41 protein-coding genes and 1 pseudogene (2 of these 42 running past the window's edge) are annotated in these 57,671 nt (G+C 61.1%); 24 read left to right on the plus strand and 18 right to left on the minus strand.

All coding sequences use genetic code 11. From position 1 onward, the window contains the following. The 9 genes from ACI2KS_RS12240 to ACI2KS_RS12280 form a co-directional block, all read left to right on the plus strand. Positions 1-1,058: the 3' portion of a multidrug effflux MFS transporter gene (locus ACI2KS_RS12240; protein WP_404620438.1), read on the plus strand. 196 nt of this gene lie to the left of the window's left edge; only the last 1,058 of its 1,254 coding nucleotides appear in the window; the start codon falls outside the window, past its left edge; the stop codon is at positions 1,056-1,058. A gap of 16 nt (positions 1,059-1,074) precedes the next feature. Beyond that, positions 1,075-1,839 (plus strand): SDR family NAD(P)-dependent oxidoreductase, encoded by a 765-nt coding sequence (locus ACI2KS_RS12245; protein WP_404620440.1) that lies wholly within the window; start codon positions 1,075-1,077, stop codon positions 1,837-1,839. A gap of 87 nt (positions 1,840-1,926) precedes the next feature. Then, positions 1,927-4,308 (plus strand): membrane-bound PQQ-dependent dehydrogenase, glucose/quinate/shikimate family, encoded by a 2,382-nt coding sequence (locus tag ACI2KS_RS12250; RefSeq protein WP_404620718.1) that lies wholly within the window; start codon positions 1,927-1,929, stop codon positions 4,306-4,308. A 131-nt stretch (positions 4,309-4,439) separates the two neighbouring features. Beyond that, positions 4,440-5,213: a GntR family transcriptional regulator gene (locus ACI2KS_RS12255; protein WP_404620442.1), complete on the plus strand. Its 774-nt coding sequence runs from the start codon at positions 4,440-4,442 to the stop codon at positions 5,211-5,213. Positions 5,214-5,371: 158 nt separating this feature from the next. Continuing rightward, positions 5,372-6,583 (plus strand): CaiB/BaiF CoA transferase family protein, encoded by a 1,212-nt coding sequence (locus ACI2KS_RS12260; protein ID WP_404620444.1) that lies wholly within the window; start codon positions 5,372-5,374, stop codon positions 6,581-6,583. 15 nt (positions 6,584-6,598) lie between these two features. Next, on the plus strand, positions 6,599-7,381 hold the full coding sequence (locus ACI2KS_RS12265) for an enoyl-CoA hydratase/isomerase family protein (protein WP_404620445.1): 783 nt from the start codon (positions 6,599-6,601) through the stop codon (positions 7,379-7,381). Positions 7,382-7,413: 32 nt separating this feature from the next. Further along, positions 7,414-8,637, plus strand: coding sequence for a CoA transferase (locus tag ACI2KS_RS12270; protein WP_404620447.1), 1,224 nt, complete (start codon positions 7,414-7,416; stop codon positions 8,635-8,637). A 56-nt stretch (positions 8,638-8,693) separates the two neighbouring features. Beyond that, positions 8,694-10,025 (plus strand): MFS transporter, encoded by a 1,332-nt coding sequence (locus tag ACI2KS_RS12275; protein WP_404620449.1) that lies wholly within the window; start codon positions 8,694-8,696, stop codon positions 10,023-10,025. A gap of 69 nt (positions 10,026-10,094) precedes the next feature. Next, entirely contained in the window at positions 10,095-10,940 is an 846-nt protein-coding gene (locus ACI2KS_RS12280; protein ID WP_404620451.1) for an HpcH/HpaI aldolase/citrate lyase family protein, read from the plus strand. Positions 10,941-11,779: 839 nt separating this feature from the next. Here ACI2KS_RS12280 and ACI2KS_RS12285 read toward each other — a convergent pair. Beyond that, positions 11,780-12,226, minus strand: coding sequence for a thiol-disulfide oxidoreductase DCC family protein (locus ACI2KS_RS12285; protein ID WP_404620453.1), 447 nt, complete (start codon positions 12,224-12,226; stop codon positions 11,780-11,782). Positions 12,227-13,642: 1,416 nt separating this feature from the next. On the opposite strand from ACI2KS_RS12285, the gene ACI2KS_RS12290 reads away from it, so the two are divergent. Continuing rightward, positions 13,643-14,947 carry a tyrosine-type recombinase/integrase gene (locus ACI2KS_RS12290; RefSeq protein ID WP_404620455.1) on the plus strand — a complete coding sequence of 435 codons (1,305 nt, stop codon included), beginning with the start codon at positions 13,643-13,645 and terminating at the stop codon, positions 14,945-14,947. Between the two features lie 9 nt (positions 14,948-14,956). Here ACI2KS_RS12290 and ACI2KS_RS12295 read toward each other — a convergent pair whose 3' ends face one another. From ACI2KS_RS12295 to ACI2KS_RS12325, 7 genes are all read right to left on the minus strand, one after another. Continuing rightward, the gene (locus ACI2KS_RS12295; protein WP_404620457.1) at positions 14,957-16,351 is read right to left on the minus strand and encodes an amidohydrolase family protein; all 1,395 of its coding nucleotides are present in this window, start codon (positions 16,349-16,351) and stop codon (positions 14,957-14,959) included. A 37-nt stretch (positions 16,352-16,388) separates the two neighbouring features. Beyond that, positions 16,389-17,591 (minus strand): L-dopachrome tautomerase-related protein, encoded by a 1,203-nt coding sequence (locus ACI2KS_RS12300; RefSeq protein ID WP_404620459.1) that lies wholly within the window; start codon positions 17,589-17,591, stop codon positions 16,389-16,391. A gap of 170 nt (positions 17,592-17,761) precedes the next feature. Next, on the minus strand, positions 17,762-19,147 hold the full coding sequence (locus ACI2KS_RS12305) for an MFS transporter (protein ID WP_404620461.1): 1,386 nt from the start codon (positions 19,145-19,147) through the stop codon (positions 17,762-17,764). Positions 19,148-19,221: 74 nt separating this feature from the next. Beyond that, positions 19,222-20,424 (minus strand): mandelate racemase/muconate lactonizing enzyme family protein, encoded by a 1,203-nt coding sequence (locus ACI2KS_RS12310; protein WP_404620463.1) that lies wholly within the window; start codon positions 20,422-20,424, stop codon positions 19,222-19,224. Between the two features lie 242 nt (positions 20,425-20,666). After that, complete coding sequence (locus ACI2KS_RS12315) at positions 20,667-21,728, minus strand: LacI family DNA-binding transcriptional regulator (protein ID WP_404620465.1); 1,062 nt, start codon at positions 21,726-21,728, stop codon at positions 20,667-20,669. A gap of 105 nt (positions 21,729-21,833) precedes the next feature. Then, a complete protein-coding gene (locus tag ACI2KS_RS12320; RefSeq protein ID WP_404620467.1) occupies positions 21,834-22,355 on the minus strand; it encodes a GNAT family N-acetyltransferase in 522 nt (173 codons plus the stop codon). Positions 22,356-22,830: 475 nt separating this feature from the next. Then, positions 22,831-23,073, minus strand: coding sequence for a hypothetical protein (locus tag ACI2KS_RS12325; protein WP_404620469.1), 243 nt, complete (start codon positions 23,071-23,073; stop codon positions 22,831-22,833). Between the two features lie 377 nt (positions 23,074-23,450). Here ACI2KS_RS12325 and ACI2KS_RS12330 point away from each other — a divergent pair, with 377 nt between their 5' ends. The 4 genes from ACI2KS_RS12330 (at position 23,451) to ACI2KS_RS12345 (ending at position 34,002) form a co-directional block, all read left to right on the plus strand. Further along, complete coding sequence (locus tag ACI2KS_RS12330) at positions 23,451-32,099, plus strand: GH36-type glycosyl hydrolase domain-containing protein (protein ID WP_404620471.1); 8,649 nt, start codon at positions 23,451-23,453, stop codon at positions 32,097-32,099. A 73-nt stretch (positions 32,100-32,172) separates the two neighbouring features. Next, positions 32,173-32,898: a Crp/Fnr family transcriptional regulator gene (locus tag ACI2KS_RS12335; RefSeq protein ID WP_404620472.1), complete on the plus strand. Its 726-nt coding sequence runs from the start codon at positions 32,173-32,175 to the stop codon at positions 32,896-32,898. A gap of 539 nt (positions 32,899-33,437) precedes the next feature. Beyond that, positions 33,438-33,680, plus strand: a complete 243-nt coding sequence (locus tag ACI2KS_RS12340) for a hypothetical protein (RefSeq protein ID WP_404620474.1) — start codon at positions 33,438-33,440, stop codon at positions 33,678-33,680. 79 nt (positions 33,681-33,759) lie between these two features. Next, a complete protein-coding gene (locus ACI2KS_RS12345) occupies positions 33,760-34,002 on the plus strand; it encodes a hypothetical protein (protein ID WP_404620476.1) in 243 nt (80 codons plus the stop codon). Between the two features lie 56 nt (positions 34,003-34,058). Here the strand turns inward: ACI2KS_RS12345 and ACI2KS_RS12350 are convergent, their stop codons facing one another. The 6 genes from ACI2KS_RS12350 to ACI2KS_RS12375 all read right to left on the minus strand — a co-directional run bounded on the left by ACI2KS_RS12350 (position 34,059) and on the right by ACI2KS_RS12375 (position 40,634). Further along, positions 34,059-35,852: a thiamine pyrophosphate-requiring protein gene (locus ACI2KS_RS12350; protein WP_404620478.1), complete on the minus strand. Its 1,794-nt coding sequence runs from the start codon at positions 35,850-35,852 to the stop codon at positions 34,059-34,061. Positions 35,853-36,016: 164 nt separating this feature from the next. Next, entirely contained in the window at positions 36,017-36,250 is a 234-nt protein-coding gene (locus ACI2KS_RS12355; RefSeq protein ID WP_404620479.1) for a hypothetical protein, read from the minus strand. A gap of 109 nt (positions 36,251-36,359) precedes the next feature. Next, complete coding sequence (locus ACI2KS_RS12360; RefSeq protein ID WP_404620481.1) at positions 36,360-36,626, minus strand: hypothetical protein; 267 nt, start codon at positions 36,624-36,626, stop codon at positions 36,360-36,362. Positions 36,627-36,636: 10 nt separating this feature from the next. Beyond that, positions 36,637-36,936 (minus strand): hypothetical protein, encoded by a 300-nt coding sequence (locus ACI2KS_RS12365; RefSeq protein ID WP_404620483.1) that lies wholly within the window; start codon positions 36,934-36,936, stop codon positions 36,637-36,639. 146 nt (positions 36,937-37,082) lie between these two features. Beyond that, on the minus strand, positions 37,083-39,431 hold the full coding sequence (locus ACI2KS_RS12370) for an FdhF/YdeP family oxidoreductase (RefSeq protein WP_404620485.1): 2,349 nt from the start codon (positions 39,429-39,431) through the stop codon (positions 37,083-37,085). A 105-nt stretch (positions 39,432-39,536) separates the two neighbouring features. Next, positions 39,537-40,634: a catalase family protein gene (locus tag ACI2KS_RS12375; protein WP_404620487.1), complete on the minus strand. Its 1,098-nt coding sequence runs from the start codon at positions 40,632-40,634 to the stop codon at positions 39,537-39,539. A 296-nt stretch (positions 40,635-40,930) separates the two neighbouring features. Between ACI2KS_RS12375 and ACI2KS_RS12380 the strand changes: the two genes are divergently transcribed. Further along, complete coding sequence (locus ACI2KS_RS12380; RefSeq protein ID WP_404620489.1) at positions 40,931-41,449, plus strand: DUF4142 domain-containing protein; 519 nt, start codon at positions 40,931-40,933, stop codon at positions 41,447-41,449. A 79-nt stretch (positions 41,450-41,528) separates the two neighbouring features. Here ACI2KS_RS12380 and ACI2KS_RS12385 read toward each other — a convergent pair whose 3' ends face one another. Then, positions 41,529-42,386, minus strand: a complete 858-nt coding sequence (locus tag ACI2KS_RS12385; protein ID WP_404620491.1) for an SDR family oxidoreductase — start codon at positions 42,384-42,386, stop codon at positions 41,529-41,531. Between the two features lie 251 nt (positions 42,387-42,637). Here ACI2KS_RS12385 and ACI2KS_RS12390 point away from each other — a divergent pair, with 251 nt between their 5' ends. Genes ACI2KS_RS12390 through ACI2KS_RS12405 form a run of 4 tightly spaced genes read left to right on the plus strand, consistent with a single transcriptional unit; the run spans position 42,638 to position 47,412 of the window. Beyond that, a complete protein-coding gene (locus ACI2KS_RS12390) occupies positions 42,638-43,813 on the plus strand; it encodes a zinc-dependent alcohol dehydrogenase (RefSeq protein WP_404620493.1) in 1,176 nt (391 codons plus the stop codon). Then, positions 43,810-44,739 (plus strand): NADP-dependent oxidoreductase, encoded by a 930-nt coding sequence (locus tag ACI2KS_RS12395; RefSeq protein WP_404620495.1) that lies wholly within the window; start codon positions 43,810-43,812, stop codon positions 44,737-44,739. The genes ACI2KS_RS12390 and ACI2KS_RS12395 overlap by 4 nt, the downstream gene beginning before the upstream one ends. 25 nt (positions 44,740-44,764) lie before the next feature. Beyond that, the gene (locus ACI2KS_RS12400; RefSeq protein ID WP_404620497.1) at positions 44,765-45,190 is read left to right on the plus strand and encodes a hypothetical protein; all 426 of its coding nucleotides are present in this window, start codon (positions 44,765-44,767) and stop codon (positions 45,188-45,190) included. 47 nt (positions 45,191-45,237) lie between these two features. Then, complete coding sequence (locus tag ACI2KS_RS12405; RefSeq protein ID WP_404620499.1) at positions 45,238-47,412, plus strand: ATP-binding protein; 2,175 nt, start codon at positions 45,238-45,240, stop codon at positions 47,410-47,412. Between the two features lie 355 nt (positions 47,413-47,767). Here ACI2KS_RS12405 and ACI2KS_RS12410 read toward each other — a convergent pair whose 3' ends face one another. After that, positions 47,768-49,882, minus strand: a complete 2,115-nt coding sequence (locus ACI2KS_RS12410) for a TonB-dependent receptor family protein (protein WP_404620501.1) — start codon at positions 49,880-49,882, stop codon at positions 47,768-47,770. A gap of 586 nt (positions 49,883-50,468) precedes the next feature. Here ACI2KS_RS12410 and ACI2KS_RS12415 point away from each other — a divergent pair. The 5 genes and pseudogenes from ACI2KS_RS12415 (at position 50,469) to ACI2KS_RS12435 (ending at position 54,906) form a co-directional block, all read left to right on the plus strand. Beyond that, a complete protein-coding gene (locus ACI2KS_RS12415) occupies positions 50,469-51,278 on the plus strand; it encodes an energy transducer TonB (protein WP_404620503.1) in 810 nt (269 codons plus the stop codon). Between the two features lie 86 nt (positions 51,279-51,364). Continuing rightward, entirely contained in the window at positions 51,365-52,090 is a 726-nt protein-coding gene (locus ACI2KS_RS12420) for a MotA/TolQ/ExbB proton channel family protein (protein ID WP_404620505.1), read from the plus strand. Between the two features lies 1 nt (position 52,091). Beyond that, a complete protein-coding gene (locus tag ACI2KS_RS12425) occupies positions 52,092-52,493 on the plus strand; it encodes an ExbD/TolR family protein (protein WP_404620507.1) in 402 nt (133 codons plus the stop codon). A gap of 118 nt (positions 52,494-52,611) precedes the next feature. Continuing rightward, positions 52,612-53,797 (plus strand): annotated as a pseudogene (locus tag ACI2KS_RS12430) (acyl-CoA dehydrogenase family protein). Positions 53,798-53,805: 8 nt separating this feature from the next. Beyond that, positions 53,806-54,906: a sigma-54 interaction domain-containing protein gene (locus ACI2KS_RS12435; RefSeq protein WP_404620509.1), complete on the plus strand. Its 1,101-nt coding sequence runs from the start codon at positions 53,806-53,808 to the stop codon at positions 54,904-54,906. A gap of 47 nt (positions 54,907-54,953) precedes the next feature. Here ACI2KS_RS12435 and ACI2KS_RS12440 read toward each other — a convergent pair whose 3' ends face one another. Both ACI2KS_RS12440 and ACI2KS_RS12445 read right to left on the minus strand, forming a co-directional pair. Beyond that, on the minus strand, positions 54,954-56,777 hold the full coding sequence (locus ACI2KS_RS12440) for an ABC transporter ATP-binding protein (RefSeq protein ID WP_404620511.1): 1,824 nt from the start codon (positions 56,775-56,777) through the stop codon (positions 54,954-54,956). Between the two features lie 191 nt (positions 56,778-56,968). Beyond that, positions 56,969-57,671 carry the 3' portion of an acyl-CoA dehydrogenase family protein gene (locus ACI2KS_RS12445; protein WP_404620513.1) on the minus strand. The gene runs 506 nt beyond the window's last position, so only the last 703 of its 1,209 coding nucleotides appear in the window; its start codon lies off the right edge, out of view; it ends in the stop codon at positions 56,969-56,971.

A 57,671-nucleotide genomic window follows, 5' to 3' on the forward strand; every position in this document is an offset into this window, starting at 1 on the left:
CATTGACCGTGAGTGGTTACCTTGCGGGATTCAGTGCGGGACAACTGTTCTGGGGGCCATTCAGTGACCGATTCGGCCGCCGGCTGCCCGTAGCGCTCGGATGCTTGTTGTTCATCGCTGGTTCGGCTGGCTGTGCACTTGCCACTGATGGAACAGCGCTGATCGGCTGGCGCGTAGTGCAGGCGTTGGGCGCATGCGCCAACGTCGTTCTTGCCAGGGCAATGGTGCGCGATCTTTATCAAGGCCGCCATGCCGCGCAAAAGATGTCGACGCTGATGACCATCATGGCCGTCGCGCCATTGGCGGGCCCGACCGTCGGAGGCCAGATTCTACATCTGTTCTCATGGCAAGCGATCTTCTGGACACTGGTGCTGCTGGGCCTGGCAACGCTTGCCAGTCTGGTGCTGTTGCCTGAAACGCTGCCACCCGACCGGCGCAGCCCGACGTCGCTGCAAACGATCATGCAGCGCTATGGCGTCCTGCTGCGCACACCCAAGTTCATGGCCTACATCGCCACGGGTGGGTTTTTCTATGCGGGCACCTTTGCCTACATCGCAGGATCACCCTTCGCTTACATCACGTATCACCACGTCAGTGCGCAGTGGTATGGCGCGCTATTTGGCGCAGGCATTGTCGGCCTCATGGTGACGAACCAGCTCAACGCACGACTACTCAATCGGCACGAGATCGACACCCTTTTGCTGGTGGGAGGCCTCATTTCAGCCGTTGCTGGGGGCGTCATCGCATACACCACATGGGCCGATTGGGGTGGGCTGCCACTTCTGATCTGTGGCTGTTTTGTCTTTGTTACGGCCACAGGCTTTGTCCTGGCAAACGCCATTACGGGGGCATTGGGGTGCCTTCCCCGGTTTTCCGGCACAGCATCGGCACTCGCCGGTGCGCTGCAGTACGGCGCGGGCATTTTGGGCTCGGCGCTGGTCGCCAGATTTGCAGATGGCACTCCATGGCCCATGGGCCTGGTGGTGGGTATCTGCGGGCTTGGCTGCCTGCTCAGTGCAGCCTGCGTGCTAGCCACTCATAAATCTGATCACCTTTAAAAATCGAGGATTTTCGATGAGCTTTTCGTTTGAGAACAAAGTTGCACTGGTCACTGGCGCAGCCTCCGGCATTGGTTTGGCTACCGCCAAGGCATTCGCTCAGGCAGGGGCAGCTGTCGCCCTGGTAGACGTCAACGGCGAGGCCGCAAAAGCGCAAGCTGAGGCATTGGTCGCTGCCGGCCATAAGGCGATCGGCCTTCGCTGTGATGTTGCCGACATTGATCAGGTCGAGGCCATGGTCAAGGAGACCATCGCAACATTCGGGCAACTCGACGCTGCGTTCAACAACGCAGGTATCCAGAACATCCTGGCTGAAATCGCCGATGCAACCGTCGACGACTATGACCGGGTGATGTCCGTCAACCTTCGTGGCGTCTGGGCCTGCATGAAGTTCGAGCTGGAACACATGCGTCGTCAGGGCAGCGGCAGCATCGTCAACTGTTCTTCGCTGGGTGGCCTGGTGGGGGGTGCAGAGCGCGCCAATTATCACGCCGCCAAGCACGGCGTGATCGGTCTGACCAAGAGCGCGGCCCTTGAATATGCCGCCCGCAATATCCGCGTCAACGCGGTATGCCCGGGGCTGATCTGGACGCCCATGGTCGACAGCATGGTGGCCGCAGGGCAGGGCGAGGCCATGCAGAGCATGGTCAAGTCGATCCCTATGGGGCGCCATGGCACGCCTGAGGAAATCGCCGACGCAGTGCTGTGGTTGAGCAGCAGCACTTCCAGCTACGTCACCGGGCAATCGATATCGGTGGACGGCGGTTTCATCATGCGTTGACCCGTCTGGGGCTTTTGCGTTGTCTGCGTTTATGCCCAGGCAGGCCCGACAGTGCCCATGCTCAATACAGTATCAAGGAAGTCATTCATGCCGGACACATACCCCTCCCGGACAGCCCGTGCGCTGCTGATTGCACTGGGCATCATTACCCTGCTTCCCGGGGTTTTCATGCTCGTTGCGGGCGCCTACCTCATCACGCTGGGTGGTTCCTGGTATTTTGCTCTGGCGGGTCTGGGCATGGCCGTTGCCGGGATACTTCTGGTGCGCAGGCGCCTACCAGGCGCGCTGTTGTATCTGGCGGTGTTCGTTGCCTCGATCGTCTGGTCTGTGTGGGACGTGGGCCTGGCCTTCTGGCCGCTATTTTCTCGATTGGTAGCGTTGGCAGTCCTCGCTCTATGGGTGCTGCTGGCGATACCCGCGCTGCTTCCTGGCGGTAGGCCTTCAAAAGCCAGGCTGTCCTATACCGGCGCATTTGTGGTGGCCGTGGGTCTCGCTGCTACATTCTACGCAGCGCTGCAACCACAGCCGATCCAGACAGCTGACGGAGCACCGACTCCTGTACCCGGCAATGCCGTTGGCAGCGTCGAGCCGGCTGCCGATTGGCGCTACTTCGGGCGTACCCCGTCGGGTACTCGACACGCTGTCCTGGACAAGATCACTCCGCAAAACGTCTCTGACCTCAAAGTGGCCTGGACCTATCGGACGGGAGAAATCCCAAAGGGTAGCAACGAAGGTCATGTGGTGACGCCGCTGCATGTCAACGGCGTGCTCTACGGTTGCACTCAATCCAGCCAGCTGTTTGCCCTGGATGACGAGACCGGTAAGGAAATATGGCGCCACGATCCCAAGGTACAAACCAACAACGTCTACCCGCGCTGTCGTGGGGTGGGTTATCACGATGCGACCGCGCAAGCTTCGGATTCCAAGAGCCCAGCGCCTGTAGCGGCTTGCACTCGTAGGATCATTGCCAGCACCGTCGATGCGCGCCTGATAGCCGTGGATGCGCAAACGGGGCAGGCTTGTACCGACTTTGGCGACCACGGCAGCGTAGGCCTGAGGATCGGCATGGGGAGCCCTGACAAGGAGCTTTATTTTCCGACAGCAGCGCCCACCGTTGTGCGCGATCTGGTCGTAGTCGGCGGGCTGGTCTGGGACAACCAGAAAACCGGCGAGCCGTCTGGCGTCGTACGTGCATTCAATGTCCGCACGGGCGCGCTGGTCTGGGCGTGGGACTTGGGTAACCCGGCGATTACCCGCGAGCCCCCTGAAGGGCAAAGCTATACGCCAGGTACGCCCAACGTCTGGTCGACACCTGCTTTCGACGACGCGTTGGGGTTGATCTATCTGCCCACAGGCAATGCGACGCCGGACTTCTGGGGCGGCGAGAGGTCGGCAGCTGATGATCGCTATTCCTCGTCCATTGTTGCGCTGGATATCGCAACGGGCCGGGAGCGCTGGCACTTCCAGACCGTGCATCACGATCGATGGGACTACGACGTGCCCTCGCAGCCAGCCCTTTACGATGTACCCGATGGTCACGGCGCAACCCTGCCGGCGCTGATCCAGACCACCAAGCGTGGCCAGATCTTCATGCTGGATCGCCGCACTGGCACGCCCATCGCCAAAGTCGAAGAGCATCCTGTTCCCCAAGGCGGCGTAGCGGATGATCGTAGTTCGCCGACCCAACCTTACTCGGTGGGTATGCCTGCCATTGGTACCGAACCGCTGAGCGAAAAGCGTATGTGGGGATTGACGCCCATCGATCAGTTGATCTGCCGCATCGATTTCCGCCAGGCACGCTACGAGGGTGAATTCACGCCTCCCAGCGAGCGCCTGACGATTCAGTACCCAAGCTGGTTGGGTGGCATGAATTGGGGATCGGTTTCTGTCGCGGAAAACCTCGGTTACCTGATCGTGAACGACACCCGTGTCGCCATCTGGAATCGCATGATTGCTCGCAAAGCCTATGACGTAGCAGGTGTGAAGGGGGGTGGCCATGAGGGCAATGCACCGCAGGCGGGTACGCCATGGGGGATCGAGATGGGACGTTTCCTGTCGCCGTTGGGCATTCCGTGCCAGGAGCCGCCCTACGGAACCATCAGCGCAATCGACCTCGCAACGCGCAAGGTCGCCTGGTCAATGCCCCTTGGAACGACGCAAGACACTGGGCCATTGGGTATAGCTACCCACCTGCCTATGCCTATCGGCATGCCCACGCGGGGAGGGCCGGTCACCACGTCGACCGGCCTGGTGTTTATCGCGGCGTCGCAAGACTTCTACATTCGAGCATTTGATGTGCGCACGGGTCAGGAATTGTGGAAAGGGCGTCTGCCTGTGGGTGCGGAAGCAACGCCGATGACCTACATCTCACCAAAAAGCGGCAGGCAATTTGTGGTCATCAGTGCTGGCGGTAACTCGGCTACGACGAAGAAGGGAGACTACGTAGTGGCGTACGCGCTGCCTCAGTGATGGACGAACTCGGGAAATACCGCAGCAGCATATCATCGCCATCGACGACGCACTCAGGGTCTGGGTTTCTCGTTACGGCCCTATGTTGGTATTCTTTCCTCTTTCCACACCAACGCAGAAGAGGCCGTACAATGCTCGTCAATGGAGATTCGGACAGACCCGTACGTGGTGGCGGTCGCCAACCGCTATATGCCGCAGTCTCTGAGCTCCTGATGAAGGACATCGCTTCCGGCAAATATAAACCATCGACGACGCTCCCTACCGAGCAAGAGCTGACGGAGCTTTATGGCGTTAGCCGCCAAACGGTGCGCCAGGCACTACGAGTGCTTCGTGATCGAGGCATGATTTCCTCCCATCCGGGAATCGGCACGATTGTGCGTAGTGCGGGAGTCGAAACCGAGACATTCCGCGCAGTAAACTCGACCAGCGATCTGCTGCATTTCGTCGAGTCAACTGAGATGCGTGCAACCTCGCGTCAAGAGCTCAAGGTGGCAGCGGAGCTCGCGACTGTACTGGGCTGCAAAACCGGGCAACTGATGTCGGAAGCAGGATTTCTCAGGTTTAGCTCGGGTGCTGATTTGCCGATGAGTTATGTACTGATTTACCTCCACCCTATGTATGGTGAGGCCCAGGAGACAGCTGCAGTCTCCAACACCCCGATCTATAAGAGAATTGAGCAGCTCTACAATATTAAAGTAAGCGAGATTCAGCAGGACGTAACTGCGACATTGCTTGACGACCGGATCGCCGCTCTCCTGGAAACCACGCCCGGTGAAGCGGCTCTCAAGATCACGCGCTCGTTCTATGACTCAAACCAGGCGCTTGTGCAGGTCTCCATCAGCTACTACCCCAGCAGCCGTTACACCCAATCCGCACGATTTCGAGCAACTGACAGCTCCTCGTAATTCCTCCTTAGCCCGCGGTTCCTCGCCTGCGCGCGCTGTCAGCTAAGCATTTCCTCACCCTCACTCTGCCTCCGAATCCGCCGAACGGCGGATTGCACGACGGTACTTCTGATGCTAATGTGCGTTTATTGTAATGTACGTACAAAGTCGGAGGTGGTATGAACAACAACAAGAATTCACTGCTCGGATCAAGGGCGCTTGAAGGCATAAAAGTCCTGGATATTTCCAATTTTTTGGCCGCGCCAATGAGCTCAATGTTTCTTGCCGATCATGGCGCAGACGTTCTGAAAGTAGAGCGCCCCGACGTCGGTGATGAAATCCGCCGCTGGGGTGAAAGCAAGGATGGCATCGGCCTGTACTACAAGGTCATCAACCGCGGTAAGAAGTCGATCACCCTGGATCTGAAGTCTGAGCTGGGCGTCGAGGTCGTCAAGCGCCTCGTCAAGGACGTGGATGTCATCATTGAAAATTACCGCACTGGCACTCTGGAGAAGTGGGGGCTGGGTTATGACGTCCTCAAGGAGATCAATCCAGGGATCATCATGGTGCGCATCACCGGCTTTGGCCAGACAGGGCCTTACCGTCATCGCCCGGGCTTCGGCACATTGGCAGAGGCGTACGCCGGTTACGCCTATATCAGCGGTAATCCAGACGAGCCGCCGCTGCTCCCCGGTTTCGCATTAGGAGATGCCAGCACAGGTGTGATGGCCGCATTTCTGACGTTGGTCGCGCTTCAGGAGAAGAGCCGTACTGGCTTGGGCCAGGTTGTAGACCTGGCAATTTATGAAACGCTTCTGACGCTGATTGGCCCTCACGTCGTCAATTACGACCAGCTTGGCCAGATCCAAGAACGCAATGGCAGTCGTCTGCCTTTCACTGCTCCCCGTAATACCTATTGCACGGCTGATGGACGCTACATCGCTATCGCTGGCAGCTCTCAAGTGGCGTTCGAGCGGATCGCACTTCTGGTAAATCGCCCGGATCTGATCAGCGATTTGCGTTTCATCGACAACCGCGCACGGCTGGACAACGACAAGGCGCTGGACGCTGAGCTACAGGCCGAGATCGGCAAGTTTGGTCTGGATGATTTACTGCGACGCTCTGAGGAAGTGGGTGCCACCATCGCACCGGTGAACGATGTCTCGATGATTTTCGAGGATGAACAGATAAAGGCGCGTGAAAGCATTGTCCGTGTGGAGGACTCGCAATTGGGCGAGGTGGGGATGCAAAACGTGGTCGGAAAACTGTCTCGAACTCCCGGCTGGATCGAGCGTGCGGGGCCCGCATTAGGCGAACACAACCGTGAGATTCTCATTGAGCAATTGGGCTATAGCGAGGCCCAGCTTCGTGAATACGGCATAACGGCGTAAGGGGAGGGCATTGCCATGCAACAGCAACCCTATGTCCAGATTGAACAGCGGTCAGGAGTGGCCACACTCTCCTTGACCAACCCTCCAATGAATGTGGTCTGTCGACCGCTGACCCAAGAGCTCTATGCGGTACTGCGCAAACTTGAGGCGGATCCACAGGTTCGCGCATTGGTGGTGACCGGCGCCGGCGATCGCGCCTTTTGCGCAGGCTCCGACATCAACGAGATGCAGGACATGCTCCAGCCCGGTGAGGTTCTTGAAAAGAAACTCGTGTTCCAAAACAAGGTGTTTGAGTTTCTACGTGCCTTCCCGAAACCGACGGTTGCCTTGCTTAACGGCTACACGTTCGGTGGCGGACTGGAGATAGCAGCTTGCTGTGATTTCATTATCGCCACAGCCACCACCAAGCTCGGCCTGCCCGAGGTCAAGCTCGGTGTATTCCCTAGTAGCGGCGGAACGTTTCGCATTGCTCGGCGTATTGGCATGGCGCGCACCAAGCAGTTGGTGTTTCTCGGCGAGCCTGTAACAGGTGAAACAGCCCTGGCATGGGGGTTAGTCGATCTACTGGCAGAGCCAGAAGGATTGAACCAAGTCGCGATTGATCTGGCCGCGCGTTTGGCGGCGATGCCGAGCGCGAGCATTGCCAGCGCAAAAGGGCTGATTAACGACTGCTACGACAAATCCGATGCGCAGCTGATCAGTCAATCGCTGTTGGCCAGTGACCGGGTGTTCTGTTCGCCCGACGCTCATGAAGGAATGCGAGCCTTCATTCGCAAACAGCCCCCGAAGTTTTCCTAACTTCGTCCAGAATCTGCAACGAGGTCATTGCTATGACTTATTCAATTTTAAAAAACGTGAGCATTATCGAAAGCTCTGCCTTTATCGCCGCGCCGCTCGCAGGAATGACACTGGCCCAGTTCGGGGCGGACGTCATTCGTATCGATATGATTGGCGGGGGGATTGATTACCAGCGTATGCCGCGTATTTCCCCACGAGGCCGAAGTCTTTACTGGACTTCGCTGAACAAGGGCAAGCGGTCGGTGGCAGTAGATATCCGGCAGCCACAGGGAAAAGAGCTCGTCGCTGAAATGGCGATTGCAGCTGGCAGTCTGTTGACCAACATGGAAACACCCTGGCTGAACCATGAAGTGCTGTCTTCACGGCGCGCTGACGCTATTGCTTGTGTCATCCAGGGTAACGCGGATGGTTCTACCGCGGTCGATTACACCGTTAACTGTTCAACTGGTTATCCCAGCATCACCGGCGAGGCGAACGCTTCCCGCCCAGTAAACCACGTGTTGCCAGCTTGGGACGTCGCCTGCGCCTATCAAGCTGCGTTCGCGACGGTTGCGGCGTTAAATCACCGCCAGTCCACAGGCGAAGGTTCGAATATCAAGCTGGCGCTTTCGGATGTCGCCTTTTCGACCCTTTCGCACTTGGGCGTTCTCGCCGAAGCCGAATTGCTGGGCAAAGAGCGTCCTGCACTTGGCAATCATCTGTATGGGGCGTTTGGTTTGGACTTCGGCACCGCTGACGGACAGCGTGTAATGGTGGTCGCCATCTCGGCCGGGCAGTGGAAAGCACTGATTCAATGCTGTGAGATCGAGGCGGCTATTGCGGGTGCGCAGCAAAGCCTGAACCTGAATTTTGATGACGAGGCGCAGCGCTTCGAAGGCCGCGAGATCATTGCCGCCCTCATACGACCCTGGTTCTCCTGTCGTTCTTATGAGCAGGTCGAAGCCGCCCTTAATCGGTTCAGAGTCTGTTGGGGTAAATACAACGGCGTACGGGAACTGCTGACCTCCGACCCTCGCGTGGGAACAAACAACCCGATCTACGAACGCATCGATACGCCCGGTGTTGGCAACCATCTAGCGGCCAGGTCGGCCGCGAGATTCGATGGACTCGAACACACCCCAACGACTGCCGCTCCGCTGTTAGGGACACACACAGATGAAGTGCTTCATCAAATTCTGGGATTAAGCGGGGAGCAAATTGGCCGCCTGCACGATGCCGGCGTGGTTGCCGGGCCGGAGAAAGATCCCACTCACTGATTCTATTCAGGCAAGCGTCTCACCTATCACAAATATAACAATAGGCTGGTGCTCAAATGACTCACTCTAATCTGTTTCACTCAGGTCTCGGTGCCAAGCGTTGGCAAATAATCATGCCAGCGGTAATGATCATGTACACCATCTCGTTCTTTGACCGAGCCAACATCGCCATGGCTTTGCCGTACATGACGAAGGAGCTCGGACTCAGTTCAGTCCAGGCGGGTTGGATTGGCGGTGCCTTTGCGTGGGGGTACGTGATCACGCAGCTCGTGGCAGCAGTACTGGCGCTGCGCTTTGGCTCGCGCAAGTTGATTGGATGCTGCCTGTTTCTGTTCGGCGCTGCAGCCATGGCTACTGGATTCGCACGCTCCTTCGAAGAAATCATGGCGATGCGCTTCGTCCTCGGGTTGGCAGAAGGCCCGATTTATGCTGCCGTGTCGATGTTACTGGCGCAGTGGTTTGTCAAAGCTGAGCGTGGGCGCGCCTTTGGTATCTGGAACCTCGCTGTTCCGTTGGGTGGCTTTCTGGCCGGGCCTATCTCCGGTGCAATCCTTGCGCACTACGACTGGCGCTGGATGCTCATTGTCGAAGGGCTACCTGCCTGGTTGTTCTGTCTATTCTGGTTCGTAATGGTGCCAAAGAATCTGCGGGCCGCGAAGTGGCTGCCGGAGGCTGATCGGGAAGCAATTGCCCAAGAGCTCGCCGCAGAACAGAAAAGCCACGGCCAAACTCAAGCCGATCCATGGTGGAAGATTTTCAACGAACCAGCAGTATGGCTTCTGACCCTGGGTTTTGGTCTGAGCAGCATTCTTCTCTACGGCACCACCCTCTGGTTGCCCACGATTCTCAAGTCCTACAGCCTGGGCGAAGTCACAGTGGGTGTGCTGTCGGGCACTCCCTTCCTATTGGCCATGCTTGGCGTCTGGTACATCACCCGCCGATCTGACCGGCACAACCAGGAGCGACGTTTGCACGCAGCGATCCCCACCATCATTACCGGGCTGATCATGATCGCGGCGGCATACGTGCCTGCACGTCTCTACTGGCTGCAAATTGCACTGTTCATCTCGATGGGCTTCCCGCTGAAGATGCTTACACCGCTGATATTTGCACGGCTGACCGAGATCCTACCGTTGCGTAAGGCGATCCCTGCGGTGGCTTTCGTAAGCGCTGTAGGCACTTTCGTTGGTCAATCTGTCGGGCCATTGCTGGTCGGCTATACGCGCGCAATCTCCACTGACTTTGGCACCTCGCTGCTGGCGTTGGGAGCATGCGCCATCGCAGGGGGGCTGGCCATTCTTGCATCCAAGACCTCAGCAGACAGAAAAGCTGGTCGAAGCATGGCGCCCGACACGTCTGCACCTGTACCCAAGGTCTCCCATCACTGATTAGGTTTCGCGCCCCAGTCAGGCTGACCACGACTGTCTTTCTGGGGTGCCTTTTTCTGAGGAATGAGCATGGCTGTTTTAGATTCGCAGGCCGTCTTGCCCCGTAGCTATCTGTTTGTGCCGGGGTCACGCCCGGAGCGTTTTGCAAAAGCGCTCAATAGTGGGGCGGACGCTGTCATCATCGACCTTGAAGATGCCGTCTCGGAGTCCGAAAAGAACAGTGCGCGGCTTGGTCTGTACGACTGGATGAACGAAAAGACCAAGGTTTTTGTACGCATCAACGCGCGCGGTACGCCGTGGTACGAAGACGATATTGCGGTGCTCGGGCAGCATCCCGGTCTCGCCGGGCTGGTGATTCCCAAGGCCTGCAGCCCGGGCGAGCTCGAATCGATCGCCAACCGGTGCGGCGAGTACGTGGCGTTGTTGCCGATCATTGAGTCCGCTGCTGGCTACGATGCGATCCACGACGTTGCTCAAGCAACCAGCGTGCAACGATTGCTGTTCGGCACGATAGATTTCCAGCTCGATCTAGGTACGCAGCTCACGGAAAAAGAACTCAACACTTTCCGCTGCCAGTTTGCTCTGGCATCGCGGGTAGCGGGTATCGCATCACCCGTCGATGGAGTGACAACTGTCCTGGATGACCCCGCTATGTTGGAAGAGGCCGCGCGCCAATCAAGGCGTTTCGGTTTTGGGGCCAAACTCTGTGTTCATCCCCGCCAAATTGCGCCCGTACACGCAGGCTTCACAGCCTCAGCCAGCGAATGTGATTGGGCACGCCGAGTCCTGCAGGCCGCCGAGGCTAGCGGTGGCGAGGCGACGGTCGTAGACGGTGAAATGATCGATGTACCCGTGATACTGCGCGCGCGCAGCATTTTGTATAGCCAGGAACAGCATGTGGGAGTATTTGCATGAGCGACTTGGAGCCATCCCAGTGGCTGGGTCGCCAGAGTGAAACAAGCGGCACCTTGGCCGCCGAATTACTCTCCAGAATTGCTGCGTTCATCAACGTTATTGTTCCGTTATTCAGCGGTGACTTTCAACGATCACCGCATCCATCACGATTGGCCCTATGCAACCGAGCAGGAAGGTTATCCAGGGCCGGTAGTGCACGGGCCTCTGATCGCGACATTGGCATTGGACGCGTTCGTTCGGGCGAACCCTGATACCTGTGTGCGTCGGTTCAGCTTCAAAGGAGTGCGCCCCTTGATCAGTCCAGCGCCTTTCAATATCACCGGTTTGATCGAGGAGGAGGGCATTGCGAAAGTCTGGGTGGAGAGCGAGGCAGGCGTTGGCCGGGAAGGGGTAGTCGAGTTCGAGTGACATCGAGCCAGAGCTTTGAATTCGTGCGCTATGTCCGACACGCGAACCATTCGAAATGGAGTCATGTGTTGATACGCTTCAGAAGCGCACGACAAGGAAGGCAGGAGAGGTCGATCAGATTAACCCCATCGATCTCGCCTACCCTCACTGCATTCAAGAACTCATCGGTTCAGGCTTCATTGAATGGCCGGTTGTCTTGAAAAGCAAAAGGAGTGGACAGGTTGTACATGACCTCGACCCAGCTCATTCAGTTCTCGACGTGAGTCAGGTATTCATACAGTTTCGCGGCTTCAGGCGTGAGATCGTTATCCCTGCTGATCCCGGTATGAGCCCAGGTAGAAGAAACCGAACGCTGTCGGTAGCCGCCTTAGCGTTCAAGAAATGCTATAGCGAAAGAGCGGGTGTACTGGCTCTTACGGCGTGTTGGTCAGCTAGTCTCGAGTCTTCAAGAAACGACCCGGGTGGTCAGGCTGAGGCATGCGACAGGTGTCATACCTGCCGAACAGCTTGAAGCGATTAAGAGCGATTTTGTCGTACATCCAGTCGCGCAAGAACAGGGGGACAATCCGTGCTGCGCATAGCCAATGCCAAGGAGCGGGTAGTCGAGCCAGAATCGTGAACATTGCATCGGATCGGACGTAGAAGCGGTCGTCTTCGATCACCACAATCGTGTTGTATTCATGCGTCGGCAACCCGGCCCATTTCAACAGTTCCTGTCCCTCGTGCGACTGAACTGGGGCAAGCTTGAAGCGGTGCGTGGAATCATGGCGGATTATGAAGTTCGCCCAGCCGGTGCAAAGCCTGCATGTGCCGTCGAATAGCACCACCGATTCGCCTGCATCAAGATATGGTGCGGCTTGTGATTCTTGATAGGTCATCTCATCTCTTCTTGCCGATTCACTGGGACAATCCTGGTTCGGCAACGCTCAGCGGGGGAGGTTCGGATGATGATTTTCAACCAAACTGAACGGGCGTCGGGCGAGCTCGCCCATTGGCGGTATGCTCAGGTTTTGTGCGCCGTTTGCGCTAGGGGTGGGTGCAATCATGGGTACATGCGTGTGGGACACTCCTAACGACTGAGTCACAGCCGACGAGCGATTTGCTCGTTCGTTTGGCCTACCGTACGAAAGGTGCAGAGCCGGCATTCCCATCGCGGAGACATTTTCTTCCATCCAGCCTGACGATGTGATCGGGTAGCTTCGGACATCCAAGAGGCGATGGGTCGTGGCGGCGCTTTTAGATGTGAATAACGCGTGCGTCAGGACGATGTGTGTTGCCGGTGGATCGAGGCAAATGGAGGCGCTGAGCTGAACGCTGACGCAAAGGCGGTTCGCTTTCCCGGTTTCTTCATGAACAATGAGTCAGCCGCGCAGCAGATGCAGTGGAGTTGCCAAGCAGGTTGACGAGCGAGTTGATTCAAGCATGCGGAACGACCCATACACATCATTTAACATAATATACATTATACGAATGTGTCTTTATCTTCGTCAGGGTCGAGCCTGTCAGATTTGAAACCTATCCAGGGTCCTGATTCAAGACCCTGAGCTGTCATCCACAAACACCGAGCCGAACACATAGAATTCTCCCTCGCTTGCCGTGCGTTCCGTCAGCGCGCATTTTCGCATCATCTTCGCCAACGTTGTCATGGCAGCAACAGTCTCATCGGCAAGCAATGATCTACCGCGACTCAACTGAACGTACTCCACATGACGAATCAAATCTGGGCGTCAGCACGTCGGCCCGCGTGCCTGGTGCTGTGATGTCTGTGTGCGTAGACCTGTTATGTACTACGTACGTACCACGACAGTACAGATAGTGGTCATCACTGCCGGAGCGCGCCGAGCTGCTCAGTCTGCAGGTGCATGCAAGGGTTCATCGAGCAATCGCTGTGCTTCAAATCGAGCGTACCCATGGCTGCGATGCAGGTCGCGCTGGGTACATGCCGTCGCAGCGCACTCTGTTGCAAGCAATCCTGCGACGGAGGCTCCAGGCTTAGGGGACGGTGTTCTCTGAGGCGGATATGGACGGCGGGCATATGGGGCTTGCTGCCCAAATCCGCGATAAGAGACCAGAAATGGGCCTGTCACCGTGCGCTCTACCCTGCGGTGGTAGAGGGCAAATGGTGGTTAGTGTCCCATTGCAGTCGTTTATTGCGGGGAACCGAGCCGGGCCACTGCCAAGAGGGCTTGGCCATTTATGCAATATCCGATAACTGTCAGACCCGGATATTGCACAATGCTGTTGTCGGGAGGATCATACCCGCCAATTCCTTATGGTCCTATCCCGCGAATTCCATGCCAGCCCCTTCGACACCCCATCCGCTGTTTGAAACCTATGTGCGCTTCGCCGAGCTCAACTTCAGCTCACTCCAGCAGGAGCTGCCGGCGATCAGCGAGTTTCTTGGGCAGTTCCCGATCGAGATCCAGGCCGTGGAAGGCTATCGGGCGGTACGCAGCTTTTTGAAGTCCTATTCGGGCAATGAGTCGACCTTCAACTCTTACCGTACCCACGTCGAGCGACTGCTGCTGTGGACCATGATCAAGTCCAGAACCCCCCTGCTGAGCATGCGACGTACCCATGCCGAAGCGTTTCTGGAGTTCTGTCTGGCCCCTGATCCGGCCTGGGTCGGGCCTGTGGTCAAGGCCAGGTTCATCCGCATTGGCGCGCGCAAGAAGCTGGCAAGCGACACCTATGCGTTGAACGCTGACTGGCGGCCGTTCAGCCAGTCGGTGTCCAAGGAAGAACGCAAGCGCGCCAGTGAGCAGAACCGCCCTCTCCTTCAGGAGCTCTACAAGCCGGCACAAGGCTCGATTGCGCAGATCTTTGCTGTCTGCGGAAGTTTTTTTCAGCATGCGATCGACGAGGGTTTCTGCGAACACAATCCCTTCAGGGCGGTTAAACAGAAGAGCAAATACAAGCAGCGCACGACCGGCGACCAGGACACTCGGATCCTGACTTCACTGCAGTGGGACTTTGTGCTGGAAACGGCGGAACTGCTCGCCGCCAAGGAGGCGAAGTACGAACGGACGCTGTTCATCGTGGCGACTATCTTCGCCATGTACCTGCGGGTCTCCGACCTGGTCGGCCGGGAAAACTGGACGCCGAGCATGGGCGATTTGCGCAAGGACAGCGCCGGCAACTGGTGGTATCACGTTGTAGGTAAAGGCAACAAAGCCGGCAAGATCAGCGTGCGCGACGATTACGTCGAGAACTACCTCAAGCGCTGGCGACTGCACCAGGGGTTGTCGCCGCTGCCCGGCTTCCGCGAGACCACGCCACTGATTGCGACCCAGCGCGGTCGCGGCGGCTTGTCGGATCGGCACATCCGCCTGTTGTTGCAGGAAGTGTTCGATCGCGCCCTTGAACGCATGCAGGCTGAAAACTGGCCGGATGAGGACGTCGGCAGGCTGCGCGCGGCGTCACTTCACTGGCTGCGGCATACCTCGGCGACCTTCGATGCCCCGTACCGGGACATGAAAGACTTGCAGGTGGATTTACGCCACAACAGCCTGAGCACCACGCAGAACGTTTACTACAACTCCGAAGACGAAAAGCGCGCCTACTCGATCAAACGTCTGCCCATGAAAGAGCGCAGTTGAGCGGCGCCATCATAACGTCCTGAGCTGTTGAGCGACCTCTTGGGTCAGCGCCGCAAAGTCGCTATCGAGTAGCTTGCCGCCCAGTTTGAGCAGCCGACCATTTGCGATGACTGTGTCGACATCGGCCGGCGTCGCTGATTGCACGACACTGGCACACGGGTCGTTGACCGGCATCATCCCCAGCCGATTGGCGTTGATCAGCGTCAGATCGGCCAACTTGCCAGGCGTGACGGAGCCGAGCCGGGCGCCAAGTCCCATGGCATCGGCGCCGCCCTGGGTCGCCCAGAACAACACATCCCGGGCGCTGAGCGCCTGCTCGTCGCCGCTCATTGCGGTGGCCAGATTGAGCGCGCTCTGCATCACCATGAACGGGTTGGCGTTGCCGCTCAGCACCAGGGTATCGATGCCCAGGGTCAGCGCAATGTTTGCTTTGTGCAGCACCTCCACAGGGGCCAGGCCGTAGCCCACGCGCATTTCAGTCAACGGCGTCAGGCACACCGAGGCCCCGGCCCGAGCGATGCTCTTCACATCTTCTGCATCGACATGAGTGGCGTGCACCAACTGCACCGCAGGCCCGAGCAAGTCTCTTTGCGCCAATTGCTGCACCGCTTTCTTGCCCTGCATTTGCGGGGTTACCGCGATATGGGTGGAAATCGGCAGTGCGCAGTCCCTGGCGAACGCGAACTCAGGCTCCCAGACCGACGCCTCGGTGCGTTCGGGCCCGCGGATGGCCAGGCCAAGGTCAAAGCGGTTTCCGGGCATCGCGCGCAGCTGTGCCTGCACACTGCGAACATCGGCGAAATCCATCTCGGCCGTGGCCGGTAGATCTTGCGCATAGCCGTACCAGAAGCGCCCGCGCAGGCCGCTCTGGTGCATGGCCTGCAACTCTGCCTGGGCGAATGCCGGGTTGCGCAGGTTATGCGCCCAATTGTTGATCGTGGTAATCCCGGCATTGGCCGCTTCCAACAGGCCCAGACGCACCCCGAGCGCTGACATTTTCGGGGTAAACCGTTTGCTGATCGCCAGCTGTGATTTGAAAAACGCCTCACCGCCGGGCGCAGGCGCGCTGTTGCGCAGCACGCTGTTCCACAGATGCCAATGGGCATCCACCAGGCCAGGGATCAGGATCATCCCGGACGCGTCGATCACCTGCGCGCCATCGCCTGGCAAGCCCCTGCCGACAGCGATGATGCGATCATCGCGAATCAGCACGTCGGTGTCCGTCAGGTCACCCAGCGCGGGGTCCATGCTGAGCACGCTGGCGTGGCGAATGATCAGCCCCGTGGCAGGAGCTGAAGCGGATCCCTGTGTTGCCGCCCAGCCAGTGGGCAGCGCCAGGGCGGCACTTGCCGCCGCGCCGAACTTGAGCAGTGTTCTACGGTTCAGGGGGATGTCGACAGGCATGCAGACCTCCTTGATGAATGGAGCTCGCCACTTAGGTTCAGGACGCCGCCAATGGCTTGCCGACCATGGTCGGCACAGCCTCGCGCGTGCCCAGATACGCCGGTAACTGGACCTTGTACAGCTTGAACGGCAACTGCAACGCGCCGACGCCGTTCGGTCCGCGGTTCGACGCCATCCGAGCACTCTGCGGTACCGGGATATACAGCTCACGCTGATTGGAAACGATCATGGCATCGGGATTCCACAACCGGGGATCTTCGACCACGACGCGCAGGGTCCCGTCCGGGGACAGCACGGTGACGCGCGGTTTGTCGTATTCGCCCAGATAGAGATTGCCCGCGCTGTCCATGGCGGTACCGGTCAGCGCGCCGGTGTCATAGACAAATTCGACCTGTTCACCGAGCGCCTTTTCGGTGACCAGTGTGTCGCGCAGCGCTGCGGTGGGCACCCGCCATAACGGCCCGGTGAGCGGCTGGTAGTACAGCCACTTGCCGTCCGGGCTTATTTCCAACGGATCGGAATGCACCTGATGATCGCTGCCATCGGGCATCAGCAACGCCTGCCCCGCCTCGCCCAGCGGCCGCCGCTCGGGACTCATTCTGGTGGACGGATGATCGGCCAGGCGACGCAAGGCGGTGCCGGTTTTCAAGTTCACGATGATGATCGCCCCCAGACCTGAATCGGTCAGGTAGGCGTGCTCGCTGTCCAGCCGTAAGTCATTGAGGTTGGCCCCGGCCGGGAGCACGCTGGGCGGCAAGCTGATGGAGCGCAACAGCCTGCCGTCGCGGGTATCGAACTGAAGGATTTTCTGCCCCGGATTAATACCCTGAGGCCCTGCATCTTCGCCCTGGTCGATCGCCCACAGCGTGTCGTCGTCGAAGATGTGGATCGTGTTGATCTTGACCAGCGACCTGGCGCCTGATTTGCCCGGCTGCCAGTTATTCCAGTCGCCGCCGGGGAATGGCTTGAGCGTGCCGTCGGGCAGCAACTGGGCAATCGACGGGGTTTTCTCGAAGCCTGGCCAGCGTGGCAGGCCAACAAACAGGCGGCCGGTGGAGGTTAAGCCCACGGCGTTGCATAACCAGTCGAGCTGAGCCACTTCGATCAGCGCCTGACCAGCTTTGATCAGGCCCCGATCCGCCGTCAGAACCCCGGCGGCCTGCACCAGGTGACTGGATGTCAGGGCCGTTGCAGCTGAAGCCACGGCGGTTGCCTTGCAGAAACTACGTCGATTGAACATCGATATCCCTCTCGTGATTTGCTTTTTACCGGTGCACGGCTGCGCCCTACACAGACCTGACCGGCGCTGGCGGAATAAAATTTCAAAAAAGTCGTGGGGTGTGGCGGCAGGATCGAGGTGAAACCATCAAAAGCGGTTTCACCTCATTGACCCGTAAGCGCCGGCATGGGCTATCCGCGCCCGGTCACGGCTGTCTGCGCCAGCGCCGGCGCACTCGTATCCGCGACGATTTCATCGGGACGGCGCAGCTCGCCGACAATGAACATGTAACTGATGAAGGCCCCTGCGGCATTGAGCGCGACGTACACCAGAGCGCCATTGAACGAGCCCATCGATTGCACCATGTAGCCGATCACCAGTGGCGTGACGATCCCGGCGACGCTGCCGAAGGTATTGAAGATCGCGCCATTCATGCCCGCACTGCGCTTGGGTGAAACGTCCGAGATGATCGCCCAGCCCAGTGCCCCCATGCCTTTGCCGAAGAACGCCAGGGCCATGAACAGCACCACCAGCAGGTCAGTCTGTACGTAGTTGCACAGGATCATGCTCATCGACAGCGCCATGCCGATGTAGATCGGAATCTTGCGTGCACGCGTCAGGGAGACGCCCTTGCGCAGCATCCAGTCGGAGACCATGCCGCCCCCGATGCCGCCGATGAAACCGAAGATGGCGGGCACGGCCGCCAGTAGCCCGGCGTTGAGAGTCGACAGGCCGCGTTGCTGCACCAGGTACACCGGGAACCAGGTCAGGAAGAAGAATGTAAGGGTGCTGATGCAAAATTGCGCAAGGTAGATCCCCAGAAACATACGCTGGCCGAGCAGGCCCCGAGCGCTGGCCCAGGTTTCACTCCAGCTCTGTTTTTCGCCGGCCGAAGCCGGCCGTTCCTGAAGGTTGGCGCCCCCCTGACGGATGCTCTCCAGCTCGGCGTTGCTCAAGGCGGGGTGATCCACCGGTGCCTTGATACGCACAATGAACACCACGCCGATGGCTATCCCGGCCGCGCCCATGACGTAGAAGATCCACGGCCAGCCCCAGCGCGTCGAGATCCAGGCCAGCAACGGGGTGAACACCACTGCGGCGAAATACTGCGAGGCATTGAAAATCGCCGTCGCCGTGCCCCGCTCCGCCGTGGGAAACCACATTGAGACAATCTTGCTGTTGGCCGGGAAGCAGGGAGCCTCGGCCACCCCCACCAGAAAGCGCAAGGCGAACACGGCAAAGAACGCGATGCCAACCGGCATGATCGCGACACTGCCGATGGCCGCAGTGAAGACTGACCAGGCGACGATTGCCAGGCCCAGCACCTTGACGCTGCCGAAGCGATCGATAGCCAGGCCGCCGGGTAGTTGCAGCAGCATGTACGCCCAGGCGAACGCGGAAAACAGCCAGCCCATTTCGGCGTGGTCCAGCCCCAGTTCCTGCGACACGCTGGCCCCGGCAATGGACAGCGTGGCGCGGTCGCCCTGATTGACAATCATCATGACGAACAGCAGCACAATGACTTCATAACGACGGTGTTCGGCGATGAAACGCCGCAGAGAATCTATTCTTTTCATTGTGTTCTCGATAGCAGGCAACAGTGGTCTACGAAACGTCAGCGGCGGTCAGGCGCGGCGCTGGCGTGCAGTGATCAGCGAGTGGTTTCGCGGATGATTGCGTCGTGCCGTTGTTTGATCTGCGGTCGTAACGCGGTGCCCAGCCCCGGCCGGGTCGGTGCATGCGCATGACCTGCGCTGATCTCTGGCAGATCAGTGACCAGCTCGCCATACCAGGTCGACAACGACGCGCGTACCACCTCCTGCAACACAGCGGTCGGCGCGTGCAGGCCCAGATGAAGGCCGGCGAACAGCGCGACCGGGCCGGTGCAGTCATGGGGCGCGAGCGGCTTGTTATACACCTGGGCCAGCGCGGCAATCTTGCGCGCCTCGGTGAAACCGCCACACCACACCAGATCGAGCATCAGGTAATCCATGGAGCCTGCCGCGAGCAAGTCGCGATAGGCGACGCTGCCGCCCAGTGTCTCGCTGGCACAGATCGGCACCCGGGTGCGGTTTCGCAGGTCGGCCAGCGCCCGGGCATCGTCCATTTTACACAGCGGGTCTTCGACCCAGTACGGCTCGAACTCCTCCAGCGCCTGGCAGATGCGCAACGCGGCGCTGCTGTCCCAGAGACTGTGCAGCTCGCACATGATTTCGATGCGATCACCCACGGCCTGGCGGATCTGGCGGAAGGCCTCGACGCCTTGTTTGACCTCGGCCAGGCTGATGCTGTTGGCGCCGGCCTGACGGGCAAAGCGGTCGAACGGCCAGATTTTCATGGCCGTGTACCCCTCCTCCACCAGACTGACCGCCAGCGCGCCTGCATCGCGGGTAAACGCCAGTTGATCGTCGTAGGGGCCCTGGGCGCGATCGGCGCCAGTGATTTCCCGTCTGGCGCCTTGCTGTGTGTTGAATTCGTAACCGGCGCAGGTGTTGTAGACCCGGATCCGGTCGCGGCAGGCACCACCCAGGGCTTCATGGATGGGGATGCCATGGCGCTGGCCCTTGAGGTCCCAGAGCGCGATGTCGACTGCGCTGGCGGCACGAATCTCGGCGCTGGCGCTGTGATAACCGACATAGGGCGTGCTCAGCTCAAGGGAAATCGCCTCGATCTGACGCGAGTCCCGGCCGATCAGTCCCGGGGCGATGAGTTCATGCACCGCAGCTTCCACGGTGGCGGCGCCGCGAAAGGTTTCACCCAGCCCGATCAAGCCCTCGTCGGTCTCGATTTCCAGCCAGATCAGCTTGGGACGTTCAGGCAGGCGCAGCGTTCTCACACAGGTAATGGTCGACATTGTTTTTATCCTGGAATGGCAAACTGTTATTTGGTAGCGCTACCATTTGTCACTGAAACCTAACGTAATGCCCGTTCCGTGACAAGTTAATTCCGAGAAACGGTGAGATGAATCATAAATGTTAGCGCTATCAAGCGACGGCGTATCGGCTTGCCAGGAGCCAGGTCGTGGATGGATGGCGGATGGCCTTTGGCGCGCTGGCAGCGGGCTCTACGCTGATGACCTGCGAGCGCTGCCGGTGCTCATTGGCCGATGTCGTCCAGTCGGCGGGTACTCTCGCGCTGGACCAGGGAGAAGCCAATGTCTCTGGCGTCGCTCGCAGTGCCCTGCTCCTGCATGCGCTCAAGCAGCATCCGCGCTGCGCAATCCCCCATGAGAGCGCCGTCGATGCGCACTGTGGAAAGTGCCGGGAAGGTATGACTGGCAAAGTTCATGTCGCCAAAGCCCATCACGGCCACCTGCTGCGGCACCTGAATGCCGCGCGCGGCCGCTTCGGTGAGCACGCCGTGGGCGATGGTGTCGGAGGTGCAGACAATCATCAACGGCCCCTGCGTCGAGCGGCTGTCATCATCGAGCAGCACGCTCAATCCGCTGCGGCCGTGGGCCAGCGTCGGCAACCCGGTGAACACCTGCTGCGCGACGTTGCCGATGCCTTGTTCGGCCAAGGTCTGGATGAAGCTCTCGGCCCGCCGCAGGCCGCGCGGATCATTGACCGCCAGCAAGGCAAAGCGGCGATAACCCAGTGCCAGCAGGTGATGGGCGACTTCACGGCCGACCTGCTCATGGGAGAAACCCACCAGCATATCGATCGGTTCGGGGCTCAGGTCCCAGGTTTCGACCACAGGCACTCGCGAGGCCCGCAGGCGATTGCGGCTGGCCGGTGTGTGCAGGGTCCCGGTAAGGATGATGCCATCGGGGCGACGGCTGAGGATGACATCGAGCAGCTCCTGCTCCTGCTCGCTTTGATACCCCGAGATGCCCAGCAGGACCTGATAGCCCGAGCGTGTCAGGCACTCGTTGATGGCTTCGAAGGTGTCGGAAAAAATCGGATTGGTGACCATCGGCAGCACCACCGCGACCAGGCGGCTGCGGCTGGTGGCCAGTGAGCCGGCCAGGCGATTTTGCACATAACCGGTCTGGTCGATGGCGCGCTGCACCTTCAGCCGCGTTTCGCTGCGAACGCTGTCAGGTTGATTGAGGCAACGCGATACGGTCATCGGTGCGACGCCGGCCAGGCGTGCCACATCGCTCAAGGTCACACCACCACTGCCGCGGCCGTTGCTGTCTGGTTTTTTGCCCGTCATATCTGCCTGTTTTTCCGACTGTCTGGCTGACTATCAGGGCTGATCCTACCAGTCGCGCTGTCCTTGAAGCGAGCGCCCGACGCTGGTGGCTTGACCGCCCCTTGATCACCTGAGCGAGCCGGCGCTGTGGATGAAAAGCACAAATCGGCGTTCCTTGGCCGGTTCGTCATCGCCATCGGCGTGTTCCAGCACAAACCCGCAGCGATCCAGCACCTTCTGCGAGCCCAGGTTTGCCTGATAGGCATACGCAACCAGTTGTGTGAGTTTCCAGCGCACCCGGGCCTGCTCGATCATGTGCCTGAGCGCCAACGTAGCCAGGCCCTGCCCGCAGGCGTGCTGATCGATCCGGTAACCGACTTCGGCGCAAGCTGTGGCCGAATCGATGCTTTTCAGATTGGCGCGACCGACGATGGACCCGTCCGCGTCTTCAATGACCAGCGGGTGCCAGGCGCCGCTGGCAAAATCGGACAGATACCCTGCGATATGATCGGCCACCCCCTCTGGCGAATAGAACGACGTGGCGCGTGCGTCGATGTTGGCTTCGAACCAATGTCGGTTACGCACTTCGAACGCCAGCAGCGCTTCAGTGTCCGTACTTTTCAGCTCGCGAATGATGAATGACGTCATGGATCAGATTTCCAGGCCCTTGGATGGGGGTGATCATTCAGCACTATGGCGCCGGGTTCAACTGCCAAGTGGTGTCGCGGCTGACTTCCCCCGCGTTTGCAGATGTGCTTTTGATTCTGGCCGCGGGCGGCGGGACCCCAGCGTGGGGGTGAATACGCAGGACAAGTCATTATTGCAGCGCCTGTGCGGACGCTTTCGCCAGCAAGCTGGCTCCTACAGTTGTGTGGTCAATCGGGATGCCGGCGCGCTTGCCGATCTGCTTTTGATTCTGGCCGCGGGCGGTGGGAAATCGGGATGCCGCCGCGCTTGCAGATGTGCTTTTGATTCTCGCCGAAGGCCGTAGGAGCAAGCTTGCTCGCGATCTGGCGCGAAGCGGCAGCGAAATCCTGCCACTGCGGTGTGCCTGACGCCAGTCGGTGAGACATTCGACGTCAAAACCCTGTAGCAGTCCGGCTTGCCGGCGGCAGGCAAACGGTCAATGCAAGCGTTGGGTCAGCCTCGGATGTGGCAGCGGCAACGGGATGCAGAAGGCACGCCCCCTGTCTTCTCCCCATTTCAGCGCCAGGGTCATGCTTTGCTCGTGGCGATCGGGGTAATACTCCTCGATCACCATGGCGCCGGTTTTCGCATAAATGCCGATAAACAGCTGCACCACGCCCTGTCGCGAGGTGCGCACCTGGATATCAAGCTGGGTTCCGTCACAGGTGACGGTGTCCACGCACCGGCTGTGCAGCCTGCAATCGGCCCACTCCCAGAAAACTGCCTGTCGCTGTTTAGGGTGCATGATCAGTCGCCAAGGCGTGGAGATGACTCCCTTCTACACCTTCTTGAGCCCGGAAGGTGGGTTCTTGCGCAATATAGATCCAGCGACATTCCTGACACGGTTTTCCGGCCGCGCCCCAAGGCTCTGGCGCACGCGCCGTACGCTTTCGCGGGCGGTTATGTTCGCCAGCGCACAGACGAACCCCGCGAAAAATCCCCACACTCAAGGCTGCAAGACGACGTGCCACAAGGCGCTTCCCGGTGCTGGCGCTCGGCGTCGGCGCTTCCTAACATGCGCGCAATGGCAGTCGTGCGTTTCGGGCACAGGACTCTATGAACGGCATATGGACACGCATCCAGCGGGCGATTTCCCGCGCGCCCCGGTTTTTCCGAGCCGGACGATTTTCACAACCTCGATTCGAATACGAGCCGATTCTGCGCTCGGAGCTTTTCAGTGCCGATCAGATGGCCAGTCACGGCATTGCGCTGGCCGGTCAGCATCGCCTGACTGCGCTGTCTGCCCGCGATTCGATGCTGCGCAGGCTGGACGACAACGAAAGTCTGCTCAAACGCAGCTGCACCGCCCTGGCCCAGGCGCAACTGTCGACCCGACGCGCAACCCCTGCGGCCGAGTGGCTGCTGGACAATTTTTTCCTGATCGAAGACCACATTCGCACCGCCCGGACTCACCTGCCCAAAGGCTACAGCCGCGAGTTGCCACGCCTGAGCAACGGGGCATCGGCCGGGCTGCCACGGGTCTACGACATCGCCCTGGAAACCATTTCCCATGGCGACGGCCGGGTCGACGAACAAAGCCTGACGCGCTTTATTCTGGCCTATCAGACGGTGATGCCGCTGGCGTTGGGCGAGCTGTGGGCGATACCGATCATGCTGCGCCTGGCATTGATCGAAAACCTGCGGCGAGTCGCCTCCCGGGTCATGGCCAATGCCGATGATCGCAACCTGGCCGATGATTGGGCCGAGCGTCTGATCCTGACCTGTGAACAGGACATCAAGAGCGTGGTGCTGACCGTCGCCGACATGGCCCGCTCCGCCCCGCCGATGACCGCCGCCTTCGTGGCCGAATTCACCCGCCGTCTGCAGGGCCAGAGCGCGGCCCTGGCACTGCCGCTGAACTGGATCGAGCAGATGCTGGGCGAAACAGGCTCCAGTATCGAACGCCAGGTGCAACTCGATGCGCAGCAGCAGGCTGCCGATCAGGTGTCCATCGGCAACAGCATCGGCAGCCTGCGTCAGCTTTCGGCCACCGATTGGCGCGAATTCGTCGAGTCGATGAGCCACGTCGAGCAGATACTCAGCGAAGACCCTGCGGCGGTCTATCGGACCATGGATTTCAGCACCCGCGACAGCTATCGCCACGTCATTGAACGCCTGGCCCGACGCAGCCCGCAGCACTCGGAAATCCAGGTGGCACGGTTGGCCATCGAACTGGCCACGGCCCAGGCCGGCTCGGTCTCCTGTCAGGTGCTGGCGCGTCACGTCGGCTACTACCTGATCAGCGCCGGACTGCCGATCCTGGAACGGCAACTCAACGCCCGTGTGCCGCTGCATGAGCGCTGGAAACGTCTGTTACAGCACTCGCCGCTGCTGTTTTACCTGGCGCCGGCCGGTGTGCTGACGCTGGTTTTTGCCTGGCCCTTGCTGGCCTCGGCGCATCGCGACCGCGTGCCGGACATGGCCATCCTGCTGCTGGCGGTGCCCTGTCTGATCATGACCAGCCGACTGGCGCTGAGCCTGATCAACTGGCTGGTGACCTTCAGTCTGCTGCCCTCGGTGCTGCCGAAGATGGATTACGCCAACGGCATCCCGGACGACGCGCGCACTTTGGTGGTCATCCCGACGCTGATCGCCAACCTGGCGGATGTCGATGAACTGGTCGAAGGCCTTGAGGTGCGTTTTCTTGCCAACCGCGACAGCAACCTGTATTTCGCCTTGCTCTCCGATTTCCTCGATGCGCCGCAACAGACACAGGCGCAAGACGATGAGTTGATCGCCCAGGCGTCACGGGCCATTACCCTGCTCAACCGCAAATACGGCAAAGGCGTGGATGACCGGTTTTTCCTGTTGCACCGCCCGCGCCGCTGGAACCCGGGGGAACGGGCGTGGATGGGGCACGAGCGTAAACGCGGCAAGCTGACTGAACTCAATGCCTTGCTGCGCGGCATTGGCAGCGACCGCTTCAGCGCCATCGTCGGTGACATCACCCCGCTGAGCGCAGTGCGCTACGTCATCAGCCTGGACACCGATACGCTGCTGCCGCGCGATGTTGCTCGCCAGTGCGTGGCCGCGATGATGCACCCGCTGAACCGACCGCTATTCGACTCGCTGGGTGAACAGATCATTTCAGGCTACGCGGTACTGCAACCGCGCGTCGGCATCAGCCTGACCAGCGCCACGCGCTCGATCTACGCCCGGCTGATGGGCAGCGACGCCGGTGTCGATCCGTATACCCGGGCGGTGTCGGACGTCTATCAGGATCTGTTCCAGCAGGGCTCTTTCATTGGCAAGGGCATTTATGACGTCGATGCGTTCACCTGCGCGCTGGAGGGCTGCCTGCCGGATAACCAGATCCTCAGCCACGACCTGATCGAGGGTTGCTACGCACGATCCGGCCTGCTCAGCGATGTGCAACTGTACGAGCAATACCCGTCGCGCTATGGGGCGGACGTCAAGCGCCGGCACCGCTGGATTCGCGGCGACTGGCAACTGCTGCCCTGGTTGTCACCCTGGGCGCGCAACGCCAGCGGCGAATGGGCGCGCAACCGGCTCAGCGTCATGGCGCGCTGGAAGATTCTCGACAACCTGCGACGCAGCCTTGAACCCTTGGCGACCCTGATGATGTTCGCCTGGGCCTGGTTTGCCAGCAGCCAGCCGCTGGGCTGGACCCTGACCGTCGTGGGGCTGCTGGTGATCCAGCCGTTGCTGCGTGCGCTGACCGAGCTGATGCAACCGCCTGCCGGCGTGCCCTATTGGCAATACCTCAAGGCGCTGCTGGACGATCTGGGCCAGGACCTGGCCCGCGCCTGCCTGACCCTGGCCTGGCTGCCGTTCGAGATGTTCTACAGCGCCGATGCCATCCTGCGCTCACTGTGGCGCGTCGGCTTCAGTCGACGCCTGCTGTTGCAATGGCAGCCTTCGCGAGAGGTGGAACGCAACACCGGCAACACGCTGTCGGGGCTGTATCGACAAATGTGGGTCGCGCCGCTGGCGTCGGCGATTGTGATCGTGTTGCTGGCGGACGACCCCTTGACACTGGCCATTGCCAGTCCGCTCTGGCTGGCGTGGCTTGCCGGGCCCTGGCTTGCCTGGCGGCTGAGTTCGGCGCCGGAGCAGTCAGTGTTCACTCCCGGCGTTGAAGAACTGCGCTTTCTGCGGGTGCTGGCGCGCAAGACCTGGGCTTTTTTCGATCAGTACGTCGGCCCGCAAGATAACTGGCTGCCACCGGACAACGTGCAGGAAGAGCCAAAGCACGCCGTTGCCCATCGCACTTCGCCGACCAACATGGGCATGTCCTTGCTGGCCCATCTGGCCGCACATGACTTCGGCTATCTGAGCACCGAGCGCCTGCTGGCCAGGCTTTCGGCCTCGCTTGACAGCATGAACGGGCTGGAACGTCATCGGCAGCATTTCTATAACTGGTACGACACCCAGACCCGCGAGCCGCTGCGACCGCACTACGTCTCGACCGTCGACAGCGGCAATCTGGTCGGCTTGTTACTGACCCTGCGCGCAGGGCTCGCACAGCTGGCGGACGCGCCGATGTTCGGGCCGATATTGATCGAGGGGCTGCGCGACACCCTGGACACCCTGGCTCAGGCCCAGAGCGCGGCCGGCATGGATCAATATGCACTCAACCAACTGCGCAAGGGCCTGGACCAGGCGGCGCACGTGCAGGACACCGACGCGTTGGCTGATTTGCTGCATACCGCCCGAGTCATGGTCTCGAGCGCACAACTGGGCAGTGATGAAGAGAGCCTCTACTGGCGCGATGCATTCACCCGCCAGTGCATCGACTGGACCGAAGAGCTGCTGCGCTTCCGCCTGCCGGCCGCGCTCAGCGGGACACCTCCGATGCCCTGCACCTTGCGCCAGTTGGCCTGGCTGAACCCCGATGACTGGGCCGCAGAGCACCATCATCAGCTTGAACAGATGCGTGCCTTGGCCCGCGAACGCCTGCATACCCTCGAGCGCCTGGCGCTGCTGGCCAGTTCCATGGCACAAATGGACTTCTCCCTGCTCTACGACAGCCAGCGTGACCTGTTCGTCATCGGCTACAACGCCCAGGAGCGGCGCTTGGACAGCGGTTACTACGACCTGCTGGCGTCCGAAGTGCGGCTGACCAATTACGTGGTCATCGCCCAGGGCCAGATCCCTCAGCGCGCCTGGTTCACCCTGGGCAGGCTGCTGGGGGAAAATGCCGGCGTGCCGACCTTGCTGTCCTGGTCCGGCTCGATGTTCGAATACCTGATGCCCATGCTGGTGATGCCCAACTACGACGGCAGCCTGCTGGACCAGACCTGTCGCGCGGCGGTCGCGGTGCAGATCGACCATGGCAACACGCTGGGCATTCCCTGGGGCGTCTCGGAATCTGGCTATTACACCCTGGACGCCCATTTCAATTATCAGTACCGCGCCTTTGGCGTGCAGGGTCTGGGGCTCAAGCGCGGGCTGAGCGATGACATCGTGATTGCGCCCTATGCCAGCGCGCTGGCCTTGATGGTCGATGCCGATGCTGCCTGCAAGAACCTGCAACGGCTGGCGCTGCAGGGTTCGGAGGGTCGTTTTGGCCTGTATGAAGCGGTGGACTACACCGAGGCCCGGTTACCTCGCGGGCAGCGCTTTGCGGTGGTGCAGTCGTTCATGGCTCACCATCAGGGCATGAGCCTGCTGGCCGTCACCAGCCTGCTGCTTGACCGCCCCATGCAGCGACGTTTCGAAGCTGATCCGTCGCTGCAATCGGCCCTGCTGCTGTTGCAGGAGCGCGTACCCAAGGCCGCTGCGCCATACCTGCAAACCGCGCAATCGCCGGTGCTGGGCGACGGCGGCCAGGACCCGGGGCTTCGGGTGTTCGCCGATCCGGGGCGCAAGCGTGCGGCCGTGCAGCTGCTGTCCAATGGTCGCTATCACGTCATGCTCACCAGCGCAGGCGGTGGCTACAGCCGCCGCAACGACATGGCGGTGACACGTTGGCAGGAGGACATCACCCAGGACAACTGGGGCATGTTCTGTTATTTGCGCGATACCGAAACCGGCAGTTTCTGGTCGGCGACCCATCAGCCGACGCTGCAACGGCCAGAAAGCCACGAGGCGATTTTCAGCGACTCACGGGCAGAATTCCGGGCCCGCAACCTCGACTTCGATACCCACCTGGAGGTGGTCGTCTCGCCGGAGGACGACATCGAGCTGCGGCGCCTGCACGTCACCAATCGGGCGCCATCGGCCAAGACGCTGGAGATCACCACCTACGCCGAGGTGGTGCTGACCTCACCCGGCAACGATGCCATGCACCCGGCGTTCAGCAAGCTGTTCGTGCAGACCGAACTGCTGCCCGCGCTGCAGGCCATCGTTTGCAGCCGCAGGCCGCGTGCCGTTGATGAACCTACGCCGTGGCTGTGCCATCTGCTGGCCGCGCACGGGGTGGATATCGATGCCATTTCATACGAAACCGATCGCAATCGCTTCATTGGCCGGGGCCGCAGCCTGGTGGCGCCCATCGCACTGGATGGCGACTGCGAGCGTCTGTCGGGCAGCGCCGGGCCGGTGCTTGATCCGGTGGTTGCGATCCGCTGCCGGATCACCTTGCAGCCCGGCCAGCAAGCCACCATCGACCTGGTCACCGGGGTCGCTGACAGCCGCCAGGATTGCCTGTCGCTGATCAATAAATACCGTGACCGGCACCTGGCCGACCGGGTCTTCGATTTGTCATGGACCCACAGCCAGGTGTTGCTGCGCCAGCTCAATGCGTCGGTCGCCGACGCCCGCCTGTTCGAGCAGATGGCCTCCTCGCTGTTGTACGCCAACACCTCGCTGCGCGCCGACAGCGCCGTGCTGATCGCCAACCGGCGCAACCAGTCGGGGCTATGGGGGCAGTCCATCTCCGGCGATCTGCCGATCGTCCTGTTGCAGATTTCCAGCCTGGACAACATCGAACTGGTGCGCCAGTTGATCCAGGCGCACGCCTACTGGCGGCAGAAGGGCCTGGTGGTCGATCTGTTGATCTGGAACGAGGATCAGGCCGGCTATCGTCAGCAACTGCAAGACGCAATCATGGGCCTGATCACCTCCGGCAGCGAAGCCACCCTGATGGATCGTCCAGGGGGCATTTTCGTGCGTCCGGCGCAGCAGCTGTCCAACGAGGACCGTGTGCTGATCCTGTCGGTGGCCAGGCTGGTGCTCAGTGAAGGCTTTGGCACCCTGGCCGAGCAGGTCCACCGGCGCCGGGTCTCCACCGCACATCCGCCATTCGTCGCGAGTCGCCCCTACCTGCCAGCGCCAGCCCGGCCACAGCCGAACAGCGCAGCGCTGCTGCTGGGCAACGCTTACGGCGGTTTCAACGCCGATGGCAGCGAATACCTCATCCATGCGCAAGCCGGCCAACCCACCCCCACGCCATGGGTCAACGTGCTGGCCAACGCCCAGTTCGGCAGCGTGGTCTCGGAAACCGGCGGCGCCTACTCCTGGGCCGAAAATGCCCATGAGTTTCGCCTGACCCCCTGGCACAACGATCCGGTCACCGATCGCAGTGGCGAGGCCATCTATCTGCGCGATGAAGAGACCGGGCACTTCTGGTCCGCCGCGCCGCAGCCCTGCCCTGGCGCGGGTCCGTACCTGACCCGCCACGGCTTTGGCTACAGCGTGTTCGAACATCAGGAGGACGGCATCCACAGCGAACTGTGGATCTACGTGGCATTGGACGCACCGATCAAGTTCTCGCGCCTGGTGTTGAGCAACCGCTCCGGGCGCCCTCGCTCACTGTCGGTCACCGGCTACGTCGAATGGGTGCTGGGCGATCTGCGCAGCAAGTCGGCGATGCATGTGGTCACCCAGTCGGATCCGGTCAGCGGCGCGCTGTTTGCGCGCAATGCCTACTCGGTGGAGTTTTCCGAACGGGTGGCATTCTTCGACACCGACACCCTGGATCACAGTATCAGCGGCGACCGCACCGAATTCATTGGCCGCAGCGGCACATTGGCGTCGCCGGCCGCAATGCGCCATGCCGGGTTGTCCGGGCGCATAGGCGGCGGCCTGGACCCTTGCGCCGCGTTGCAAGTGGCGGTTGAACTCAGCGATGGCCAGAGTCAGGAGGTCATTCTGCGCCTGGGTGCGCACACGTCGACCCAGGCCGCGACGCAGCTGGTCCAGCGTTTCAGAGGCACTCAGGCGGCAGCGATGGAATTGCAGAGGGTGCGCGAGCACTGGCGATCCCTGCTCGGGGTGATCCGTATCCAGACCCCTGCCCCGGCGGTCGACGTCATGGTCAATGGCTGGCTGATGTATCAGGTCATTGCCTGCCGTTTCCAGGCGCGCAGCGGCTATTACCAGTCCGGCGGTGCCATCGGCTTTCGTGATCAGTTGCAAGACAGCATGGCCATGGTTCACGCCGACCCGGAGGCGGTGCGCGCGCATCTGTTGCTCTGCGCCAGCCGGCAGTACGCCGAAGGCGATGTACAGCACTGGTGGCATCCACCGATGAACCGCGGGGTGCGCACCGCCTGCTCGGACGACTTCCTGTGGCTGGTGGCTGCCACCAGCCGCTACGTCGAGATCACTGCAGATGTGGCGGTGCTCGATGAAGCGGCGGGGTATCTGGAAGGCCGTGCCCTGGCCACGGGTGAAGAATCCTATTACGACCTGCCAGCAACCTCGCACCTGCGCGAGACGCTATACCAGCATTGCGTGCGGGCCATCGAGCACAGCATGCGACGCGGTCAGCACGGGCTGCCGCTGATGGGCAGCGGCGACTGGAACGACGGCATGAACCGGGTCGGCCATCTGGGCACCGGGGAAAGCGTGTGGCTGGGGTTCTTCAGCTATCAGGTGCTGGAGCAGTTTGCGCGGACCGCCCGCCTGCACGGCGATCACGCGTTCTCCCGGCGTTGCAGCGACAACGCGCAGGCGCTGCGCGGCAGCCTTGAGCGCAATGCCTGGGATGGCGCCTGGTATCGACGCGCCTGGTTCGATGACGGCCAGTTGCTGGGCTCGGCAAGCAACGAAGAATGCCGCATCGACTCCATCGCGCAAAGCTGGTCGGTGCTGTCCGGGGCCGGATCGGCGGCACGCCAGGTCCAGGCCATGCAATCACTGGACGCGTATCTGATCAAACGCGATATCCGCGCGGTGCTACTGCTTGATCCGCCCTTCGACAAGGGTGTCCTGGACCCTGGGTATATCAAGGGCTATGTGCCGGGCGTACGCGAGAACGGCGGTCAGTACACCCACGCTGCGGTCTGGGCCGGCATGGCCTATGCCCGATTGGGTGACGTCGCCAAGGCCTGGGAGGTGCTGCACCTGATCAATCCTGCCGACCCCGCCAACAACGCACGGATCGACACCTACAAGGTCGAGCCTTATGTGATGGCGGCCGATGTCTATGGCACGGCGCCGCATGCAGGACGCGGTGGCTGGACCTGGTACACCGGCTCCGCTGGCTGGATGTACCGCTTGATCGTCGAGTCGCTGCTGGGCGTGCAACGCAGCGGCCAGACGCTGACGATAGAGCCGCTGATGCCGGCCGACTGGCCGGGTTTCACGCTGCATTACCACCTGGGCAAGAGCCTTTACCACTTCGATGTGCGCCAGGGCAGTTCGGCCGTCACCTCCCTGACCGTGGACGGCCACCCCTTGAGCGGCAATGCCGTGCACCTTGACGACGATGGGGCCGAGCATTGGGTGCAGGTGGACTGCGGCGCCCGGGCACCGCGACCCCGGGCGCTGGAATTTGCACCTGCTGTCGATAAATAGCGATCACTCCCCGGACCTGGCGTGCACAGGAGTACGCTGAGCCGGTCACTCCTCTGCCGCCAGGTGCACCGTCATGCAAGCCTCACCCCAGCCAAGCGACAACCATCTGCTGGCGGCGCTCCCGGCCGATGACCTGCGGCGCCTGACGCCGCACCTGGAGCAAGTCAGCCTGGCGCTGGGCGATGTGCTCTATGAGCCAGGAGACACCCTGCGCCACGTGTACTTTCCCACCGACGTCATCGTTTCCCTGCTGCATGTCACGGAAAACGGCTCCTCGGCAGAAATCGCCGTGGTCGGCAACGAAGGGCTGATCGGCATCGCGCTGTTCATGGGCGGAGAAAGCACCTCCAGCCGGGCGGTGGTGCAGAGTGCCGGGGTTGCCTTCCGCCTGCCGGGGCAGAGGCTCAAGACCGAGTTCAACCGCCACGGCGACCTGCTGTTGCTGATGCTGCGCTACACCCAGGCGCTGATCACGCAGATGTCGCAGACCGCGCTGTGCAACCGGCATCACACCATCGATCAACAACTGTGCCGCTGGCTGCTGTTGTCGCTTGACCGACTGCACGGCAACAAGCTGAACATGACTCAGGAGCTGATCGCCAACATGCTCGGGGTGCGCCGCGAAGGCGTGACCGAAGCGGCCGGCAAGCTGCAACGCCAGGGCGTGATCGAGTACAGCCGTGGGCAGATCACGGTGCTCGACCGGCCGCGTCTGGAGCGCCTCAGCTGCGAGTGCTACCTGGTGGTCAAGACCGAGACCGACCGCCTGCTGCACTACACACGGCGTCAGGATGAATAACGGCGGCGCGTTTACGATCGCCACCGCCGGCAAGCCGGACTGCTACAGGGGTCGTGTGATTGCCGATATTCGGCATCCCGCAGGCGATTGTCTGTTTGCCGATATTCAGCGCGCCGCGGGGGATTTGTGTCTGTCGATTTGCGGTGCGCCCCGGCATCTGTAGCAGCAGGGCTTGCCGACGGTGGCTTTATCGCAGGCAATAAAAAACCCGCCTGAGCGGGTTCTTTTCTATCAACGCCATTCCAACATCCTGTCAGCAGCCTTCCGGGCCATGGCAGATCATCCGTGATCCCCGAAGCACTTCCTGCGCTTCGTTCGATGGATCCAATATATGACGTCGGCGGCAGTCCGTATACGGCCAGTTCGCTCCACGGCGTGTAAGCCTTTGGCTATACCGGCCGGCGTGCATCGCACGATCGGGATGCGCGGGTGCGTCTACATCGGCGCCCCGGATGACCGTCAGTCACCCAGGCCGAACAACGGCTCAGAGACAAATTCCAAGCTACATGCACGGCACAACGCTGGGCCAGGAGGTTGTCATGAAATCAGAGACCAGGCTTCAAGGCGGTATGGGTGGCGATGACCCGCTGCCATCGACTCCCGATCCACTCTCCCCCGGACGTACCGACGTCAACCCGAGCGACGCTCCAGGGGTCGATGAGCTTCCGGATAACGAGGGAGAAATCCCTCTCGAGACCGATGACGAGGCGCCTGTACAGCAGGAAATGACAGACGTCGACGTCGACAATGCCGAGTTTGATGACCAGCCCAATCCCCGCTAGGGTGCGCAACAGGCCCTGCTCTGGCGGGGCCGTTACCACGGGCTATCTTTACATCGACCATTGCCCCGCCGGAGGATTCATGAGCAAGGCAAGCGAGCGACATATCATCGGCATCGCATCACAATTGCGCACCCTTCGCAAAGCGGTGGAAGAGTTGGAGCAGATCGAGCTTGCGCAGGTCAGTACGCTCAAGGGCCAACAGACGGTCGACTCGCGGCAATCGCTGTCGCAGTGCTTTGCTGAGCTGCAGACCTCGATTGTCAGCATGGAGGACACCCTCGCCACGGTGGCCGAAGCCACCGGGGATATCGCCAAGCTGTAGAGATTTTCAGCCCCGTTGGCCATTCCAGCCGATCAGGGGTGGCGACAGCCTGAGGGTTATTTTTTCGAACTGCCGGGCAACACCGCACTGAGCACTTGTTTGGCGGTTTGCACGATCACCCCCGCCTCATCAGGATCGCCCTGAAGCAAGGTGGAGGCGAACTTCTTCGCCTGCTCCAGCTTGATGTGCGGTGGAAGTGGCGGTACATCGGGATCGGTCTTGAATTCGATCAGCACCGGCACATCGGACGCCAAAGCCTGTTCCCAGGCAGCCGCGACCTGATCCTCGCGATCGACGAAGATGCCCTTCAAACCGATGGAAATCGCAAACAGGTGATAGGGCACGTCGGGGATATTCTGCGAGGCCTCGAACTTCGGATCGCCCTCCATCACCCGCTGCTCCCAGGTGACCTGATTAAGGTCCTCGTTGTTGAAGACGGCGCAGATCCATTTCGGGCTTTGCCATTGCCGCCAGTATTTGGCGACGGTGATCAGCTCGGCCATGTTGTTCATCTGCATCGCGCCATCACCGACCAGGGCAATCACCGGCCGCTGCGGGAAAGCGAACTTGGCGGCGATGGCGTAAGGCACCGCGGCGCCCATCGAGGCCAGTCCACCGGAGAGCGAGCATTTCATCCCCGGACGGATTTTCAGATCCCGCGCGTACCAGTTGGCGCACGAGCCGGAGTCACTGGTGATGATCGATGCGTCAGGCAGCCGCGGTGAAAGCTCGTGGACCACCCGCTGCGGGTTGATCGGATCGGCTTTGACCAAGGCGCGCCTGGTCAGCGTCTTGTCCCAGGTCGCCCGCCAGCCTTCGACCTTCTTGCGCCATTTGCGCTGGGTTTTATGCTCAAGCAACGGCGCAAGCGCTGCGAGGGTTTCGGCCGCATCACCGACCAGATTGACTTCCATCGGGTAGCGCAGGCTGAGCATGTCGGGTTGCAGGTCGATTTGTACGCCGCGCGCCTGACCCTCCTTGGGCAGGAATTCCGAATACGGGAACCCGGAGCCGATCATCAGCAAGGTGTCGCACTCGGTCATCAGCTTGTAGCTGGGCTCGGTGCCGAGCAATCCGATGCTGCCAGTGACCCACGGCAGCTCGTCGGACAGCACCGCTTTACCGAGCAGGGCCTTGGCCACCCCTGCCCCAAGCTTTTCGGCGACTTCGATCACCTGATCGGTCGCGCCCAAGGCGCCAGCGCCGACCAGTATCGCGACTTTTTCGCCCGCGTTGAGGACATCGGCGGCCCGTTGCAGGTCAGCCTCGTACGGCAGCACTTTGGGTTTGCTGTAACCGACGCCCGAATGCACCGTGCCATGGGCCCGGGCTGGCGCCTTGTATTCGGCTTCCTGCAGATCGTTAGGCAGAATGATTGCCGTCACCCGACGCTCGCCGACGGCGGTGCGAACCGCCCGGTCAATCAGATGACGCACTTGTGCAGGGGCTGAAGCTTGCTGGACAAACGCACCGGCCACGTCCTTGAACATCGAAACCAGGTCCAGTTCCTGCTGGTAATGACCGCCCAAGGCGTTGCGCGCCTGTTGCCCGACGATGGCCAATACCGGCATATGGTCCATGCGCGCATCGTAGAGTCCGGTGATCAAGTGTGAAGCGCCAGGCCCGGAGGTGGCGATGCAGACACCCAGCTCGCCGGTGAATTTGGCGTGGGCAGAGGCCATGAAAGCGGCCATTTCCTCGTGCCGGGCCTGGACGAACTCAATCTTGCCGTCAGCCCGGGCGAGCGCACCGAACACGCTGTTGATGCCGTCCCCCGGGTAGCCGAAAATCCGCGTGACGCCCCATTCACTCAGTCGCTCGACCAGAAAGTCCCCTACTGTCTTCATCATCCAGATCCTCGCGTTTGCCAGTTCGCAGTACGTTCTCAAGGCACGTTCGCGGTGCTTGAGGTGTTACGTCTGGACAGTAGAGGCAACTTCGAAGTTTCGACTGATTGAGGAGCCGCCGCCCCGGCAAACGGCGAACTGACGGCCGATTGAATCGGCAACGGGCTTCACGGATGCAGCAGACCGTCCACAGAATCGATGCTTGGCACCATGGACGCGGCGCGCTGACTCATCAGATAGGCGCGCGCCTTGGGGATATCGAAGATCTGACCTTGATCCATGAGCGCCAGCACCAGCGAATCGGGGATTCGATAGTGGCCGCACTCACCGCATTTCCTTTCTTCCCAGTTGCCAGAGCAAACCACCCGCTCTGCTGGCCCGGCACATATCAGGCAACTCATGGCACAACTCCCTTTTTATTATTCGTTACGGTCGACCGGCACTGGCGTGCGAAATTCCTTTGCTGCGGCGCCTGAGTGACAGACAGCCCATCACCACCCGGCGCCTGGCTCACCCGGCACATGGCTGAAGGCGACCCGTCTGGCACTCCCATTCGCGAGTGTGTTTCTCTTCGATCACGTGGCTGTACGCCGCGTCAGCATACTCGAGCATGTCCTGCAGTTCCTGTGCATCGATCACACCAAGCCTGGCCAGGGCCATCGCATGACCCACCAACTCGCCACTCCACTGGTCGATGGCCAGTTCTCTGCGTCCCTCGTGATTGAGCAGGATGTTCCATAGCTCAAGCTCCCGGTTCTTGATGTCTTGACTGTTCAATCCGTGCCCCTTACTCAATTGCCCGACACCACCATGACTGCGCGTACCAGCGTTCGCCGTCGAACTCGATGCCACTCAATGTGAAGCCTTCGCGGGCCATCGCCGACACCGAGGCGTCGTAAAGCTCGGGCAGCAACAACGCGGCTGTGCCATGCATCGGCCATAGACTGGCCACATTGGAATGCCTGTTCAGGTGCTCACAGCTTCGGTTAGTGATGATCAGCTCGCCCCGCAGAGCCGTTGTGCGCCTGGCGGGCACCATGGGCAGCGCGACGCCTCGGTTGCGCCTGGGGGTAATGAGAAACTGCATGATCGTCCTGCTCGACAACACTGTATTTATATACAGTTAACTCGAGGCCAGGGCAGCGGTCAACGCTCAATGCGCTTAAATCCGACGGATGATCACGGCGGCGCATCGAAAGCCGTGGCGCCGCCCTGCAGCGCCAACGACCGCAGTCAGATCACTTGATCGGTCTTGGGCAATTCACGTTCATGAGCCTGTGCCGGCGCCGCATGCAGCGTCACGGGCACTGATTTGGCGGCCGGGACCTTGCTGCGTTGCGCGTGGTGCCAGAGCGGCACGAGCGGGTTGCACTCTGGATAGTAGGCCGCGCCGCAACCTTGCGGGATGTCGTAGGCGATGATCTGCAACGGCCCGACCTGGCGCAGCACCTGGGGCTCGATCGCCGTGCGCAACAGCACCCAGTCCCCGGCGGCAAAGCCCAGCCGGATGATGTCGCTGCGATTGAGGAAAACCACGCTGCGGGTGCCATGCACACCGCGGAAGCGATCGTCATAGCCATATACCGTGGTGTTGAACTGGTCATTGCTGCGCAGCGTCATCAACTGGATCACGTCGTGGGCACCGTGGGCGGGCGAGACGTCATCGTCTTCGTCGAGCTTGCGCGGGGCAATGAACTGCGCCTTGCCGGATTCGGTCTCCCACTTGCGCTGGCTCGCGGCAATCGGGCGGTGAAAACCACCGGGCTCCCACATGCGGGTCTCCATGTCATGGAAGATCTGCGGGTACACCTGGGCAATGGCTGCGCGTATCAACGCGTAATCCTGTCGCCATGACTCCCAGGGAATTCGGACGCTGGCGTCGAGTGTCGCCTGGGCCAGACCCGCAATGATTGCCACTTCCGATCGCAGCTGTTCGCCAGCAGGTTCGCTAGTGCCCTGCCAGGCGCGGATGCAACCGGTGCTGTCTTCGGTGCTGTACACCTGCTCGCGGCCGTCCTGGCGGTCCATTTCGATACGGCCCAGACACGGCAACAGCCAGGCGTCGGCACCCGGCAGCAAATGGCTGCGATTGAGCTTGGTCGCCACCTGCACATTGAGTTGCAGCTTCGACCAGGCAGGCTCCATGCGGCCGGTGTCAGGCACCGCCCGGAGAAAATTCCCGCCCAGGCCAATGAAACCCTTGACGCTGCCATCGAGCATGCCTTCACAGGTATCCACGGTGGCCAGTCCCTTGCGTGAAGGAACACTGAAGCCGAACAGCTGCTCGATCTTGTCGCCGGGCACCTTGGCCGGATCCTCGGTGATGCCCACAGTGCGCTGGCCCTGCACGTTGGAATGGCCGCGCACCGGGCAGATACCGGCGCCGCGCTTGCCGATATTGCCGCGCAACAGCAGCAGGTTGACCAGCATCTGTACGTTTTCCACGCCGTGGCGATGCTGGGTCATGCCCATGCCGTAGATCACCATCACCCGCTGGCTGCGCGCATAGACCGTGGCGGCGGCTTCCATGGCGCTGCGGCCCAGGCCCGACCGTTGCTCCAATGCCTCCCAGGAGTGGCTTTCAACTTCGCCGACAAAGGCCTGAAAGTGTTCGGTATGTTGGGCGATGAACTCATGATCCAGCACGGCGGCGCGTTGCTCCGCCAGTGCCAGGCGATCCATTTCCAACAGGGCTTTGGCCATGCCCATGACCGCTGCGGTGTCGCCGCCAATCGCCACCTGGTGGTACTGGGTACTGATCACGGTCGATTCAGGGCCCAGCATTTCAATCGGTGATTGTGGATTGACGAAACGCTCCAGGCCTCTTTCACGAATGGGATTGAAGGTGATGATCGGCACTTGGCGCTTGCGCGCTTCCTGCAACGGATGGAGCATCCGCGGGCTGTTGCTGCCGACATTCTGGCCAAAGAAGAAAATGCAATCGGTATGCTCGAAATCGGCCAGCGTCACCGTGCCCACCGGCACCCCGATGCTTTCCTGCAAACCCACCGAGGTGCTCTCGTGGCACATGTTCGAGCTGTCCGGCAGGTTGTTGGTGCCGTAGGCGCGGGCGAACAGCTGGTACATGAACGATGCCTCCAGCGAGGCGCGGCCGGAGGCATAGAACACCACCTCATCGGCCGCCAGGGTTTTCAGCCTGGCGCCGATGCTGCGGTAAGCCTCTTCCCAACTCGTCGGGCGGTAATGATCGGATTGGGCGTCGTAGCGCATGGGGTGGGTGAGCCGGCCATGCTGCTCCAGCGCGTAATCGCTCCAGTCGCGCAATTGACTGAGGCTGTGCTGCTCGAAAAAATCAGGACCGGTGCGCAGCGACGTCAGCTCCCAGGCGGTGGCCTTGGCGCCATTCTCACAAAACTCCAGTGCGTGCGGGTTACCGGGTTTGGCCCAGGCGCAACTGACGCAGGCAAAACCCTTGGGTTTGTTCTGTCTGAGCAAGGCCTGCGGCGCTTTTAAAAGCGCCTGCTCGCGCCACAGGATGCTCATCACCGAACGGGCCGAGCCCCAGCCTCCGGCTGCCGAGGTATAGGGACTGTAATGGGCGGTGGAATGGATAAGCCGCATTGAACGCTCTCGCTTGGCAGTAGGCCTGTGTACTGGATACCCGAATGCCCGAGGCCGGATTCCCGGCCATGGGCGCCTTTTCATGGTTCGCCGGCACTCGGCGACTCAACGCGGCTCGTGCATGGGACAACCGTTGTGCTGGGCACGGAACCCTGCGGACATCTCATACGCCGGCTTGCGCACCCGCATGACGCCACCCAGGGGACGGTGCGCCTGCAGCCCATGCCAAGGGCTGAAGGCCATGCTGTCGTCGATTTCTCTGACCTTGTCACCACTCCACGCCGCCTGGGGTTCAACGTCGATACGGGCGACGGCGACGAAGGGGCTCAGGTCCTCGGGCCAAACCACGGAGGCATCCTCGATGGGCATTTTGTCGATGTCGGTTGCCAGTTGAATGCGCACCTCCCATACGCCGCCCTGCTGATCGAAATACTCACTGACCGCCTGGCGCAGGCCATCCGGTTTGTCGTCCAGATCCACAGGCTGATCCGTCAGCGCGGTCAGCGAAGGCGCAACCGGCACCACTGCCAGCTTGGCGTAGTACGGGCCGTACAGGAATGGCACCACGCTGTAGAAGCTCTCTCCCAGAATGTGCGTCTGCGGATGGCCGCCCAGGCTCTTCAAGGTGCCACTTTCGCCGCCCATCGATTCGATCGTCGACTCCACCCCGCGCAGCACCGCTGACAACGCTTTTTTCAGGCCTGGCGCCTTGTCCGTGGTCTTGGCCAGCATCTTCAGCGTGGTCAGGAACGACTTGGGCGTGGCGGCAGTGAACGCCTTGGCGTTCTGCATCACGAAATCCTGCGTGACCTGGCCTTCGGAGCCCGGCAGTCGCGGCCCTTCCACGCCGACGATCTTCAGCGCAAGACCGCGTGGGGTCGAAACCTTGTCATCGAGGATGTCACCGGGGTTGGTGGAGAAACGCATCACCACCGCCAGGCTCCCCGGCTTTGCAAATGCACCTTGTGCCAACTCCGGCGCAAGGTTGTCGAGCACGGTGAGCTGACCGCGCAGCAGGCCGTGGGCCTTGGCATGCACGCTGCGATTGGCATGACCGTTATCCTTGAACGTGGTCTCCATGATCGTATGCAGCGTTTCGGCCAGTTCCTTGCTGGTCTGTGCCTCATCGTCAGGGATCTGTTCGAACGACGGCTCAAACGGCAATGGGTGAATCGCTCGCGGGTTCATGGGTAGGTCACTCATCAAGGGTATCTCCACGCTAATCGGCAAAAGCCACGGGCGGCTGTTCGGATCTCAATGGCAGCGCTGTCGTAAGGCATGCGCAGCGCCGCTCATGTGGGTGACTGCGTTTGTTTTGCCGTTGTTCAAGACGGCGCGTGGTTTGTGCGACAGGCGGCATGTCGATTAGCCACCTGGCCGAAACGCGGAACGATCCACAGACGCCTGAGTCGAGATGTTCAGGCCGTCCTGGAGGACGTTGCCCAAGCGATAACGCTTCGATAACGCGATAACCGCCCCAACAATAAGGAATGCTCGATATGGCCAATTATTTTCAAGCCAGTGCACTGGCGATCATGCTTTCGGTAGCTTCGCACGGCGCTTTCGCCGCTCAGGATGCGGACGATTTCGTCGAGGATGCATCGGCCAAAGGCGTTGCTGAAGTCGAGGCCGGCAAGCTGGCCGAGGAAAAAGGCACTGCCGCCGATGTGAAGTCCTTCGCCAAGATGATGGTGACCGACCACACCGCGGCCAACGACAAGCTCGCCAGCATTGCCTCGCAGAAAAAACTCAAGGTCTCTGATCACGCCCAGTTGATGGACAAGGCCAAGGCGATGATCCTGGAGCTGCGCAGCGCCAAATCGTTCGACCAGGCCTATGCCAACAACCAGGTCAAGGCGCACCAAGCCACCATCAAACTGTTCGAGGAGCAAGCGTCCAGCGGTGAAGATGCCGACCTCAAAGCCTTTGCCACGGCGACCCTGCCTAAACTCAAAGCCCACCTGGCCGAGGCGCAAAAACTCGCTGCCGCCCACGGTGGTGATGCGGCGAAAAACTGACATTCGCCTAACGTTGCAAAAAGGCCGCGAGGGCATGTCCCTCGCGGCCTTTTTTACTGGGCTTGAAAATTCACGGCCATCAGAGAATCGGCTTGCCGCCCGTGACGCCATAACGCGACCCGGAGATGTAGCTGGCCTCATCCGACGCCAGCAGCACGTAGATCGGCGCAACTTCCACAGGCTGCCCTGGCCGGCCCAGTGGCGTCTGCTCGCCAAAGTGGGTGACCTGCTCCTCGGGCATGGTCGAAACGATCAGCGGCGTCCAGATCGGGCCCGGCGCCACACTGATCACCCTGATACCACGCTCGGCCAGCATCTGCGCCAGACCGGCGGTGAAGTTGGCAATGGCGCCCTTGGTGGTGGCATAAGCGACCAGGGTTGCATTGGGCATGTCCGAGTTGACCGAACTGGTATTGATGATCGAGCCGCCCGACTTCATGTGAGGCAGGGCCGCCTTGCAGATTCGGAACATCGCCGTGACGTTGATATCCAGGGTTTTCAGCCACTCCTCATCGGAGATTTCTTCGAGGGTCTTGTGGGTCATCTGGAAGGCGGCGTTATTGACCAGCACATCAATGCGGCCGAACTCTTCGACGGTGGCTTTCACGATCGCCAGGCAGTTCTCCTTTTGCGCAAGATCGCCCGGTAACAACAGGCATTTGCGCCCGGCCTCTTCGACCCAGCGAGCGGTTTCCTTGGCGTCCTCGTGCTCATCCAGGTAAGACACGGCAACATCGGCGCCTTCCCTGGCGAAGGCAATCGCCACGGCGCGACCAATACCGCTGTCGGCACCGGTGATCAGCGCAATCTTGCCAGTCAGGCGTCCCGAGCCTTTGTAGCTGGTTTCGCCGCAATCCGGATAAGGCACCATGCGCCCCTGATCGCCCGGTACAGGCTGCGGCTGCGGTGCAAATGGCGGTTTCGGATAATCGGTCATGTCTCTCTCCCTACGTCGCAATCAGGCGAAGTTGCCCTGTCTGAGCAGTGGACTTTGCGCCGTGCACATCAGTTCGCTGTTTTTTCAGGCGTGTCTGCGCGCGATTGCCCAATCCTTGCCGCGCTCATCGGGCGCTGTTCCAAAGCCATGTCTGTCGGGACCGTCCGTCCGGCGGGGTTCGATATGGATTAAACCAACTGCTGCGTTCAGTCCTCCACCGAATACTGGCAAGCCAATTGTGGAGGCAACTCATGAAAGCGGTGGTATTTCATGGCATCGGCGATATCAGGCTCGATGACGTTCCGGAACCGACCCTTCAACAGCCCACCGATGCGATCGTGCGAATCACCGCGTCGGCCATTTGCGGCACTGATCTGCACTTCATTCGCGGCAGTGCCCCGGACATGCAGAGCGGCACGATCCTGGGCCATGAAGGCGTTGGCATCGTCGAAGCGTTGGGCAGCGATGTGCGCAATCTCGAGATCGGCGATCGGGTGCTGATCCCCTCCACCATTGCCTGCGGCAACTGCGCGTATTGCCGCGCCGGCTACTTCGCCCAATGTGACGTCGCCAACCCCAATGGCAAGACCGCTGGCACCTCGTTTTTCGGCGGGCCCAAAGCCACCGGCCCGTTCGATGGCCTGCAGGCAGAGAAAGCCCGAATTCCCTACGCCAATATCGGCCTGATCAAGCTGCCGCAAGCGATCACCGACGATCAGGCGATCGCCATGTCCGATATCTTCCCCACCGCCTGGTTCGGCGCCGAAATGGCCGAAATCAAGGACGGCGACACGGTGGCGGTTTTCGGCTGCGGCCCGGTCGGCCTGTTCACCATCGTCAGTGCCAAGCTGATGGGCGCAGGTCGGGTATTCGCCATCGACGGTCTCAACGACCGGCTTGCCCGCGCGCGCCACCTGGGCGCTGAGTGCATCAATTTTGAAGAGGAAGACCCGGTGGCCACTCTGGCTCGCCTGACTGATGGTATCGGCGTCGACTGCGCCATCGATGCAGTCGGTATCGACGCCAACCATAGCCACGGCGGACATCCTCACAGCCATGAGCAGTGGCAGCCGGGCGACGCGCCAGCGCAAGCACTCAAATGGGCGGTGGACAGCCTGGCCAAGGCCGGCACCTTATCGATCATCGGCGTCTACCCGGCAGGCTTCGACACCTTTCCCATCGGCGCGGCAATGAACAAGAACATCCGCATGAACATGGGCAACTGCCACCACCGCAAATACATTCCCAAGCTCATCGAGCTGACCCTGGCGGGCAAGGTCGATCCCGGCAAAGTGCTCACCCAGTGTGAGCCACTGACTGATGCCATCAGCGCGTTCGCCTCATTCGACCTGCATGAAGCTGGCTGGATAAAGGTCAAGCTCGAACCCGATCAAGACCTTGTAGCGGATAAGGAGAATCTGACATGAAAGCCATTCGTATCGATCATTTCGGCGGCCCGGAGGTGATGGAAGTCAGCGAGGTGGAAATCCCCCAACTGCAGCCGGGCGAGGTGCTGGTCAAAAACATGGCCGTCGGCGTCAATCCGGTGGACTTCAAGATCCGCGAAGGCCAGTACCCGGACGTCAGGCAAGACAAACTTCCGTTGACCATGGGCCGCGAGGTCGCAGGCCAGGTTGAAGCGGTGGGCGATGGCGTGAGCGGCTTCAAGGTGGGCGACCGGGTGTTCGCCATGATCGGCGCCGACGGCGGCTACGCACAATTTGCCCGGGTGCCGGCGGCGCATCTGGCCCATGTGCCCTCCTCCCTGGACTGGCGGCACGCGGCAGGTGTGCCATTGGCCGCGCATACGGCCTGGCAGGCGCTGGTCGAGCATGGGCACCTGGAACAAGGGCAAAAAGTGCTGATCCATGGTGGCAGTGGCGGCGTTGGTCACTTTGCCGTGCAGTTCGCCCGGGTCAAAGGCGCGCAGGTTTACGCCACGGCTTCCTCCGAAGGCCTTGAGTTTCTCAAGCAGATGGGTGTGGATCGCGCCATCGATTACAAGCACGAGAAGTTCGAGGACATCTGCCACGACTTCGATCTGGTCATCGATCTTATTGGCGGCGAAACCCAGTCACGCTCCTGGCAGGTGTTGGGCCAGGGTGGCAGGCTGGTCTCGACGCTGGAGATGCCCGACGCACACCATCGGCAAGCGGCGGGCAAGACCGGTACGCGTTTTACCGCACGTCCCGACGGTCAGGAACTGGCCAACATTGCGGGACTGATCGAAGCGGGCGAAGTTCGCGTCATCATCGAGCAGACCTTCGAATTGGCCGAGGCCAGACAGGCGTTGGATGCGGTTGCCAATCACCACGTGCACGGCAAGGTCGTGCTGCGCATACCACAGCGTTGATCTGCACAGGCTCGGGGGTAAACCCATGAAAACGCCACTGCTGCTACTGCTCGCCAGCCTGGCCCCGGCCTGCGTGCTGGCCCAGGGTTGTGACGTCACGGTCCACTCGCAGAGTGCCGCCGTGCCGGTTATCGCCACCCACACCTGCTATGAATACCAAGGCATGCCGGCCGATGCCATCGACTGGTCATGCAGCAATGAAAGCAAGCAGATGCTGGCCAGCACGCAGAAACGGGTCGATCAATGCGCGCAGGATTATCAGGCCACCTGCAGCGCCAGACTTACCCAGGAAACATTGGCCAACCCGCGCGCCACCCGCAAGGATGAGAACAGCAAGCCGATCAACGTCCCGGACAACGCGCGGATCGTCACCCGCTACTACGATGCAAAGGAGTTGTCGCAAGCCAGGATCGACTGCGAGATGGACGGCGGCCGCTGGGAAATCCGCTAACCGGTGCGCGATCTGGCCTGTGACCGTCAGCTCACGAGGATAATGGGATGAAGCCGTCCGCTGCGGAGCAGGCGCTATTGCGCCAACGTCGGGCGCTTGCCGAATTCGGTGAGCTGGCCCTTATCTGCCCGAACCTGGACGACGCCATTGACTCGGCGTGCATCGGTGCCAGTGAAGCGCTGGGCACTCATCTTGCGAAATTCATCCAGCTCGATGCGCTCAACCGCCGGATGTGGGTGCGCAACGGCGTCGGCTGGACCAAGGGCGTGGTAGGCGCGCAAATGCTGGATCTGGTCCAGGGCACTCCGGAATGGCACTCTTTGAGTGTCGCCCACCCGGTGCGCTCGGAAAATGCCGTGCTGGAAACCCGCTTCAGCCTGCATCCGTTCCAGGTCGTCAACGAAGTCCGTGCATTCATCAATGTCATCGTCTATGCACCCCACGACCATTCGGCCATTGGCATTTTCGAGGTGGACAGCCGTACTCCACGCGGTTTCGGCGAGCGGGACGTGGATTTTCTGCTCAGCTACGCCAACCTCATCGCCGGTTGTTTCGAGCGATTCAGGATCACTGACGCACTGAAGGTGACAGAGGCCAAGCTGCGCGAAAGCGAACGCCAGTACCGGATCGCCGTGCAGCTCAATCCGCAGATCCCGTGGACTGCCGATATTCTCGGGTCCATCACCTCGCTGGATCCCAGGTGGGCGGATTTTTCCGACCTGCAGCGTGAGCAAACCCTGGGACAGGGATGGCGGGCGTTTACTCATCCGGAGGATATGCCTGCCCTGGTCGAGAAATGGAGTCAATCGATCTCGACCCTGCAGCCGTTCGATATCCAGGTCCGCTTGCGCAAGAAAATCGGGCACTACGACTGGTATCACGTGCGCGCTTACCCTGAACTGGATGACAGCGGGCTGTGCAGACAGTGGTACGGCACGGTGGAAGACGTCAGCGAGCGGGTGCGCCTGGAGACGGCGCTCAGGGAATGGAATGACAACCTTGAAGAACGGATTGGTGAACGCACCCGGCAACTGCAGGATGAACAGCATGAGCGTGAGGTGGCTGAAAGCAAGTTGCGCCAGAGCCAGAAAATGGAAGCGGTCGGCCAGCTCACCGGCGGCATCGCCCATGACTTCAATAACTTGTTGGGCAGTATCTGCGCCAGCCTCGACCTGATGCACTTGCGTATCGAGGCTGGACGGTTCAGCGATATCGGCAAATACCACGCGGTGGCGATGACTTCAGTCAAACGCGCAGCCGCCCTGACCTCGCGCCTGTTGGCGTTCTCCCGCCAGCAACCGCTCGACCCGCATGTGATCGCCCCGGACGAGGTGGTGGTCGGCCTTGAGGACATGATTCGCCGGGCCATGGGGCCGACGATCCAGGTCAAATGCATCCTCGGCGCGAGCGGCAATATCAGTTGCGACCTGAACCAACTGGAAAATGTCCTGCTCAACCTGTCGATCAACGCCCGCGATGCCATGCCGGCCGGCGGCACCTTGACCATCGCCACCCAATGCCTGGAAGTGGATGCACGCACCGCCATGGACAAAGACCTCAAGCCCGGGCCCTACGTGCTGATCTCGGTGACCGACAACGGCTGCGGGATGGATGCGGAAGTGTTGCGAAGGGCTTTCGACCCGTTTTTCACCACCAAGAAAATCGGTCAGGGCACCGGCCTTGGCTTGTCGATGATCTACGGTTTCACCCAGCAATCCGGGGGCCAGATACGCCTGCACAGCACGGTTGACGTTGGCACCACCGTCTCGATGTATTTTCCCGCCGACCCGCGCAGCGTTGAGAACACACCGCCAGTGCTCGATACCCTTGCGCCTGTGCGCAGCAACGGTGAAGTCATATTGGTGGTCGATGACGAGGCCGGCATTCGCGAAATCACCGTGGAGTTATTGGTTGAGCGCGGCTACACGGTGTTCGAAGCGGTGGACAGCACCTCGGCGTTCAATCAGTCCGGCAAACTCAAGCAACTGGACCTGCTGGTCACCGATATCGGCCTGCCCGGCTCGATGAATGGGCTGGAGATGGCCAAGCAGCTGAAGGCCAAACGCCCACAGCTGAAGATCCTGTTCATCACCGGCTACGCAAAGGCCGAAGGCATCGCCGAAGGACTGCAACTCGGCCAGGTGCTATCCAAGCCGTTCAGCCTTGTGGACCTGTCGCAGTCCGTCAGCAACCTGCTGGCCAACAGGGACAGCGTCAGCTGATGGCGCGCGGGTCAGCGGCCGCACGGTAAACCTGGGCGCGCATGGCCTGTCGATGACCCGGCGCCAACTCTTGAACGCCGCGTTCTGTCGCTCACAGGCAGCTGTCCACAGGGGGCCGAAGGCCTTGCCTTGACGCACTAGGTGCATGACCTGGCCACTGGCGGCCGCCAGTTCCAGATTCACCTCAAGCACTTCTATCTCGTACGCAACCGGCATCGCGGCGCCTCGCCCTGATGAGTCTGCCTGTGGAAAAATCGTCGATCAGCGGTCAAAGCGCCAGTACCGTCGGTCCGAGCCCCACGGCCCGGGCCCTTATGCGGAGGCAGGACTGCTGACCTGCCTGACTGACCACGGGTCAGAAACGGAACGCCACGCCGGTGGTTACGTTGATCGCATCGCCGGGATAGAAGTTGGCCGAGTCCTGTCCCTTGGCGTCATACGCGGTGTTGGCGGCAGTGGCGTAGCGTTCGTTGCTCAGGTTGCGCGCGTCGACGAATACTTCCCATTTTTTGCTCGGCGCCTGGTAACCGAATTTGGCACCCCAGATAGTGTAGGACGGCGCGCTCCAGCTGTTGGCGAAATCCACGTAGTAGCTGGAGGCCGACCGTGCGTTCAACTGCGCGTAGAAACCGCTGGCCTGACGGTATTCAAGCTCGGCCTGATAGACCTGGCGTGGCAGGCCGGGCAGCTGGTTGTCGCCGAAGGTCGCATCGTTACGGTAGTGAAAGTCATTGAACGTGTAGGCCTGGCGCAGCGTTACGGTGTCGCCCTGGCTTTCCCAGAGCAAGGCGTTCAGGCCCGCTTCGAGCCCCTGATGAATCGTCGGACTGCCGTTGGAGGTTGCCACCAACTGGTCCTGCGTCGCCGTCGCCTGCCGCACCACCACCGACAGCAGCTCTTTCTGAATCCACGAGCGGTAGACGGTCAGGCTGCCGTCGAATATCCCGTGGCCACCGCGAATCCCGAACTCCACGGTATTGCCCTTCTGCGGCCGGACATCGCGAATGTACGGCGTGCCGGTGCTGCCCAGTTGCCAGGTCACCGGTGGATCGATGGAACGGCTGAGATTACCGAACAGCTCGAACTCAGGTGTCAGCTGATAACGCAGGCCGATGCGCGGGGCGACGTCATGCTCTTCATATTCCACGCCGTCGGGAAACGCGGTGGTGTTGACGCCGGTGGTGTACTCAATCTGCGCTTTGCGCTTGATGTCGACGAACGACACACCGGTGGACAGCCAGAGCCGGTCAGCCAGTTGCAGCTCGTTGCCCAGTGAGAACACGGTGTCACGCGAGCCTGTGTAGTTCGCCTCTTGCAGTTTGACGTCGGTGCCCTTGGCATGGGATTTCACGTCGGCAAGGTCGGCGCGGGTATTGCTGAACGTGATCGTGCTGTCGCTGGGCAATCCCAGGAAGCTGTCGCCGGTGCGCAGGTAACGCAAGGTCAGGTTGAGGTCCTTGGAGCGCCAGTCCTGGGGTGTCGCGGAATAGCGCCAGCCGTTGTACAGCGGGTAGTCGTTGTAGCCCAGGCCCACCTCCAGCCTGGCATTGTCATCGAAGGTATAGGTGGTCTTGCTGCCCAGCAGGGTCGATCCATCCTTTTTCCGCCCGGTGGGAACGTTGTTGCTCGTGGGGTCGTGCTTGAGCTGTTGTTTGGTCAGGGTATTGCCCTGAGTGAGGGTTTCTTCGCGGTAGCGCAGATAAAAACGGGTCTCAAGCTTGGGGTTGAACACGTGTCCGAAGTTGGCAACGATGCCCTGCCCTTCGTTGGCCGTGTTGTCCTGATAACCGTCGCGCTCGTTGTGCTGCACGCTGACGTAGTAGTCGCTGTCGTCCACGACCGCGCCTGTGCTCAACACCTGCTTGCGATAACCGTAGCTGCCGGCCTCGAACCGCGCATAGTTGCCCGGGTCGGTGCGTCCGGTCTTGCTGACGAAGTTGATCGCGCCGCCCAGCGACAGCGCCGAATAGCTGAACGCGTTGGCACCGTACAGCACTTCGGTATGGTCCACCGCTGCCATGTCGAGCATGTCCTCCTGAGTGCCGCCGGGGCCGGTCAGTGGCAGGCCGTCGAAGAGGAATTTGATGCCCAGCACGTAGCCCTGATAGAAGGTATTGAGCCCCGAGCCGCGGATCGAAATCTTGTTGGCGCCCGAGCCGCTGGTGGCCTGGGCGAACACGCCCGGCTGCAGGGCCAGCACGTCCTCGGCGTTGGCGGCCCTGCCCCGTTCGACTTCGCGGTTGTCCACCACGACGGTCTTGCCCGGCACCTTGGCCAGTTGGCGTTCAGCTTTCTGCGCCTCGCTGGCCGATGCTCCGGTGACCGTGACGGTGGCCAGTCGAGGGTCTTGTGCAGACGGTGGCTGCGCTGCAAAGGCGGCGCCTTGAACCAGCATCAACAACACTCCCAGGCTGGAAGCGGTGGCAAGTGAATCCGTACGACGAGCGCGTGCTTCAAACTTTTGCAGCATCAAATGTCTACTCCCCAGGTTTTAAGTTAGTTGGAGCATCTATTCGTATAGTCGCGCTCCGGACTCACTTAGCAGGGTTCATGCCATGCGCTTTTGTGCATGTTTTACCGATGTTTCAAACAACCCGCGCGCTGTATAACAAACAATCTGTTGTGTTCATGTCCCTTTTCAAACAGTAAAGAAAGACCTTGCGCTCCCCGTGACCCTGGCGATTGTTCAGGGGAGGTCAAGATGGCGACACCTGCCCCTCCCTCCTGTTGGTAATAACCACTGCAGCATTGTGATATATCGCTCAGACCCTTGAATCAGACACCTCAGCGCTGACTCCATATAGCCACACAGCACACTGCTAATAACGACCACTGTTGGCGATGCAACAGCGGTTTGACAAAAACATGCATACACCACAATGCGCCACCGCAAAGGTTTACTTAAACGCCTGATTACGTAGCACTCATGTCATTGGTACGGCTCTTGCTCTATCGATACATGTCCGACACACATGCTGATCCGCCCGTGATCGGTCCACTTAATCGATATGACGCAAACACTGTTCGCGTTCCGTTAAACAGCCAGGAGTCAATCAATGGCCAATGCCCAAACTGCCAATGCCCTCGATGTGCTGTGGCGTCAGGCACCGGGTGAGCTGCTGGACCTGGGCCGGGTCTATCGCGGTCCGCTGGCGCTGTCCAGGCTACAGACCACGCCGCGGCGCGTACTCAGCCGCCGCGAGGCAACTCTGCTGGGCGTCTTCGCCCTGGTGTTGCATGGCGCGGTGATCTATTGGGTCAACAGCTCGCCTGCCCCGGCCTTGCCCGTGGTGCCACCGGAAATTCCACCGATGACCATCGAGTTTTCACAGCCGGCGCCGCCTGTTGTGCAAACCCCTCCACCGCCACCGGAGCCTGTGCCACAGCCGGTGGTCGAGCCGCCGCCTCCCGTGGAGGATGAACTGGCGGTCAAGCCTGCGCCCAAACCGATCCCCAAACCCAAGCCCGTGGTCAAGCCTGTACCCAAGCCGGTTGCCAAACCCGTGCAACAACCGCCGACGCCGCCCGCACCGCCACAACCGCTGGCAGCCCCGGCACCGCCTGCGCCACCGGCCCCTGCTCCGGTCACCCCGGCCTCGGCCAACGCCGGTTATCTGCATAACCCGGCGCCCGAATACCCGGCGCTGGCGATGCGGCGCAACTGGCAGGGTACGGTGTTGCTGCGTGTGCATGTGCTCGCCAGCGGCAAGCCGGGCGAGGTGCAGGTGCAAAAAACCAGCGGCCATGAGCAGCTCGATGACGCGGCACAGGCCGCGGTCAAGCGCTGGAGCTTCGCGCCGGCCAAACAAGGCAACGAGCCGATTGATGGCTGGGTCAGCGTGCCTGTCGATTTCAAGCTCAACTAACCCCTCACCCCTTCGTGACACCGCGGGCCACCTGACATAAGGCGCATCGCTACACACAAACATCTGCCCTGTTGGAGAGCCACACCATGAACCTGATCGCTTCCCCCTTCGATTCCATTGAACACGCAGTCATCTGGCTGCTGATTGTCTTCTCCGTTGCCACCTGGGGCCTGGCCCTGCTCAAAGGCGTACAGTTTGGCCGCCTCAAGCGCCAGGACCGCAAATTCCACAAGCAGTTCTGGGCCGCATCGAGTCTGGATTCGGCGGCCGAGCTGGCCCACAACCAACCGGGCGCCGCTGCCCGGGTCGCCCTGGCCGGCTATGCCGCGATTCAGGTGGCAGAAGGCGGTCAGGCCACCGACCTGAGCCAGTCGATCAATCATCAGGACCGCCTGGAACGGGCGCTGCGACAACAGATCGTGCGCGAACGGCGCTCGCTGGAAACCGGCCTGGCGATCCTTGCCAGTATCGGCAGCACCTCGCCCTTCATCGGGCTGTTCGGCACGGTGTGGGGGATCATGTCGGCCCTCAAGGGCATCAGTGCGGCAGGCTCGGCCAGCCTGGAAACCGTCGCCGGGCCCATTGGTGCAGCGCTGGTTGCCACGGGCGTCGGTATCGCCGTCGCGGTGCCGGCGGTACTGGTTTACAACTACTACCTGCGCCGCCTGAAACTCACCGCTGCCGACCTCGATGATTTCGCCCACGACTTCTACAGCCTGGCGCAGAAGAACGCTTTCCGTGTGTTGCTGCATCCGGTGCTGAACAAGTCTGGCGCGACCCTGAGCGGCCAGAAAGTAAAGGAGGCCTCCTGACATGGCTTTCTCAACCCAGGACAGCGATGAAGTGCTGAGCGAGATCAACGTCACCCCGCTGGTGGACGTGATGCTGGTGTTGCTGGTGGTGTTCATCGTCACCGCGCCGCTTCTGACCAACTCGATCCCGATCAACCTGCCCAAGACCGAAGCGGTGGCACCGGTGGAACAGAAAGACCCGCTGGTGGTGAGCATCGACGACAAGGGCAAGCTGTTCATCAACAAGGACGAGATCCAGCCGGATCTGCTGGAGACCAACCTCAAGGCCGCCAAGGACAAGAACGCCGATGTGCGCGTGCAGTTGCAGGCCGACGATGGCGTCAATTACGGCGAAGTGGCGCGGGCCATGGCCTCGATCGAGAAGGCCGGGATCACCAAACTGTCGGTGATCACCGCCAAGTAACGGCTGGCTGCAGTATCGCTTCTGCCCGGAGGGCACAGACCGCTGGCCGTCATCAGAAGCACAGCGCACCTGAGACGGCCGGCGCTGCGAATTCAAACCCAAGGAAAAGGTGATCCCCGTGACCGTCACATTGCTCAGCGCGCGCAAGGCGCCGCTTGAAATCGCTCGTGAACTGGCGAGCGAATTCGCCCGTACTGCTGTCGACCGAGACGCCCGAGGGGGCACCCCCAAGGCAGAACGCGACAGGCTGCGTCACAGCGGATTGCTCGCGCTGAGCATCCCGCGCCAGTTCGGCGGGCTGGATGCCAACTGGTCGCAAACCTTCGAAGTGGTCCGAGAGTTCGCCCGGGTCGACAGCTCCATCGCCCACGTGTTCGGCTTTCACCACCTGATGCTCGCCACTGTGCGCCTGTTCGCGCAACCGGCGCAGTGGCAAACCTGGTTCAGGCTGACCGCCAGCCATAACTGGTTCTGGGGCAATACGCTGAACCCGCTGGACACCCGCACGGTGGTCCGGGGACGCAATGGCTGGCGAGAGTTTTCCGGGCAGAAAAGTTTCTGCTCCGGAGCCACTGACTCGCAGATGCTGATCGCCTCGGCGGTCGACGAGACCGCCGGCGGCAAGTTGCTGATTGCCGCCATCCCCAGCGGCCGCACCGGTATCACCCTGCACAACGACTGGGACAACATGGGCCAGCGCCAGACAGACAGCGGCAGCGACGTTCAAGCGGGTGCGGGTCGAGGAATCGGATCTGCTGCTGCAACCGGGTCCGCTGAGCACACCTTTTGCCTGCCTGCGTCCGCTGATCGCCCAGCTGCACTTCGCCAACATCTTTCTGGGCATCGCCGAAGGCGCCTTCGAAGAAGCGCGCACCTACACCCGTGAAGAGACCCGCCCCTGGTTCAGGTCCAGTGCATCGCACAACGCACAGGACCCCTATGTGCTGAGCCATTACGGCGATTTCTGGGTGGCGCTGGAAAGCGCCCGGTTGCTGGTGGACCGCGCCGCGAATGTGCTGGACGCAGCGTGGGCCAAGGGCTCGGCGTTGACCATCGAGGAGCGTGGGGAAGTGGCGATCGCCATCGCCACCGCCAAAGTCGCCGCCAGCCGCAATGGCCTTGAGCTGTGCAGCAAGGTTTTCGAGGTCACCGGCGCGCGCGCGACCCACGCCTCGGTGGCACTCGACAGGCATTGGCGCAACCTGCGCACCCAGAGCCTGCATGACCCCCTCGATTACAAACTCCACGAACTGGGCGACTGGGCACTGAACCGTACCCTGCCCATCCCGACTTTTTATTCCTAGAGGTCAAGATGCAACTTCTGACGCTACCGCCCTCACCTGCCCTGGCCACGTCCATCCGCGCCACGGCCCAGGTCTTCGAAGACCCCAAATCCAAAGCCCTGCTCGCCCATTTGCAGCAGGTCGCGCCCAGCGAAGCCAGCGTTCTGATCATCGGTGAGACCGGCACCGGCAAGGAACTGGTCGCGCGCCACGTGCATAACCTCAGCGCACGCAAGACGCAGCCCTTCGTGGCGGTCAATTGCGGGGCGTTTTCCGAATCGCTGGTGGAGGCCGAGTTGTTCGGCCATGAGAAAGGCGCCTTCACCGGCGCCCTGAGTGCCAAGGCCGGCTGGTTCGAGGAGGCCAATGGCGGCACGCTGTTTCTCGACGAAATAGGCGATTTGCCGATGTCGATCCAGGTTAAGCTGCTGCGGGTATTGCAAGAACGTGAAGTGGTCAGGCTGGGGTCGCGCAAAAGCATCCCGATCAACGTGCGGGTGCTCGCCGCGACCAACGTGCAACTGGAAAGAGCCATCAACGCCGGGCATTTTCGCGAAGATCTGTTCTATCGACTCAACGTCGTGAACCTGGAACTGCGTCCCCTGCGCGAGCGGCCCGGCGACATCATCCCGCTGGTACGACACTTCATCGACAGCTACAGCCGCCGCCTGAGTTACGGCCAGATCGCGCTCAGCGCCGACGCCGAGCGCAAACTGGCGACCTACAGCTGGCCGGGCAATATCCGCGAGTTGGAAAACGTCATCCATCACACCCTGCTGATTTGCCGCGACGGTGTGATTCAAAGCGAAGACCTGCGCATGTCCAACCTGCGCATCGACCGTCAGGACCACGATGCACAGGCCGATCTCTCAGCCCAGGGCCAGCTTGCACAAGCCCTGGAGCGCTTGTTCGAAGAGCAGATCGACAACCTGCACGAGGTGGTGGAGCGCGCGTTGTTGAGCGCCGCTTACCGGTTCTGCCATCACAACCAAGTGCACACCGCAGAGCTGTTGGGGCTCAGTCGCAACGTGACACGCACGCTGCTGATCAACCTCGGCGAGCTGAAGGTCAACAAACGCCGAGCCGCCCATCCGCACGCTGACGAGCGGGTCCTGCACCTGTCCATCTGAGCACCGCCAGGCGGTGTGTGGTGCACACCGCCGGCCCGAGGGTCTGATCAGACGGCCTCGCCCAACTGATCGCTGAACTGGCGATTCCACAGCCGCGCGTACTGTCCGCCCTGGCGCAACAGCTGATCGTGGCTGCCGTCTTCGACCACCCTGCCATTGTCGAACACCAGAATCCGGTCCAGGTGAGCCACGGTGGACAGCCGATGCGCGACCACCAACACGGTCTTGTCCTCCATGATCTCGTCCAGTTTGTCCTGGATGAAACGCTCGGTGATCGAATCCAGACTGGACGTGGCCTCATCCATCACCAGAATCGGCGCGTTCTTCAACAGTACCCGGGCGATGGCAATGCGTTGCCGCTGGCCGCCGGAGAGCTTGACCCCACGCTCGCCCACCAGCGATTCATAGCCCTCCTCCATGCCGTCGATAAACTCACTGGCGCCTGCCCGGTGGATCGCTTCGGCCACCTCATCCATAGAGGCATCCAGGCGGCCGTAGTGGATGTTCTCGCGGATGCTGCGATGAAACAGGCCTGGTTCCTGAGGAATCAGGCCGATCTGTTGGTGCAGAGAATGCTGAGTGACCGTGCGCACGTCCACGCCATCGATCAGCACCTCGCCCTTGTGCACGTCATACAGCCGCAGCAGCAGGCTGAGCAGGGTTGATTTGCCCGACCCGGATGCACCGACCAGGCCGACCTTCTGCCCGGCCGGAATGACGATATTCAGATGCTGGAAGATCGATTGCTCGCCGCCGTAGCTGAAACCGACATCGCGGAACTCGATGTCCCCACGCCTGATCTGCAGCGCCTTGGCGCCCGGACGATCAATCACCTCGTGGGGGCAAATCAGGGTGCGCACGCCGTTGGCAATGTTGCCGGTGGCTTCGAAAAACTCAAGAAAGCGCCGCGACAGATTGCCGACATCGCTGATGATCAACAGCGACAGACTGGTGGACATAACGAACGCGGCGATGTCGATCCTCTGCGTGCGCCACAGCTGCAACGCCAGCAGCAACAACCCCAGCTTGAGCACCACGCCGCAGCCGGTCTGGAACCAGCGGATTTTCTCCATATAGCCCAGCGAGCGGTAGGCGGCGGCCACTTCCTTGTCCAGAAAAGTGCCCAGGTAGGAGTGCTCGAAGGCGTGGCGGGCGAACAGGCGGATATTGGCCAGGTTGGACACCGCGTCCACCACCTTGCCCGAACTGGTGCTGCGGGCCGCCGAATACTGCTGGGCCAGCGGGTGGCTGCGCCGGGCCAGCAGATAGCAGACACCGATGAACACCGCCGACCAGCCGGCCATGAACACTGCCATCAGCGGTGAAGCGGTCCACAGCAGCACGGTGGCCAGGGTCAGTGTGACCAGCAACGGGATCAGGTCGAACAGCAGGATGCTCAGGGTCTGGTTGACCCCCAGCGAGACTTCGGAAACCCGGTGCGCCAGGGCCCCGGCGAACTCATTGCTGATGAACCGGTGAGAGTGCTGTTGCAGGTAGGCGTACACCACGTGGGTCACGGTGCGTCGTTGCAGCGGCAGCACGTGGATGTGACACCCGGCGGCGGCACGGGTGAACAGCACCTCGAACACCAGCAGCGCGGCGAACAGGGTCAACGGCCACTGCAGGACGTTGAACGCCTGCCGGGCATCCAGGCCGTTGCTGACGGTGCGGGTGATCTGCCCCAGCCCCCAGGGAATCAGAATGGTGCAGACCACGGCGGCGATCTGCAGCAGCAACATCGCCACATACCAACCCTTGAAGTTACCAATGAAAAATCGCACGAAGGCGGCGGGCGTCGTCGGTAGATGCTGGACGTTCCAGCTGCGTAACCGTCGATCACGAGGCGCAAAGGATGAAGAAGACGAGCTCATGGCAGTAAAGGTTCCTGAATGAAGCCTGTGGCCGCGCAGCTTTCAGGCAAAAGGTGGGTGAAGCGCTGTTCGACATCGGAACGAACGCCCGCACCACACCGTGAAGCAACGGTAGGAGCCGGCTGGCTGGCGAAGGCGTCAGCCCGGACGCCGCACGTCAGCTGCTCATGCGCATTCGCCAGCCAGGTGACTCAAAACAACCCGGATGTCGGCGGTGGCGTGCCTTTCAACTGCCAGGCTCCGACCGCTGCCGCTTTCCACTGCCTGGGGTTGTGATTCGACACGGTTCGGGCATTGCGCCAGTGGCGGTCCAGATTGTGCGCGCGGCCGGTGGTCGAGGCGCCACCGACATCGAACACCAGCTCGGCGGCCTTGAGCGCAGATTCGGCGGCGATGTACTGCGCCTGGGCCACATCCACCGCGGCCTGGTCCACGGCCAGCGGATCCAGATCTGCCGCCCACGCCCGGTCAATCGACTCGGCCGCTTGCAGCACCACAGCCTGAGCCGTGAAGGCCCGGGCCGAGATATCGCCGACACTCAGTTGCACATACGGATCGTCCACCGAACGGGCTGCCGTGCTGTGCTTGATCGGTCGCGCGTATTCATTGGCAAAGCTCACTGCGTCATTAAGCGCATTGCGTGCGATACCGGCATTCACCGACGCGAGGAACACTTGAAGGAAAGGCGTGACGATCGTGCGCTTGCCCTCCTCCACGGTGCGGGTGCGAATTTCATCGGCCTTGACCAGCACATCATGCAAGTGCGTCGTACCGCTGGCCGTCAGGCGCTGGCCCATGGCATCGAAGTCGTCCAGCAGCTCCAGGCCCTTGCGATCACGCGGCAGGATGAACGACACCGGCTGCTCGTTCTCGTCCAGCGCCACGGCACTGACC

It is taken from the genome of Pseudomonas sp. NPDC087358 (genome assembly GCF_044900785.1).
Taxonomy (GTDB): Bacteria; Pseudomonadota; Gammaproteobacteria; order Pseudomonadales; family Pseudomonadaceae; genus Aquipseudomonas.

What these genes read in the sequence shown, in the direction of transcription:
- ACI2KS_RS12245 (WP_404620440.1), top strand. Translation starts at nt 1,075, where the DNA reads ATGAGCTTTTCGTTTGAGAACAAAGTTGCACTGGTCACTGGCGCAGCC.
- ACI2KS_RS12250 (WP_404620718.1), top strand. Translation starts at nt 1,927, where the DNA reads ATGCCGGACACATACCCCTCCCGGACAGCCCGTGCGCTGCTGATTGCA.
- ACI2KS_RS12255 (WP_404620442.1), top strand. Translation starts at nt 4,440, where the DNA reads ATGCTCGTCAATGGAGATTCGGACAGACCCGTACGTGGTGGCGGTCGC.
- ACI2KS_RS12260 (WP_404620444.1), top strand. Translation starts at nt 5,372, where the DNA reads ATGAACAACAACAAGAATTCACTGCTCGGATCAAGGGCGCTTGAAGGC.
- ACI2KS_RS12265 (WP_404620445.1), top strand. Translation starts at nt 6,599, where the DNA reads ATGCAACAGCAACCCTATGTCCAGATTGAACAGCGGTCAGGAGTGGCC.
- ACI2KS_RS12270 (WP_404620447.1), top strand. Translation starts at nt 7,414, where the DNA reads ATGACTTATTCAATTTTAAAAAACGTGAGCATTATCGAAAGCTCTGCC.
- ACI2KS_RS12275 (WP_404620449.1), top strand. Translation starts at nt 8,694, where the DNA reads ATGACTCACTCTAATCTGTTTCACTCAGGTCTCGGTGCCAAGCGTTGG.
- ACI2KS_RS12280 (WP_404620451.1), top strand. Translation starts at nt 10,095, where the DNA reads ATGGCTGTTTTAGATTCGCAGGCCGTCTTGCCCCGTAGCTATCTGTTT.
- ACI2KS_RS12285 (WP_404620453.1), bottom strand. Translation starts at nt 12,226, where the DNA reads ATGACCTATCAAGAATCACAAGCCGCACCATATCTTGATGCAGGCGAA.
- ACI2KS_RS12290 (WP_404620455.1), top strand. Translation starts at nt 13,643, where the DNA reads ATGCCAGCCCCTTCGACACCCCATCCGCTGTTTGAAACCTATGTGCGC.
- ACI2KS_RS12295 (WP_404620457.1), bottom strand. Translation starts at nt 16,351, where the DNA reads ATGCCTGTCGACATCCCCCTGAACCGTAGAACACTGCTCAAGTTCGGC.
- ACI2KS_RS12300 (WP_404620459.1), bottom strand. Translation starts at nt 17,591, where the DNA reads ATGTTCAATCGACGTAGTTTCTGCAAGGCAACCGCCGTGGCTTCAGCT.
- ACI2KS_RS12305 (WP_404620461.1), bottom strand. Translation starts at nt 19,147, where the DNA reads ATGAAAAGAATAGATTCTCTGCGGCGTTTCATCGCCGAACACCGTCGT.
- ACI2KS_RS12310 (WP_404620463.1), bottom strand. Translation starts at nt 20,424, where the DNA reads ATGTCGACCATTACCTGTGTGAGAACGCTGCGCCTGCCTGAACGTCCC.
- ACI2KS_RS12315 (WP_404620465.1), bottom strand. Translation starts at nt 21,728, where the DNA reads ATGACGGGCAAAAAACCAGACAGCAACGGCCGCGGCAGTGGTGGTGTG.
- ACI2KS_RS12320 (WP_404620467.1), bottom strand. Translation starts at nt 22,355, where the DNA reads ATGACGTCATTCATCATTCGCGAGCTGAAAAGTACGGACACTGAAGCG.
- ACI2KS_RS12330 (WP_404620471.1), top strand. Translation starts at nt 23,451, where the DNA reads ATGAACGGCATATGGACACGCATCCAGCGGGCGATTTCCCGCGCGCCC.
- ACI2KS_RS12335 (WP_404620472.1), top strand. Translation starts at nt 32,173, where the DNA reads ATGCAAGCCTCACCCCAGCCAAGCGACAACCATCTGCTGGCGGCGCTC.
- ACI2KS_RS12340 (WP_404620474.1), top strand. Translation starts at nt 33,438, where the DNA reads ATGAAATCAGAGACCAGGCTTCAAGGCGGTATGGGTGGCGATGACCCG.
- ACI2KS_RS12345 (WP_404620476.1), top strand. Translation starts at nt 33,760, where the DNA reads ATGAGCAAGGCAAGCGAGCGACATATCATCGGCATCGCATCACAATTG.
- ACI2KS_RS12350 (WP_404620478.1), bottom strand. Translation starts at nt 35,852, where the DNA reads ATGATGAAGACAGTAGGGGACTTTCTGGTCGAGCGACTGAGTGAATGG.
- ACI2KS_RS12355 (WP_404620479.1), bottom strand. Translation starts at nt 36,250, where the DNA reads ATGAGTTGCCTGATATGTGCCGGGCCAGCAGAGCGGGTGGTTTGCTCT.
- ACI2KS_RS12365 (WP_404620483.1), bottom strand. Translation starts at nt 36,936, where the DNA reads ATGCAGTTTCTCATTACCCCCAGGCGCAACCGAGGCGTCGCGCTGCCC.
- ACI2KS_RS12370 (WP_404620485.1), bottom strand. Translation starts at nt 39,431, where the DNA reads ATGCGGCTTATCCATTCCACCGCCCATTACAGTCCCTATACCTCGGCA.
- ACI2KS_RS12375 (WP_404620487.1), bottom strand. Translation starts at nt 40,634, where the DNA reads ATGAGTGACCTACCCATGAACCCGCGAGCGATTCACCCATTGCCGTTT.
- ACI2KS_RS12380 (WP_404620489.1), top strand. Translation starts at nt 40,931, where the DNA reads ATGGCCAATTATTTTCAAGCCAGTGCACTGGCGATCATGCTTTCGGTA.
- ACI2KS_RS12385 (WP_404620491.1), bottom strand. Translation starts at nt 42,386, where the DNA reads ATGACCGATTATCCGAAACCGCCATTTGCACCGCAGCCGCAGCCTGTA.
- ACI2KS_RS12390 (WP_404620493.1), top strand. Translation starts at nt 42,638, where the DNA reads ATGAAAGCGGTGGTATTTCATGGCATCGGCGATATCAGGCTCGATGAC.
- ACI2KS_RS12395 (WP_404620495.1), top strand. Translation starts at nt 43,810, where the DNA reads ATGAAAGCCATTCGTATCGATCATTTCGGCGGCCCGGAGGTGATGGAA.
- ACI2KS_RS12400 (WP_404620497.1), top strand. Translation starts at nt 44,765, where the DNA reads ATGAAAACGCCACTGCTGCTACTGCTCGCCAGCCTGGCCCCGGCCTGC.
- ACI2KS_RS12405 (WP_404620499.1), top strand. Translation starts at nt 45,238, where the DNA reads ATGAAGCCGTCCGCTGCGGAGCAGGCGCTATTGCGCCAACGTCGGGCG.
- ACI2KS_RS12410 (WP_404620501.1), bottom strand. Translation starts at nt 49,882, where the DNA reads ATGCTGCAAAAGTTTGAAGCACGCGCTCGTCGTACGGATTCACTTGCC.
- ACI2KS_RS12415 (WP_404620503.1), top strand. Translation starts at nt 50,469, where the DNA reads ATGGCCAATGCCCAAACTGCCAATGCCCTCGATGTGCTGTGGCGTCAG.
- ACI2KS_RS12420 (WP_404620505.1), top strand. Translation starts at nt 51,365, where the DNA reads ATGAACCTGATCGCTTCCCCCTTCGATTCCATTGAACACGCAGTCATC.
- ACI2KS_RS12425 (WP_404620507.1), top strand. Translation starts at nt 52,092, where the DNA reads ATGGCTTTCTCAACCCAGGACAGCGATGAAGTGCTGAGCGAGATCAAC.
- ACI2KS_RS12435 (WP_404620509.1), top strand. Translation starts at nt 53,806, where the DNA reads ATGCAACTTCTGACGCTACCGCCCTCACCTGCCCTGGCCACGTCCATC.
- ACI2KS_RS12440 (WP_404620511.1), bottom strand. Translation starts at nt 56,777, where the DNA reads ATGAGCTCGTCTTCTTCATCCTTTGCGCCTCGTGATCGACGGTTACGC.